The organism is Streptomyces sp. NPDC017936 (genome assembly GCF_044328485.1).
Lineage (GTDB): Bacteria > Actinomycetota > Actinomycetes > Streptomycetales > Streptomycetaceae > Streptomyces.
Genome location: NZ_JBIRHK010000009.1, coordinates 249247 through 306917, shown reverse-complemented (window position 1 = coordinate 306917; position 57671 = coordinate 249247). Strand labels below are relative to the sequence as shown.

General features: G+C 73.2%; 48 protein-coding genes and 3 pseudogenes (1 of these 51 running past the window's edge). 35 read left to right on the top strand and 16 right to left on the bottom strand.

Annotated features, from left to right (window positions below):
* The 4 genes from ACH4F6_RS21190 to ACH4F6_RS21175 all read right to left on the bottom strand — a co-directional run.
* Positions 1 to 1846, bottom strand: the 5' portion of a protein-coding gene (locus ACH4F6_RS21190) for a beta-glucosidase (protein ID WP_397961796.1). The gene continues 587 nt to the left of window position 1, outside the view; only the first 1846 of its 2433 coding nucleotides appear in the window; the start codon lies at positions 1844 to 1846; its stop codon lies off the left edge, out of view.
* A gap of 180 nt (positions 1847 to 2026) precedes the next feature.
* Positions 2027 to 3106 (bottom strand): DUF1996 domain-containing protein, encoded by a 1080-nt coding sequence (locus tag ACH4F6_RS21185; protein WP_397961795.1) that lies wholly within the window; start codon positions 3104 to 3106, stop codon positions 2027 to 2029.
* A gap of 71 nt (positions 3107 to 3177) precedes the next feature.
* A complete protein-coding gene (locus ACH4F6_RS21180; RefSeq protein ID WP_397961794.1) occupies positions 3178 to 5343 on the bottom strand; it encodes a discoidin domain-containing protein in 2166 nt (721 codons plus the stop codon).
* Between the two features lie 130 nt (positions 5344 to 5473).
* Positions 5474 to 7666, bottom strand: a complete 2193-nt coding sequence (locus ACH4F6_RS21175) for a discoidin domain-containing protein (RefSeq protein ID WP_397961793.1) — start codon at positions 7664 to 7666, stop codon at positions 5474 to 5476.
* A 673-nt stretch (positions 7667 to 8339) separates the two neighbouring features.
* Here ACH4F6_RS21175 and ACH4F6_RS21170 point away from each other — a divergent pair.
* From ACH4F6_RS21170 to ACH4F6_RS21150, 5 genes and pseudogenes are all read left to right on the top strand, one after another.
* Positions 8340 to 10676: pseudogene (locus ACH4F6_RS21170) on the top strand (AbfB domain-containing protein); the annotation flags it as partial.
* Between the two features lie 18 nt (positions 10677 to 10694).
* Positions 10695 to 11174 (top strand): AbfB domain-containing protein, encoded by a 480-nt coding sequence (locus ACH4F6_RS21165; RefSeq protein WP_397961852.1) that lies wholly within the window; start codon positions 10695 to 10697, stop codon positions 11172 to 11174.
* Between the two features lie 277 nt (positions 11175 to 11451).
* The gene (locus tag ACH4F6_RS21160) at positions 11452 to 13911 is read left to right on the top strand and encodes a penicillin acylase family protein (RefSeq protein WP_397961792.1); all 2460 of its coding nucleotides are present in this window, start codon (positions 11452 to 11454) and stop codon (positions 13909 to 13911) included.
* A 74-nt stretch (positions 13912 to 13985) separates the two neighbouring features.
* Positions 13986 to 15026 carry an alpha/beta hydrolase gene (locus tag ACH4F6_RS21155; protein ID WP_397961851.1) on the top strand — a complete coding sequence of 347 codons (1041 nt, stop codon included), beginning with the start codon at positions 13986 to 13988 and terminating at the stop codon, positions 15024 to 15026.
* Positions 15027 to 15486: 460 nt separating this feature from the next.
* The gene (locus tag ACH4F6_RS21150; RefSeq protein ID WP_397961791.1) at positions 15487 to 16146 is read left to right on the top strand and encodes a cutinase family protein; all 660 of its coding nucleotides are present in this window, start codon (positions 15487 to 15489) and stop codon (positions 16144 to 16146) included.
* Positions 16147 to 16288: 142 nt separating this feature from the next.
* On the opposite strand, the gene ACH4F6_RS21145 is transcribed toward ACH4F6_RS21150, so the two are convergent.
* On the bottom strand, positions 16289 to 17212 hold the full coding sequence (locus ACH4F6_RS21145) for a DUF6879 family protein (RefSeq protein WP_397961790.1): 924 nt from the start codon (positions 17210 to 17212) through the stop codon (positions 16289 to 16291).
* A gap of 394 nt (positions 17213 to 17606) precedes the next feature.
* On the opposite strand from ACH4F6_RS21145, the gene ACH4F6_RS21140 reads away from it, so the two are divergent.
* The 9 genes from ACH4F6_RS21140 (at position 17607) to ACH4F6_RS21100 (ending at position 27054) form a co-directional block, all read left to right on the top strand.
* A complete protein-coding gene (locus ACH4F6_RS21140) occupies positions 17607 to 18107 on the top strand; it encodes an N-acetyltransferase (RefSeq protein WP_397961789.1) in 501 nt (166 codons plus the stop codon).
* Positions 18108 to 18866: 759 nt separating this feature from the next.
* Positions 18867 to 19742, top strand: coding sequence for an ABC transporter permease (locus ACH4F6_RS21135; RefSeq protein ID WP_397961788.1), 876 nt, complete (start codon positions 18867 to 18869; stop codon positions 19740 to 19742).
* Between the two features lie 39 nt (positions 19743 to 19781).
* Positions 19782 to 20834: an ABC transporter substrate-binding protein gene (locus ACH4F6_RS21130; RefSeq protein ID WP_397961787.1), complete on the top strand. Its 1053-nt coding sequence runs from the start codon at positions 19782 to 19784 to the stop codon at positions 20832 to 20834.
* Complete coding sequence (locus ACH4F6_RS21125) at positions 20821 to 21639, top strand: ABC transporter ATP-binding protein (protein WP_397961786.1); 819 nt, start codon at positions 20821 to 20823, stop codon at positions 21637 to 21639. Before ACH4F6_RS21130 ends, ACH4F6_RS21125 begins: the two co-directional genes overlap by 14 nt.
* Positions 21640 to 21667: 28 nt before the next feature.
* Positions 21668 to 22552 (top strand): TauD/TfdA dioxygenase family protein, encoded by an 885-nt coding sequence (locus ACH4F6_RS21120; RefSeq protein WP_397961785.1) that lies wholly within the window; start codon positions 21668 to 21670, stop codon positions 22550 to 22552.
* 663 nt (positions 22553 to 23215) lie between these two features.
* A complete protein-coding gene (locus ACH4F6_RS21115; protein WP_397961784.1) occupies positions 23216 to 25645 on the top strand; it encodes a nitrate- and nitrite sensing domain-containing protein in 2430 nt (809 codons plus the stop codon).
* Positions 25642 to 26088: a roadblock/LC7 domain-containing protein gene (locus ACH4F6_RS21110; RefSeq protein WP_397961783.1), complete on the top strand. Its 447-nt coding sequence runs from the start codon at positions 25642 to 25644 to the stop codon at positions 26086 to 26088. Before ACH4F6_RS21115 ends, ACH4F6_RS21110 begins: the two co-directional genes overlap by 4 nt.
* Positions 26085 to 26483: a DUF742 domain-containing protein gene (locus ACH4F6_RS21105; RefSeq protein WP_397961782.1), complete on the top strand. Its 399-nt coding sequence runs from the start codon at positions 26085 to 26087 to the stop codon at positions 26481 to 26483. Before ACH4F6_RS21110 ends, ACH4F6_RS21105 begins: the two co-directional genes overlap by 4 nt.
* A complete protein-coding gene (locus ACH4F6_RS21100) occupies positions 26464 to 27054 on the top strand; it encodes a GTP-binding protein (RefSeq protein ID WP_397961781.1) in 591 nt (196 codons plus the stop codon). Before ACH4F6_RS21105 ends, ACH4F6_RS21100 begins: the two co-directional genes overlap by 20 nt.
* A gap of 97 nt (positions 27055 to 27151) precedes the next feature.
* Here ACH4F6_RS21100 and ACH4F6_RS21095 read toward each other — a convergent pair whose 3' ends face one another.
* Entirely contained in the window at positions 27152 to 28150 is a 999-nt protein-coding gene (locus ACH4F6_RS21095; protein WP_397961780.1) for a DMT family transporter, read from the bottom strand.
* A gap of 21 nt (positions 28151 to 28171) precedes the next feature.
* Between ACH4F6_RS21095 and ACH4F6_RS21090 the strand changes: the two genes are divergently transcribed.
* Entirely contained in the window at positions 28172 to 29815 is a 1644-nt protein-coding gene (locus ACH4F6_RS21090; protein ID WP_397961779.1) for a PLP-dependent aminotransferase family protein, read from the top strand.
* Between the two features lie 9 nt (positions 29816 to 29824).
* Here the strand turns inward: ACH4F6_RS21090 and ACH4F6_RS21085 are convergent, their stop codons facing one another.
* Positions 29825 to 30052 (bottom strand): hypothetical protein, encoded by a 228-nt coding sequence (locus ACH4F6_RS21085; RefSeq protein WP_397961778.1) that lies wholly within the window; start codon positions 30050 to 30052, stop codon positions 29825 to 29827.
* Between the two features lie 194 nt (positions 30053 to 30246).
* Here ACH4F6_RS21085 and ACH4F6_RS21080 point away from each other — a divergent pair, with 194 nt between their 5' ends.
* The 7 genes from ACH4F6_RS21080 (at position 30247) to ACH4F6_RS21050 (ending at position 36044) form a co-directional block, all read left to right on the top strand.
* On the top strand, positions 30247 to 30594 hold the full coding sequence (locus ACH4F6_RS21080; protein ID WP_397961777.1) for a DUF1330 domain-containing protein: 348 nt from the start codon (positions 30247 to 30249) through the stop codon (positions 30592 to 30594).
* A 288-nt stretch (positions 30595 to 30882) separates the two neighbouring features.
* The gene (locus ACH4F6_RS21075; RefSeq protein WP_397961775.1) at positions 30883 to 31305 is read left to right on the top strand and encodes an ATP-binding protein; all 423 of its coding nucleotides are present in this window, start codon (positions 30883 to 30885) and stop codon (positions 31303 to 31305) included.
* The gene (locus ACH4F6_RS21070; RefSeq protein ID WP_397961774.1) at positions 31302 to 31760 is read left to right on the top strand and encodes a Fur family transcriptional regulator; all 459 of its coding nucleotides are present in this window, start codon (positions 31302 to 31304) and stop codon (positions 31758 to 31760) included. Before ACH4F6_RS21075 ends, ACH4F6_RS21070 begins: the two co-directional genes overlap by 4 nt.
* 128 nt (positions 31761 to 31888) lie before the next feature.
* Positions 31889 to 33001 (top strand): PP2C family protein-serine/threonine phosphatase, encoded by a 1113-nt coding sequence (locus tag ACH4F6_RS21065; protein WP_397961773.1) that lies wholly within the window; start codon positions 31889 to 31891, stop codon positions 32999 to 33001.
* 135 nt (positions 33002 to 33136) lie between these two features.
* Positions 33137 to 33442, top strand: a complete 306-nt coding sequence (locus ACH4F6_RS21060; protein ID WP_397961772.1) for an SHOCT domain-containing protein — start codon at positions 33137 to 33139, stop codon at positions 33440 to 33442.
* 17 nt (positions 33443 to 33459) lie between these two features.
* Entirely contained in the window at positions 33460 to 34872 is a 1413-nt protein-coding gene (locus ACH4F6_RS21055) for a chloride channel protein (RefSeq protein ID WP_397961771.1), read from the top strand.
* A gap of 833 nt (positions 34873 to 35705) precedes the next feature.
* Entirely contained in the window at positions 35706 to 36044 is a 339-nt protein-coding gene (locus ACH4F6_RS21050; RefSeq protein WP_397961770.1) for a hypothetical protein, read from the top strand.
* 52 nt (positions 36045 to 36096) lie between these two features.
* Here the strand turns inward: ACH4F6_RS21050 and ACH4F6_RS21045 are convergent, their stop codons facing one another.
* Complete coding sequence (locus ACH4F6_RS21045; RefSeq protein ID WP_397961769.1) at positions 36097 to 36534, bottom strand: DUF6325 family protein; 438 nt, start codon at positions 36532 to 36534, stop codon at positions 36097 to 36099.
* 212 nt (positions 36535 to 36746) lie between these two features.
* A complete protein-coding gene (locus tag ACH4F6_RS21040; protein ID WP_397961768.1) occupies positions 36747 to 37487 on the bottom strand; it encodes a GAP family protein in 741 nt (246 codons plus the stop codon).
* A gap of 311 nt (positions 37488 to 37798) precedes the next feature.
* Between ACH4F6_RS21040 and ACH4F6_RS21035 the strand changes: the two genes are divergently transcribed.
* From ACH4F6_RS21035 to ACH4F6_RS21025, 3 genes are all read left to right on the top strand, one after another.
* Complete coding sequence (locus tag ACH4F6_RS21035) at positions 37799 to 38563, top strand: YhjD/YihY/BrkB family envelope integrity protein (RefSeq protein ID WP_397961850.1); 765 nt, start codon at positions 37799 to 37801, stop codon at positions 38561 to 38563.
* Positions 38564 to 38977: 414 nt separating this feature from the next.
* Entirely contained in the window at positions 38978 to 39133 is a 156-nt protein-coding gene (locus ACH4F6_RS21030; protein ID WP_397961767.1) for a hypothetical protein, read from the top strand.
* Positions 39134 to 39236: 103 nt separating this feature from the next.
* Positions 39237 to 39662, top strand: a complete 426-nt coding sequence (locus ACH4F6_RS21025; RefSeq protein ID WP_397961766.1) for a hypothetical protein — start codon at positions 39237 to 39239, stop codon at positions 39660 to 39662.
* A gap of 261 nt (positions 39663 to 39923) precedes the next feature.
* Here the strand turns inward: ACH4F6_RS21025 and ACH4F6_RS21020 are convergent, their stop codons facing one another.
* A complete protein-coding gene (locus ACH4F6_RS21020) occupies positions 39924 to 41990 on the bottom strand; it encodes a SpoIIE family protein phosphatase (RefSeq protein WP_397961765.1) in 2067 nt (688 codons plus the stop codon).
* A 689-nt stretch (positions 41991 to 42679) separates the two neighbouring features.
* The gene (locus ACH4F6_RS21015; protein ID WP_397961764.1) at positions 42680 to 43090 is read right to left on the bottom strand and encodes an SRPBCC family protein; all 411 of its coding nucleotides are present in this window, start codon (positions 43088 to 43090) and stop codon (positions 42680 to 42682) included.
* A gap of 226 nt (positions 43091 to 43316) precedes the next feature.
* On the opposite strand from ACH4F6_RS21015, the gene ACH4F6_RS21010 reads away from it, so the two are divergent.
* Complete coding sequence (locus ACH4F6_RS21010; protein ID WP_397961849.1) at positions 43317 to 43763, top strand: SPW repeat protein; 447 nt, start codon at positions 43317 to 43319, stop codon at positions 43761 to 43763.
* 170 nt (positions 43764 to 43933) lie between these two features.
* Here the strand turns inward: ACH4F6_RS21010 and argG are convergent, their stop codons facing one another.
* From argG to ACH4F6_RS20990, 4 genes are all read right to left on the bottom strand, one after another.
* Positions 43934 to 45388, bottom strand: a complete 1455-nt coding sequence (argG, locus tag ACH4F6_RS21005; protein ID WP_397961763.1) for an argininosuccinate synthase — start codon at positions 45386 to 45388, stop codon at positions 43934 to 43936.
* Between the two features lie 109 nt (positions 45389 to 45497).
* Complete coding sequence (locus tag ACH4F6_RS21000; protein WP_397961762.1) at positions 45498 to 46976, bottom strand: glutamate--cysteine ligase; 1479 nt, start codon at positions 46974 to 46976, stop codon at positions 45498 to 45500.
* Positions 46977 to 47079: 103 nt separating this feature from the next.
* Positions 47080 to 47967, bottom strand: a complete 888-nt coding sequence (locus ACH4F6_RS20995; RefSeq protein ID WP_397961761.1) for an oxygenase MpaB family protein — start codon at positions 47965 to 47967, stop codon at positions 47080 to 47082.
* 461 nt (positions 47968 to 48428) lie between these two features.
* Positions 48429 to 49115 carry a ScbR family autoregulator-binding transcription factor gene (locus ACH4F6_RS20990; RefSeq protein WP_397961760.1) on the bottom strand — a complete coding sequence of 229 codons (687 nt, stop codon included), beginning with the start codon at positions 49113 to 49115 and terminating at the stop codon, positions 48429 to 48431.
* Positions 49116 to 49343: 228 nt separating this feature from the next.
* On the opposite strand from ACH4F6_RS20990, the gene ACH4F6_RS20985 reads away from it, so the two are divergent.
* Genes ACH4F6_RS20985 through ACH4F6_RS20975 form a run of 3 tightly spaced genes read left to right on the top strand, consistent with a single transcriptional unit; the run spans position 49344 to position 52067 of the window.
* Entirely contained in the window at positions 49344 to 50264 is a 921-nt protein-coding gene (locus ACH4F6_RS20985) for a ScbA/BarX family gamma-butyrolactone biosynthesis protein (protein WP_397961759.1), read from the top strand.
* A gap of 43 nt (positions 50265 to 50307) precedes the next feature.
* Positions 50308 to 51249, top strand: coding sequence for an NAD-dependent epimerase/dehydratase family protein (locus tag ACH4F6_RS20980; protein ID WP_397961758.1), 942 nt, complete (start codon positions 50308 to 50310; stop codon positions 51247 to 51249).
* A gap of 44 nt (positions 51250 to 51293) precedes the next feature.
* The gene (locus ACH4F6_RS20975; protein ID WP_397961757.1) at positions 51294 to 52067 is read left to right on the top strand and encodes an SDR family NAD(P)-dependent oxidoreductase; all 774 of its coding nucleotides are present in this window, start codon (positions 51294 to 51296) and stop codon (positions 52065 to 52067) included.
* Between the two features lie 14 nt (positions 52068 to 52081).
* On the opposite strand, the gene ACH4F6_RS20970 is transcribed toward ACH4F6_RS20975, so the two are convergent.
* Positions 52082 to 52768: a ScbR family autoregulator-binding transcription factor gene (locus ACH4F6_RS20970; protein ID WP_397961756.1), complete on the bottom strand. Its 687-nt coding sequence runs from the start codon at positions 52766 to 52768 to the stop codon at positions 52082 to 52084.
* Between the two features lie 604 nt (positions 52769 to 53372).
* On the opposite strand from ACH4F6_RS20970, the pseudogene ACH4F6_RS20965 reads away from it, so the two are divergent.
* The 6 genes and pseudogenes from ACH4F6_RS20965 to ACH4F6_RS20940 form a co-directional block, all read left to right on the top strand.
* Positions 53373 to 53687 (top strand): annotated as a pseudogene (locus tag ACH4F6_RS20965) (methionine adenosyltransferase domain-containing protein); the annotation flags it as partial.
* A pseudogene (locus ACH4F6_RS20960) lies at positions 53687 to 53854 on the top strand (carbohydrate kinase family protein); the annotation flags it as partial. The pseudogenes ACH4F6_RS20965 and ACH4F6_RS20960, both read left to right, overlap by 1 nt.
* A gap of 211 nt (positions 53855 to 54065) precedes the next feature.
* Complete coding sequence (locus tag ACH4F6_RS20955; RefSeq protein WP_397961755.1) at positions 54066 to 56126, top strand: discoidin domain-containing protein; 2061 nt, start codon at positions 54066 to 54068, stop codon at positions 56124 to 56126.
* Positions 56127 to 56165: 39 nt separating this feature from the next.
* Complete coding sequence (locus tag ACH4F6_RS20950; protein WP_397961754.1) at positions 56166 to 56771, top strand: TetR/AcrR family transcriptional regulator; 606 nt, start codon at positions 56166 to 56168, stop codon at positions 56769 to 56771.
* Between the two features lie 114 nt (positions 56772 to 56885).
* On the top strand, positions 56886 to 57392 hold the full coding sequence (locus ACH4F6_RS20945) for a DUF1360 domain-containing protein (protein WP_397961753.1): 507 nt from the start codon (positions 56886 to 56888) through the stop codon (positions 57390 to 57392).
* Positions 57393 to 57551 carry a hypothetical protein gene (locus tag ACH4F6_RS20940; RefSeq protein ID WP_397961855.1) on the top strand — a complete coding sequence of 53 codons (159 nt, stop codon included), beginning with the start codon at positions 57393 to 57395 and terminating at the stop codon, positions 57549 to 57551. It begins immediately after the preceding gene.
* Positions 57552 to 57671 lie beyond the last annotated feature (120 nt).

The following is a 57671-nucleotide window of genomic DNA, read 5'->3' as shown; positions in this document are numbered from 1 at the left end:
CCGGGAACCAGGTGAGCAGCACGGCGCCCGCCTCCCGGTGCCAGGGCAGCTCGACCGGGCCGCCGCTGTTGACGACCACGACCGTGCGCGGATTCGCGGCGGCCACCGCCCGGACCAGTTCGTCCTGGTGCCCCCCGAGCGACAGTCCGGCGCGGTCGTACCCTTCGGTCTCGCTGTGCTCGGTGGTGCCGACGACCACGATCGCGGCATCGGCGTCCCGGGCCGCCCGCACCGCGTCCTCCAGCGCGGTCGCCGGGTCCGGTTCCGGCGGCGCCGCGGCGACGACGGTGGCGCGCCCGCGGCCGGGCACCAGTTCACGCCGTGCCACCACGCGCACGGGCCGCTCGGTGGTCAGCGCCGTCCGTGCCGTGTGGACGGGCGGGTTGACGTGGACGACGGCCGGGTCGTCCGTGTCACCGGGGAAATCCCCGTCCAGGAGCGTGCGGTCGTCGACGGTGAGCGTCATGCGTCCGAAGCCCCCGACGCCGAACGTCCACTCTCCCGGTCGACGGGGATGCAGCACCGCGTCGATCTCCACCGTGTGCGCGCCCGGGGGAAGGTCCGGCTCCAGCTGCCGGCCCGAGAGCCGGTGCTGCGCGTACAGCTCCCGTCCCGCCGCGTCCAGCACCCGCAGGAGCACGCCGGGCGCACCGGACCGCGGGTCGTTGCACCGGTCGGTGCCGAGGGGAGCGGGCGGGGACCCCGGTGCGGGGCCGGGCTCGTACACCACCCGGGCCCGTCCCCGCAGCCGGGCCCGGACGCCGGCCAGCGGGGTGACCACGTCGGAGCAGAACACGCCCGCGCTGCCGCCGCCCTGGACGCGCGGGGACGCGGCATGCGCGCCGACGACCGCGACGGTGGACAGCCCGGCGGGGTCGAGCGGCAGGACGGCGCTGTTGCGCAGCAGGACCGTACCGGCGCTGACGGCGCGGCGCAGCAGCGTCCGGGTGCCGCGGGACGCCCCCGCCGCCACCCGGCGCGGGCGACGGGGTCCCAGCGCGCCCACGCGGCCGGCGAGCCGGAGCAGCCGCCGCACCTTCCCGTCGACCGCGTCCTCGGCGACCAGGCCGTCCTTGACCGCCCGTACCAGCGACGCGCCCCAGGGACCGTCCGGTCCCGGCATCGCCAGGTCGAGGGCGGCGCGAGCGGTCTCCTCGGTGGTGCGCACGGCCGCCCAGTCGGAGACGGCGACCCCGTCGAACCCCCATTCCCCCTTGAGGGGTTCGGTCAGGAGCGGGCTGGCCGTCATGGTCGTGCCGCCGACGGCGTTGTAGCCCGCCATGACCAGCCACACCCCGGCCTCGACGGCCGCCTCGAAGGGCGCGAGGTAGACCTCCCGCAGAGTGCGTTCGGAGGCCCGGACGTCGACGGTCAGCCGGTCGGTCTCGGAGTCGTTGCCGACGTAGTGCTTGGCGGTGGCCGCCACGCCGAGGGCCTGGACGCCCCGGATCAGCGCGGATCCGGTACGGCCGGTCAGTTCCGGATCCTCGGAGAAGCACTCGAAGTGCCGGCCGCCCAGCGGGCTCCGGTGGAGGTTGAGCGTGGGGGCCAGCACCACGTCGACGCCCTTGCGGGCGGCCTCGGTGGCGAGCAGGCCCCCGAGCCGCTCCACCAGTTCCTCGTCCCACATCGCCCCCAGGGCGGAGGCGGAGGGCAGCAGGACCGAGGTGCGCCGCTCGTCCCATGCCTCGCCGCGCACCCCGGCGGGCCCGTCCGAGGTCACCATCTCCCGCAATCCGATCCCGGGCTCGCCGGCGGTGCGCCAGGTCGTCGCGCCGGTGAGCAGGCGCACCTTCTGCTCGAGGCTCAGCCTGCCGATGAGCCGGTCGAGTGTCTCGTCGTCCATTCCCGCCCCCACTTTCTGCCCCTCCGCTGGTGGGAGAGCGCTCTCCCAACCATTCGACGAGCTCCTCCTCGCCGTCAAGCCCCGCCGGACAGCGGTGGACGTCAGGCGTACGGGCAGCGGAAGGAGCCCGACGGCACCCGCGCCGAGCGGGTGCCGTCGGGCCCGTGGGGACCGACCGGGTCAGGGCAGCCGGTGGTCGGCGTTCAGCACCGCGCCGCGCTCCGGGTGGTTCTGGTCGTAGCCGCGCGTGTCGCACTGGAGGCCGCCCACGATGCAGTGGTCGACCAGCGCCTTGAGGGTCCGTTCCTCCCACGCGTTGAAGAAGTCGTAGTGGAAGGAGTAGCCGCGGCCGCTGGCCAGACGGACCTGGCTCATGTCGCCGTTGACCGGGAAGGCCATCTTGAACTCGATCATCGGCAGGGCGACCGGGTGGGAGGCCGGGCACATGTTGTCGTTGGTGCCGGGTTTGACGACCGGGTAGGCCATGTGGCTCTTGTGGTCGGGGGTGTCGAGGTACTTGCCGTCCCAGCAACTGGGGGCCTGGAAACGGATGTTGAGCTGTACGTCGGGACGGCTCGGGCAGCTCGCCGGGAAGTCGACGTTGAAGAAGCTGTCACCGCATTCCCAGCCCTCGACGAAGCCCTTGTGGCCGCGGAACTCCTGGGCGCTCTGCAGGGGGTCGCCGACGACGTACCGCAGTCCCTTGGGGAAGGGCCGCACGCTGGTGTAGTCGGTGACACCGGCCTTGTAGTAGATGACCTGCGGGCCGACGGGGAGGATCTTCTTGTCCCCCTTGTACAGGGACGGCATCCAGTACGCGGAGGCGTCGGCCGGTGCGAGACAGGTGGTGTTGCCGCCGTAGAGGCTCGCCGTCGTGCTGCCCGCGTTCGTCGTCCTGTTCCCCATGAAGGTGTGGTCGTGCGACTTGCCCGGCTGCCCCGGGTACACGATCGGGTCGTCCGGCGCGGTGTGCGTGACGGAACAGTTGGCCTGGAACTCCTTGTGGTAGCGCGGCGGCGGGGTCGCGGTGGACGGCGTCACGCCGGTGACCTGGGGCACGGCCGGTATGTACCCGTCGCCGTCGGGGTCGTCGGCGGATGCCTGGGTCGACACCGCCATCGTGTGCCCGGTGTGCCCGGCGGCCGAGGCGGCCGGGGCGTCGCCGGGGCCGGCCGCCGTGGCGACGGTGCCGACGCCGAGCACGCCGGCGATCAGTGCGCTGCCGAGCAGCAGCGCGGGGAGCTTCGAACGCGGTCTCATGGGGCCTCCTTGCCCGCTGAGGTGCCAAGTGGGGGAGTGCGGGGGGCGCCGCCGGGCGCCCCCCGCCGTCGTCAGCCGTAGATGCCGAACTCGTGCAGCGAGTAGCCCCAGCCGGTGCCACGCGCCGTCAGGTGCAGTCGTACGTGCCGGGCGGTCGCCGCGACGTCGATGGTGTCGATGTCGCCGTTGCCGGCGGTCGTGGTGTGGACCGTGCGCCAGGTGGTGCCGTTGTCCGAGACCTGGACCTCGTAGGACTTGGCGTAGGCGGGGTCCCACACGAGCTGGAGCTTGCGGATGGCGGTGGCGGAGCCGAGGTCGACCTGGATCCACTGCGGGTCGCTCCAGTCGCTGGCCCAGCGCGTGTCCGCCCGGCCGTCCGTCGCCTTGGCGGGCTCGCACGGGCAGTCGCCGTACGACGGCTGGAAGGAGGAGGCGGTGGTGGGCTTGTTCAGCGCCACGTTCGTGCCGGTCACCGGCGGGGCGACGACCTTGACCGACTTCGTCTCGACGCCGGCGTTGCCGCGGCCGTCCTCGGCCTGGATGTACACCTTCCACACGCCGAGCTTCTCGGGAGCCGTCACGGCGAAGGTTCCGTTGCCGGTGGACCGCCACTTGGCCTCGACCAGGCGCTTGTCGCCGTTGGCGTAGTTGCCGCTGAGGAAGATCTTGTAGGTGATCGCGTCGCCGTCGGGGTCGCGCACGTCCGCGCGGACGGTGAACTCGCCGCCCGCCGGGGCCGACGAGGCGGGGCTGACGGCCATGTTCGTGATGACCGGCGGGGTGTTGTCACCGGCGGTCGATCCGCTGTACGCCTTCTTGACGGCGTAGTAGGACAGCCGCTTCAGCCCGTCGGGCACGAGGTTGAACCAGATGCCGCCGAAGTCGTGTTCGACGCCGTAGTGGAAGAGGGTGGCGCCGAGGGCGACGCCCCGGTGGCCGGTGACGCAGTTCCAGGCCTTGGCGTAGCCCTCGGCCTTCTGCACGTCGGTCGGCTCGTCGGGGACGCCGTTGGCGTCGTCCGGCACCTCCCACTCGCCGGCCGGCCCGCCCTCGGTGATGATGTACGGCTTGGTGTAGCCGCCCTCCTCCCAGTCCTCCCGGACGCCGCAGATGTCGCCGTAGGAGTTCATCGAGTACAGGTCGAGGTCGGGCGCGTTGCGCTTGTAGTACGGCCAGGCACCCGTCCAGGCGTCGGTGGAGGTGACGGGGTGGTCGGGGTCGATGCCGTGGATCTTCTTGGCCACGTCGTTGACGAAGCCGGTGTAGGCGTTGCGCTGCGCCTCCAGCTCCGCCCCGCTGTAACAGTTCTGCAGGCCGAGGACCGACTCGTTGCCGACGTTCCACAGGAGGGTCGCCGGGTGGCTCTTGTACGTCTCGACCCACTTGGCGAACTCGGTGAGCATGTTGTTCTTGTACGTGGTGTCGGTGACGTAGTTGACGCAGCCGCCGGAGCCGGGGCCGCCACCGGGCTGCAGCCAGAAGCCGTTGACGACCTTGATGCCGTGCGCGGCGGCGCTGTCGAGCAGCGGCTTGGTGCCGCCGTCGGTGCCCCAGGTGCGGATGGTGTTGACGCCCATGGACCTGACGTCGGGCATGTACTTCGGGGCGTCCGCGATGGCGGGGCCCCAGGTCAGGCCCTTGACGGTGTACGGCTGCCCGCCGACGGTCAGTTGCCAGTTCCCCTGTGAGCCGGTGACCTTGACCGCTCCTCGAGCGGGCGGCGTGCCGTCCGCGGTCCCGTACACCTGGAACTCCCAGAGGGAGTAGCCGTAGCCGCCGGACCGCTCGGTGCCCAGCATGCGGACGTAGCGGCCGGAGCCGGAGACGGCGACCTCGTCCGTGCCGCCGTCACCGCCGGTCACGGTCTTCAGGGTCCGCCAGTCCGTGCCGTTGTCGGACGCCTGGATCTGGTAGCTCTTGCCGTACGCGCCCTCCCAGGTGAGCACGACGCGGCTGAGGTCGGACCGCTGTCCGAGGTCGACCTGGAACCACTGCGGGTCGCTCCACAGGCTGGCCCAACGGGTGCCGGTGAGGTTGCCGTCGACGGCCGCGGAGGGGGCGTACCCGTCGCCTTCCTGGGACGAGGCGGTGGCGGGCTTGCCTTGGGAGAGCAGGGTCTCCGCGGCCTGGGCGGGCGGAGCGGCGAGGGCGAGCGACGACGCCACCAGTGCGCCGAGGGTGAGCAGGGGGACGGCGCGGCGGCCGGCTGGTCTGCGGTGGTAGGGGGCTGTGGTCACATCTGCTCCTGGAGGGGTGGGGAGAGCCGACGGGGCGGGGCTGTGGGAGCACCGCGTGGTGGCCCCTCCGGGCCGGGGCGCGGGGATGTCCTCCGGCCCGGAGGGGAGTCGTGGCCGACGGTCGGTTCGATCAGGGGTAGGACACGACGGTGGACGGCACGGTCGAGGTGCCCGCGGGCACCGTGGAGGCGCCGGTGTCGTTGATGACGTGGTCGTAGTGGCCCATGCCGCCGAGGGAGACCACGAGGAGGCTGTGGAACTTCACCCCCGGTTTGACGGGGGTCTTGAAGCCGTGGTCCTGGCGGATGCCCGGGTCGACGTTGTAGTTGCAGTAGCTGCCCAGGCCCCATGCCTCGTGGGTGTCCACCGAGTCGTCGACCCGGTAGGCCGCGTACCCCTTCGTCGAACCGTTCTGGATGGCGGCCTGGTTCGGGGCGTCGTACGCCTTCTCGTTCTGGTAGAAGATCGTCCGGCCGCGTTCGCCGTACCACTCGACGTCGTACTTGTTGAAGTGTTCGACGAACAGGCCGGTGGCCAGGACGTCGTCGCCGTTGACGCGGACGCCGTAGTCGGCCCGGTTGGTCTCCCAGCCGACGCCGTCGCCGTGGTCGGCCCGCCACACCCAGGTGTGGTCGATGATCGTGTCGTGGCTGTTGACCACCATGCTGGTGGTGGCCTTCCCGGCCCCCGCGCCGCCGATGCGGATGTAGACGTCCTGCACGGTGGTGGGGTTGGCCGCGTGGTCGGCGGACGCGCCCTGCGGGCCGATCTCCAGCAGTGCGGGGGAGTTGACCGGTCCGGCGTCGACGAGGAAGCCGGCGAGCCGTACGCCGTCGACGTCGGCGACCTTCATGGCGGTCACCCCGTTGTCCGGGACGATCGTGGCGAGGCCGAGGCCCAGCACGATGGTGTTCGCCCGGTTGACCTCGATCGTCCGGTCGACGTGGTAGACGCCCGGGGTGAACAGCAGGTGCAGGCCCTGGGCGAGGGCGGCGTTGATGGTGGCGGCGGTGGCGCCGGGCTTGACGACGTAGAACCTGCTCAGCGGGATCGACTCGCCCTGCGGGGTGCCGTTGGCCCAGGTGGTGCCGCGGGCGTTGGTGCGCTTGGCGGGGGCGAAGACCTTGTACTCGTTGCCGTCCAGGTAGAGGAAGGGCTTCTCGCGGGAGATCGGCGTCGTGTCGAGCGTGGTGTACCGGGGTTCGGGGAAGCCGGTGGCGGGAGCGCCCTCGACACCCGAGAAGACCTGGTTCCACACGCTGTTGGACCAGCCGCCGATGGAGCTGTCGCGGGTGTACCACTGCTGCTGGGAGTAGTTGCCGATCTGGCCGTCGATCCTGCTGTCGGCGATGTAGCCGCCGCTGGCCCAGCCGTAGCCGTTCGGCGCGAGGTTGAGGCCGCCCTTGACGTGCATCCGGCGGAACGAGGCAGCCTGCGAGACCGCCCACCGGTTGGTGCCGCTGACCGGCTTCACGGCGAGGTTCTCCGCGCCGCGCCAGAAGTTCTGGGTGGCGTTGCCGTTGAACCAGCCGGCGTCGACGGTGATGTCACCGTTGATCGTCGTGTCGTCGGGGCGCAGGCCGAGGCCGGCGATCTGGGTGTAGAACCCGATCTGGGCGTTGAGGTTGTCGTAGGTGCCCGGCTTGAAGAGGAAGGCGTGCCGGCCGGAGCCGAACTGCGCCGACTCCTGCTCCCTGAAGACCTGGTCCAGCTTGGCCTGGATGCCGGGCGTGGACGGGTCGAAGACGTGCACGTTCGGGCCGAGGTCGCCGCCGCCCGGGATGACCGGACCGGGGCCGTCGCCGGTGGTGCCGTACACCTTGAACTCCCAGAGGGAGTAGCCGTATCCGGTGGCGCGGGCGGTGCCGAGTACGCGGACGTACCGGGCGGTGCCGGAGATGTTCACGGTCTCCGTGCCGCCGGCGCCGGTGGTGGTGGAGTAGGCCGTCGACCAGTCCGTGCCGTTCTGGGACGTCTCGATGCGGTAGGACTTGGCGTAGGCGGCCTCCCAGCGCAGCTCGACCTGGCTGAGGGACGCGGGGGTGCCGAGGTCGACGCGGATCCACTGGGGGTCGGCGGCGGCGCTGGACCAGCGGGTGCCGTTGTCGCCGTCGACGGCCGCGGTCGCCGGGGTGCCGTAGTGCTCCTGGCTGGAGGCGGTGACCGGCTTGCCCTGCGACAGCAGCACGGGCGCCGCCTGGGCCCGGGTGGCGGGGACGACGGCGAGCAGGGCGGCGGCCAGGGCGGTGACCAGGACGCCGACGAGGCCGCGGCGGCCGGGTCTGCGGGGGACCGCCGCCGGGGGTATGCCGACAGTGGGCATGGGGAGACTCCTTGACACGGGATGGCTGGGAGAGCGCTCTCCGGAACCTTGCCCGCCGCGCCGGGTGCGGTCAAGGTTCCGCACATGACTTTCCTTTTGGCTTTCATTAAGTAGCGGGGAGTGGGCCGGGCCCCTGGGAACGGGGTGAGGCCGGAACCGGTCGCGGAGGAGGGAGGTGGCCGACAGGTCGCTGATCGTGGCCGAACGCGCCTCCGCGGCCCCTTGGTCCCGGCGGGCCGTCACCCGGGTGGCGGGTTCGGCGCGGGGCAGGTCGACGTCCCCGCCGTCGAAAAGGCGCAGCGGCGTACGGCAGCCATGGCGGCCGTCTCCTGGAGCGGCTGCCGGACCGTCGTCGGCGCCGGACGTCCCGCGGCCCGCGCCCCCGGCGGCAGGCGCGCTGACCGGTCCGCTGCCGGTGGAAGCGCCGGTGATCGGCCAACCAGGTTGGCGCGGTTCGTTGTTGAGCGTTCCTGAGTGTTTTCGTTGGTGCGTGTTCCGTGCTACGTTCCCCGCACTTCGGTTCCTGACCGCCGTTCCGCAAGCCGAAACGCGAGGGCTCACAGCCCGCGTTCGTTCTGATCGCCCGACTCCGCACGGCCTCCCGCACGCTGCCAGAGCCGTCGGCCGCGCGGTGCGCCGGACTCCGTGCGCCGTCCTGCCCCGGAGGAGTTCGATGCGACGCGTCATCGCCTGCGTGGCGGTGCTCTGCGTGCTGGCCGGAGGTTTCCTCCTCACCGGTCTCACCGGCACCGCCACCGCCGCCGTCACGCCCAAGACGCCACCACTGACCACCCCGTGGACCGGCCAGGTGTCCACCACCAACCCGCTGCCCGAGTACCCGCGACCGCAGATGACGCGGCCGGACTGGCAGTCGCTCAACGGCGAGTGGGAGTTCCTCAACCCGCCGGCCGACAGCGCCGGGAACGTCGACCGCAACGCGGCACCGCCCGTCGGCCAGACCCTGCCCGAGCGCATCCTCGTGCCCTACCCGGTGGAGTCGGCGCTGTCCGGCATCATGCGCAACGACAACCGGGACCTGATGTTCTACCGGCGCAGCTTCACCGTCCCGCAGAGCTGGAGCGGCAGGCGGGTGCAACTGCACTTCGGCGCCGTCGACCACGAGGCCACGGTCTGGGTCAACGGTACCCGGGTCACCACGCACAAGGGCGGTTACGACCGCTTCGAGGTCGACATCACGCCGCAGCTCAAGAGCGGCGCGAACGAGCTGGTCGTCCGCGTCTACGACCCGACCGACGGGCGCGGCGAGAAGCAGCCGATCGGCAAGCAGGTCAACAACCCCAGCGGTATCTTCTACACGCCCACGTCGGGCATCTGGCAGACCGTGTGGATGGAGCCCACCCCCGCGTCCTCGGTCCACTCCGTCGACATCAGGCCCAGCCTGTCGGACGACACCGCCCGGGTCCGGGTGTTCACCCGCGGCAACGTCGACGGTCACACCGTGCTGGCCGAGGCCATGTCCGGCTCCCAGGTGGTGGGCCGGGCCACCGGCGGCTTCACCGAGTTCTCCGTCCCGGTGCCGAACGCCCGCCGCTGGTCGCCCGACGATCCGTTCCTGTACGACCTGCGGGTCACGCTGCGCAACGCCTCCGGCGCCACCGTCGACAGGGTCACCAGCTACTTCGGCATGCGCGAGATCGGCAAGAAGACGGTCGGCGGGGTCATGCGCCCCACCCTGAACGGTGAGTTCGTCTTCCAGATGGGCACCCTCGACCAGGGCTTCTGGCCGGACGGCCTCTACACCGCGCCCACCGACGCCGCCCTGGCGTCCGACCTGGCCAAGCACAAGGAACTCGGCTTCAACATGGTGCGCAAGCACATCAAGGTCGAGCCCGCGCGCTGGTACTACCACGCCGACCGGCTCGGACTCCTGGTGTGGCAGGACATCCCGTCCACACCGGCGTTCGACGCCGACCGCACGCCGGAACAGACCGCGCAACTGGAGAGCGAGGCCCGCGAGATCATCGACGAGCACCGGTTCTCCCCGGCCGTCGTCACCTACGTCCCCTTCAACGAGGGCTGGGGCGAGTGGGACCCGGCCGCCACCCGGCGCGTCACCACCGACCTGGAGACCTACGACCCGTCCCGCCTGATGAACCCGCACAGCGGCTACAACTGCTGTGCCTCCAAGGGGGATCCGGGCACCGGCGACATCATCGACTGGCACGTCTACACCGGACCCGACGCACCACGCCCCTCCGACACCCGCGTCTCCGTCCTGGGCGAGTTCGGCGGCATCGGCCTGCGCACGCCCGGCCACGAGTACAGCCCCGACGGCCGGTTCTTCGCCTACGAGCAGGTCTCCAGCCGCGAACAGCTGAACGACCGCTACACCGGCATGGTCCGCGACGTGCAGCAGCTGATGACCACCAAGGGCCTCTCGGCCTACGTCTACACCGAGATCACCGATGTGGAGGGCGAGTACAACGGACTCATGACCTACGACCGCCGGGTGCAGAAGGTCGACACCGACCAGCTGCGCCGGGCGCACGGCGCCCTCATCGCCGCCTCGCGCAACCTCAACGCCCCCGTCGCCCTCACCCTCGGGCACGTCCGCTCGTTCAGGGTCACCACGGCCGGTCACACCGACCGCTACCTGCGCCACGCCGACTCCGCGGCCCGCACCGACGTCCTGAGCACGGCTTCGAGCGACGGTGCCCGCCAGGACGCCTCCTTCCGCACCGTCACCGGACTGGCCGACCCGCGCTGCCACAGCTTCGAGTCGGTGAACTTCCCCGGCCGCTACCTGCGCCACGCCGACAGCCGGGTGCGCATCGACGCGGACACCGGCGGCTCCTTCGCCGCGGACGCCACGTGGTGCAGCCGGCCCGGCCTGGCCGCGGGCGGCACGTCCTTCGAGTCGGCCAACTTCCCCGGCCACTACCTGCGCCACTACGCCGACGGCGTGTACCTCGCCCGCAGCGGCGGCCCGAACGCCTGGGACACCGCCGCGTCCTTCGCCGCCGACGCCACCTGGAACACCGGCGAGCCGGCGCTGTGGCGCAGCTCCGTGGTCCTGCCCACCGACCGGCGCCAGTCGCTGCGGGTCACCACCTGGGGCCACACCGACCGGTACCTGCGGCACGCCGACAGCCTGGCCTACACCGAGGTCGTCGACGCCGGCAGCAGCAGCCTGCTCAAGCAGGACGCCACGTACACCGTGCGGCGCGGACTCGCCGACTCCTCCTGCTACTCCTTCGAGTCGGTGAACTACCCCGGCCAGTTCCTGCGCCACGCCGACAGTCGGGTGCGCAACTCACCCGACGACGGCTCGGCGCTGTTCCGCCAGGACGCCACCTTCTGCGCCCGGCCCGGTCTCGGCGGCACGGGGGTCACCTTCGAGTCGATCAACATCCCGGGCTCCTACCTCCGCCACCACGCGTCCCAGGTGTACATCGCCTCCGGCAGCGGTGGCGGCGACGGTCACGACCGCCCGCAGACCCTCACGGCCGACAGCAGTTGGGTCCTCGCGGCGCCGTGGGCGCCCTGACCACCTGAGGGAGGGGTCCGCCCCGGCGGGACACCACCCGCCGGGGCGGACCGGAGCGGCTCCAGCAGGCCCGGCCGGTCGAGGCGAGCCACGACGGACGCACCACGGTCCTCCCCGTACATCCACCGGCCATGCCGTTTCTCCCGGTCGCACGGGACCGGGTGGAGCGGCGGACGGCACCGGTACCCCGGGTGCGGCGGCATCATCGGGATTTCATCGGTCCTGCTTAGCGTGGCCGCGTCGGACGACGGCCCGCGAACAGGGGGAGGACTGCTCGATGGCGTGGAGAAGACGCAGAGCGAGGCTGCCGATGGCGGTCACGGCCGCGGCGGCGGTGATGAGCACGGTGGCGGCCACCGGTTCGGCGGCCACGGGGGTGGTCGCCGCCGGACCGGGGCCGGACAAGCCGACGATCCGTTACACCGAGTACGGCATACCGCACATCATCGCCTCCGACTGGGAGGGCCTGGGAACGGGCTACGGGTACGCGGCGGCCAAGGACAACGTCTGCACCCTGGCCGACACCTATCTGATGGTCGACGCCCAGCGGTCCCGCTATCTGGGACCCGATGGCAGGGCGAGCCCCGGCAAGGACCAGAACACCACGTCGAACCTCAACAGCGACCTGTACTTCCAACGGATCAAGGACAACGGGGTGGTGGAGCGGCTGCTCGACCAGCCCGCCCCCAACGGGCCGGAGCCGGAGGTCGAAGAGGCCGTCCGCGGCTACGTCCGGGGATACAACAGGTACCTGTCCGAGACGGGCGTGAACGGCATCCCCGATCCGGCGTGCCGCGGCGCGGCCTGGGTGCGGCCGATCACGGAGCTGGACGTCTACCGGCACGCGCACGCCGAGATCATCATGGGCAGCGCCGACGCGCTGCTGGACGGCCTGGTGAACGCCACACCCCCGGGCGCGTCGACCGCCGCGCCGCCGGCTTCTTCACCCGCGAAGACCGCGCGGAAGATCCGCGACGCGATGGCGGTGAGCCGCCAACGGAGCATGGGCAGCAACGCGTTGGCGGTGGGCTCGCAGGGCGTGTCCGGCGGCACCGGCATGTTGCTGGCCAACCCGCACTTCCCGTGGCAGGGCAAGAACCGGATGTGGCAGAGCCAGTTGACCATCCCGGGCAAGGTCAACGTCTCCGGGGCCGGCCTGCTCGGACTCCCCGTGGTGAACATCGGCCACAACGACGACGTCGCCTGGAGCCACACGGTCGCCACCGTGGCTCCGTTCGGGCTGTTCGACGTGCAGGTGGATCCGCTGCACCCGACCAGGTACCTGGTCGACGGCAAGTGGGAGCAGATGACCTCGCAGCGGGTCGGTGTCGACGTGCGGAACGCGGACGGCTCCATCGGCAAGGTCACCAGGACGTTGTGGTCCACCCGCTACGGCCCGGTCACCACATCGATCCAGGGCGTTCCGCTGCCCTGGGCGGTCAGCGCGCACGCGGTGCGCGATGTGAACATGGACAACCTGCGGGCGATGAACACCTGGTTCCGCCTCGACCAGGCCGAGGACGTCAGCGACGTGGTGAACATCCTGGAGACCACGCAGGGCGTGCCCTTCTTCAACACCGTCGCCTCCGACCGCAAGGGCAACGCGCTGTACGCGGACATCCAGGCCACCCCGAACATCACCGACGAGCACGCGAAGTCGTGCCTCACCACGACCGGTCAGCTGCTGTTCAACCCGGGGCTGCGCCCGTCGAACGTGCCGCCGGTCTCCGTCCTCGACGGCAAACGCAGCGAGTGCGACTGGCCCGACGACCCGAACGCGGTCGCGCCAGGGCTCCTGGACCCGCACGAGCAGCCACGCCTGATCCGGTCCGACTTCGCGGGCAACGCCAACGACAGCGCCTGGCTGGCCCATCCCGAACAGCCGCTCACCTTCCCCAAGGTGATGGGCGACACCGCGACGCCCCGTTCCCTGCGCACCCAGGAGCTGATCCTGACCGCGCAGGGGCGGATCAACGGCACCGACGGCCTCCCGGGCAAGGGCTTCACGCCGGAGACCATGGGGACGTTGTTGTTCGCCGACAACAGCAGAGCCGCCGACCTGACCCTCGACGCCACGGTGACGGCATGCCGGAGCGCCCCCTTCGGGCTCGTCCTGGTGGACGGCAACCTGGTCGACGTGAGCGAGGCATGTCCGGTTCTGGCCGCCTGGAAGGACCACGACTGCACGGCGGACAGCCGGGGATCCTGGCTTTTCGCGAACTACTGGGTCCGCCTGCTCGGCGGACAGCCGATCGAGAAACTGCCGTGGCGGGTCGCCTTCGACCCCAAGGACCCGGTGCACACGCCCAACTCACTGGACTCCGGGAACTCCGCTGTCCGCGACGCGCTGGCCCGGGCGGTTCTCGCGCTGCGCAAGGCCGGCGTTCCGCTGAACGCGCCGCTGTCGGACGTCCAGAACGTCACCCGTGGCGGTGAGCGGATCCCGATCCACGGCTCGATCGGCGAACTGGGCGTGCTGAACGTGATCACGCCCGGCCGGGTCGACGGAAAGCCGGACATCGTCTTCGGGTCCAGTTTCATCCAGCAGGTGCGGTTCACCTCCGACGGTCCGCCCCAGGCGTTCTCCGTCATGGCCTACTCCCAGTCGGCCGACCCGAACTCGCCGCACCACGCCGATCAGACCGAGCTGTTCTCGGCCGGCGAGTGGGTGACCGAGCGGTTCACCGAGGAACAGATCGCGGCTTCACCGGAACTGCAGACCAAGGTTCTGGACTGAGGATTCCGAAAAGACTCACGAGGAGGCACACCGTGACAAGGGGAGCGAACGGGTGGCGAGCGGCGGCGGCATGGATGCTCGCAGCCCTGGCCGTGGTCGCGCCGGCGGCTTCGGCACAGGCCGCCGACGGCACCGCACCACCGCCGATGGCGAACGGGTTCGGCCTGACCCAGGTCGGCGCGCCGACAGGGACCGCCACCACCTTCCACCTCACCGTGACCACGCCCGAGGTCGCGGGTGAACAGCACATCAAGATCATTCTGCCGAGCGGCTACTACGACGACCCGGGAAGGCGTTACCCGGTGCTGTACTTCCTGCACGGATCGCCCGACGACCCGTTCCAGCAGAACTATCCGGCGCTGACCACGTCGGACTCGATGATCACCGTCATCCCGGACGGCGGCGCCCGGGGCTGGTACGCCAACTGGCTCAACCAGAAGACCCCGGCCGGTGCCCAGAACTGGGAGAACTTCCACCTCAAGCAGGTGATTCCGTTCATCGACGCGAACCTTCGGACCATCGCCACCAAGAAGGCGAGGGCCATCGCCGGCGTCTCCATGGGCGGGTTCGGAGCCTTTCACTACGCCCAGGTCCGTCCCGACCTGTTCGGCCAGACCGCGTCCCTGTCAGGAGACATCGACCTGTCGGTCAGGTCCATGGACCTACGGCTGGCCGTCGTCGCCTCCCTCATCGACGCGACGGGCGCGATCTGCGGCTCCGCGTCCGGAGCCTGTGACCCCGACGACTCCCCGTACAAGCCCGCCGTGGACAGCGACGCCGCGTTCGGCTCGCCCTACCCGGTGTTCAACGCCGACTGGCGGTGGAACGAGGTCGACCCGTCGCAGCACATGGACAAGCTCGTCAAGGGCGGAGTCGGGGTCTCCCTCTACGTGGGCGACGGAGGCGGCTCGCCCCTCGAACCGGAGTTCTGGGTCGCCGGCGCGGCCAAGAACGTCAAGGCGGCCATGGACGCCCTGGGCATGTCCTACTACTACGTCAACTACGGCGACGGTTCCGGCTGGGGCACCCGGTGCAACGGCGGCCACAACGCCGGCTGCTGGGAACAGGATCTCCGGGACCTGATTCCCCGGCTGGAAAGGGCCTTCGCCTCCTGACCGGTTCAGGCCCGGACCGTGTCCGACGGCACGCGCCCGCCGTCGTCCCACCCGCCGCTCGTGCGGTCCGGGGGGACGGCGGCGGGCGTCTGCGTCGGGTACGGGCCGGGCCGGCTCTCACCCTCGCACCGGTGTCGCCCCGGCCTGCGGCACGAGCTCGCCGCGCCCACGGCGGTCCGCGGCCCCCTCCGCCGGCGCGGTGCGCTGTGCGGCCGCTCCTCTCCGGCCGTGGGCGGCCGACGGCAGGGGGCGCCGACGACGTACCGGTGGAACCGGCCGCCGTCCCCGCCGCGGTGGTGCCGGAGCCGCCTTGCCGGTCGGGTCGTGCGCGTTTCACCGGGATGTCATCGGCTGCTGTCACCGTCGTCCGGTGACCACGGCCGACCGTGCGCCGCACCGGACAGCGGACGCGTGGGCAGACGGCACGGGACGCACAGACCGACCACACGGGGAGGATCGAATGCGCAGAAGAAGGTTCGCGGCCGCGTCGGCGGGACTTGTGCTGACAGCAGGGCTTTCAGCGGCACAGGGGTCGACGGCACAAGCAGCGGCTTCGTGCGAGGGCGCCTACCCGATCGTTGTCGGCGGCACGGGAAGCTCGTGGAACAACGACGGCTTCACCGGCAACATCCAGCAGCACGTCGGGTACCCCACGCAGATTCCCGACGGTGCGAGCGCCCGGGCGGGCGTCGACGAGCTGAACCGGCTGGTCCGCGACCAGCGCGCCGCGTGCCCGGGCCGGCACGTCAAGATGGGCGGGTATTCCCTGGGCGCCGCCGTGGTGCACATCTGGGTCACCGAGAACTGGCAGACGTTCGACAACGTCAACGCCGTTCTCATCGCGGATCCCGAACGCCAGGGCCCTCCCGGCGCCGACGGCGGAGCCGTGCCGTTCGGCGGCCTCGTCGGCGCCCCGCTGGCCGGCGCCGACAGGTTCTTCGGAAACGTGCCGGTCAAGACGATCTGCCACGGGGACTACGTCTGCGACGAGTCCGCCGGAATATGGACCTACCCGAACAACCACGTCAGGAACTACCCGCACGACTTCGACATGGATCACCACAACGACAGCGCCGACGAGGAGTGGTACAACGGCGCCTGGTACCCCGCCTCCTGGTGACCACGGGAAACCCGTCGGCCGGGCGCGCAGCCGAACCCTCCGCCATCTGCCACCGGCCGGCACGAACCGGCTGCCGGCAGATGGTGAGGCGCCCGTGCCGTTCGGGCGGCGCGGCCCGCCCACGTGCACACGGCCCCGGAAATCACGCGCCGACCGCCCCTGGCTCACCTGTCGGGGTCCCCGCCGTCTGCGTCGGCACGCCCACGTCCCAGAGCTCGGCGAACCGCTGTGTCCTCAGCCTGACGTAGTCCTCGTGCGCTCTCACGCGTGTCGAGATGTTGACGTGAAGTTGATCCTGTTCGATCTCGTAGCAGGTCGCCTTGTCGAAGACGATGAATTCGTCCACCAGGCCCCGCCTGACGTTCTGGGGCAGCCGCGTCCGGACGAGAACACGTGTCTCGATGCCCAGTTCCTCTTGCTCCAGGCCGAGTTGACGCAGGTCGTCGTTGAGGTCCGCCGGGTCGTCCACCAGGAACAGCCGTCGTACCGTCACCCCCCTCGCTATCGCCTCGCGCTGCGCCTGCAGATAGCGGTCGGCGGGACCGCTGTGCCAGAAGTCCCGGTCCACCAAGGAGAGCGTGCTCGTGGTGTCGATGGAATCCGTGGCGCAGTCGGTGAGGGTCAGCAGCCAGTCGTGGTTCTCGCCGGCGCAGTCGACACTCCCGCTCTTGAGCGCATCCATGTCAGCGGCGAGGCGCCGCATCAGCTCCTCGGCGAAGCGCCGCATGATGTCGGGACCCCTGGAGACGACCTCGACCGCACTGGTGGCCAGCGCGGCCACCCCGTCGGAAGGCAGCCTCTCCATCTCGCTGTACACCCTGGTCGCCTCGCTGATCTCAGCGAAGCTCCTCACGATCGTTTCCTGTGTCTGCGCATGGTGCTGAGGCAGCACGGCCTTGAAGTCCCTCACCTGATCGATGAGGTCGCCCAGGAGTTGAAGGATCAGGAGGCAGCCACTGACGAAGAGGCCGACACCGATCTGCCACTTGGCCTCCGAGTTCGCGACCTTGGCGATGACGGACGCCAGGCCGCCCGCCGCAAGCGAGATGAGGACCTTCCACCACATCCGCCATGCGCCGGATCCTCCTCTCCACGGTGCGCCGTTCGGGTCAGGGCTCGGCCCCATCGCCATCGTGTATCCCCCCACCAGTACCCGTGTCGGTCTCTTCCTCAGGGCGTTGCGAAGCCCCTCCACGTCAACCGGAACGCGTGAAGGGACGGTTGGTCGCGGATGCGCTGTACCAGGGGTTGCCACTGCCAGGTGAAGCCCGGCGTCTCCTCCAGTGTGCCTCACGGGGCGGCGAGTTCCCGGAACACTCGGACACGCGGTGTCCAGCCCGCCACCTCGCGGATCCCCCGACGGACGGCACACCGCGACGTTTCCGGCTCCTCCGTCCTCACGCTCCCGGAGCCGGTAAATCCTTTTACGCGACGCGCTCCGGCGTGGTTGGCTCACGCCCATGACCTGGCTGCCCCATGACTTCACCCATCCCCTCCACATCGACATACCGGGCGGCGAGGGCCACCGACTGCGTCCGATCAGCGGTGCGGACGCGCCGCTCGACTACCCCACGGTGATGGGCTCGCGGGAGCGGCTGTGGTCGATCTACGGCGAGGCCTGGGGCTGGCCGCCGGCCACGATGTCGTACGAGGCGAACCTCGCGGACCTGGAGCGGCACGCCGCGGAGATCGAGGCCCACGAGTCGTTCAACTACACCGTCGAGAACGCGGACCGCACCGCCCTGCGCGGCTGCATCTACATCGACCCGCCGCAGAAGCAGGGGGCGGACGCCGAGATCTCCTGGTGGGTGGTGGACGAGGAGGTGGGCGGTGCGCTGGAGCGGGCGCTGGACGCGTTCGTGCCGCGCTGGATCGCCGAGGACTGGCCGTTCGAGCAGCCGCGGTTCATCGGACGGGATCTGACGTGGGAGGAGTGGCTGCGGCTGCCGGAACACCCGTGAGCGGATGCCCGGCAGGACAGGGGCTCAGGACCCGCCGCCGGAAGTCCCCGCCCGCACCGACATCCCCGCTCCCGCACCCCCCGCGTGCACGTCTTCCCGCAGGCCGGCCCGCGAGTTCGTCGCGTGGCCGCGGGGACCTTCTTCCGCTCCGGTCCGGCGCAGCGATCAGCCCGTGCGTTGACACCAGCACCGGCTCCCTCGGCTCCGGCCCGTTGAGCCGGCGCGCGAACCGCCCGCGCACGGCAGCCGGTTCGCTCGTCCGTCACCTGGCTCCGGCAGAGCCGTCGTCACGGCCACGCCGACGACCGATCCGGCCGGCAGCCACGGCAGGCCCCGCGCGACGCCGCTGACCTGAGTCGGGGATTCGCCGTCGGTCGGGTACGCCTGCCTGGCCGTCGCTGCTGTGGGACGCCCCTGGTCCCCTCCCGGCGGACGCTCCGTTCCATCACGTGGGACGCCTCTTGGTGCGGAGCCGGGGCTGCTGTAGAACTGGGCCATGATTCCCGAGCCCTTGGTGCGACGCCTGGTCATCGACCTGTGCCGACGCGCGGGCTCGTGTTGTTGTTGATCCGGCGATTCTGCTGATCCAGCGATTCTGACGCGCCCCGTCATCCGGTGATGTCACCCGGCGGGGGCCGTTCGCGCACCCTGGCCGCAGGGTGCTCCCCCTGCTTCGTCCAGCCACTTTCGCTCGGGACCGGCCGCCCCTGTCGGTCGACGGCAGCCGCTCATGTCCCGGCGCCCCACGGAGGACGCCCCATGTCCACGACGTCCCGCCTGCTCAAGCCCGACACCTCGGCGGTACCCGCCGGCGCACCGCCCGAACGCCGCTCCCCGACAGGGAAGGCGGGAGCGCGGGTGCGCCATGTCGCGCTGCCCTTCGGCTCGTTGCTGCTGTTCCTCGCCGCGTGGCAACTGCTGGCGGCGAGCGGGACGTGGAGCGAGACACTGGTCCCGCCACCGGCCAAGGTGTGGGACGCGTTCGTCGCCGTGTCCACCACCCACGACGGCGTGCGCGGCTACAACGGCACCACCCTCGTCGAGCACCTGGGCATCAGCCTGCGCCGCATCGCGATCGGAGCCGGCCTCGGCATCGCCCTCGGGGTGCTGTCCGGGCTGCTCATGGGCACCGTCGGCCGGCTGCGCTCGCTGTTCGAGCCCTGGATCACCTTCCTGCGGACGCTGCCGCCGCTGGCGTACTTCTCGCTGCTCGTCATCTGGCTGGGCATCAACGAGGAGCCGAAGATCACCCTGCTGGCGGTGGCGGCGTTCCCGCCCGTGGCGGTCTCCACCACCACCGCGGTCACCGCCGTGCCCGCGAGCCTGATCGAGGCGGCCCGGGCGCTCGGCGCCTCGCGGTGGGGCGTCGTCAGGGACGTCGTCGTGCCGTCCGCCCTGCCGGAGACGCTCACCGGTGTCCGGCTCGCCGTCGGTGTGGCCTACTCCTCCCTGGTCGCCGCCGAGTTGGTCAACGGCCTGCCCGGCATCGGCGGCATGGTCAAGGACGCCGCCAACTACAACAACACCCCCGTCGTGCTCGTCGGCATCATCGCCATCGGCGTCTCCGGCCTGATCATCGACGGCCTGCTGCTGCGGCTGGAACGCGCCGTCGTTCCCTGGCGCGGTCGCGCGTAGAAACCCCCGCACCTCCCTCTGCACAGAAACGGCTCCGCCATGTCCCGTGTCCCGCAAGGCCCGTCCCGCCGTCTCCTCCTCGCCGGCGCCCTGGCCGCCGTCTCCGCGGCCGTCACCGGCTGCTCCTCCGACAGCGAGGCCTCCACGTCCGGCGGCTCCGAACGGCTGCGGATCGGCTACTTCGCCTTCCCCAGCGGCGACCTGATCGTGAAGCACAAGAAGTTGCTGGAGAAGGCGCTGCCCGACCACGAGATCACGTGGATCAAGTTCGACTCCGGCGCCAGTGTGAACCAGGCCTTCATCGGCAAGTCCCTCGACATCGCCGCGCTCGGCTCCAGCCCGTTCGCACGCGGGGTGTCCGGCAGCTCGCCGATCCCGTACAAGGTCGCCTGGATCCTCGACGTCGCCGGGGAGAACGAGGCCCTGGTGGCGCGCAAGGACACCGGGATCTCCGACGTCGCCGGGCTCAAGGGCAGAACGATCGGCACGCCGTTCGCCTCCACCTCGCACTACAGCCTGCTGGCCGCGCTGGAGACGGCCGGGCTCGAGGCGTCCGACGTCAAACTCGTCGACCTGCAGCCGCAGGCAATCCTCGCCGCCTGGCAGCGCGGCGACATCGACGCCGCCTACGTCTGGCTGCCGACCCTGGACGAGCTGCGCGAGACCGGCACCCAGCTCACCAGCAGCAAGGAGATCGGCGGGGCGGGCAGACCCACCCTCGACCTCGCCGTCGTCTCGGACGACCTGATCGACAGGGACCCGAAGGCCATCGACGCCTGGCGCAAGGCGGAGGCCGAAGCCCTGCGCCTGCTCAAGTCCGACCCCGACGGCTCGGTCGAGGCCGTCGCCGCCGAACTCGGCATCAGCGCCGCGGACGCCGGGGCGCAGCTGAAGCAGGGCGTGTTCCTCACCCCGGAGCAGGTGGCCTCGGCCGACTGGCTGGGCACCGACGGCAGCCCGGGCAAGCTCCTCACCTACGTCACCGACACCGGCCGGTTCCTGGCCGACCAGAAGCAGATCGACGCCGCACCGTCCGGGGACGTCGTCCGCAAGGCCTTCTACCTCGAAGGGCTGTCCGATGCCGTCAAGTGAGCTCACCGGCGCCCGGGACGAGGCGGACCCCGCGCGTGCCGGGTCCGTCCGCCTCGACCACGTCACCCACCGGTACGGCCGGGGCGGCGAGGCGTTCACCGCCGTCGGCCCGGTCGACCTGACCGTGCCGGCGGGGGAGTTCCTCGTCCTGGTCGGCGCCTCCGGCTGCGGCAAGAGCACCCTGCTGCGGCTGATCGCCGGGTTCGAACGGCCCACCGGCGGCTCGGTGCGGGTCTCCGGGGCCGAACCGCGGCCCGGCGGGACGGCCGGCGTGGTGTTCCAGACGCCGCGGCTGTTCCCGTGGCGGACCGTGCGCGGCAACGTCGACCTGGCGCTGCGGTACGCGGGGGTGCCCCGTGCGCGGTGGCCCGAGCGCCGCGCGGAACTGCTGGCCCGGGTCGGCCTCGAGGGCACCGAGGAGCGGCGCGTCTGGGAGATCTCCGGCGGCCAGCAGCAGCGCGTCGCCATCGCCCGGGCGCTCGCCGCCGAGAACCCGCTCCTCCTCCTCGACGAGCCGTTCGCGGCGCTGGACGCGCTGACCCGGGAGCGGCTCCAGGAGGACGTCCGCCGGGTGACCGACCGGACCGGACGGACCGCGGTGTTCGTCACGCACTCGGCGGACGAGGCGGTCTTCCTCGGCTCCCGCATCGTCGTGCTGACCAGGAGCCCGGGAACCGTCGCCCTGGACCTGCCGATCACCCTGCCCCGCGGCGACGTCGACGCGGAGGAACTGCGCGGCTCCCGGGAGTTCGCCGAGCTGCGCGCGCAGGTCTCCCACTCCGTCAAGGCCGCCGCGGCGGTCTGATCCCCGCACCACACGAAAGGACACGCAGGTGAGCATCCTCAGCGAGCGGCCCGCCCCGGCGGCGCTTCCGGTCGTCGAACTCGGCCCCCACTTCGGCGCCGAGATCCACGGCATCGACCTCGCCCGCCTCGACGACGACCAGGTCCTCGCCCTGCGCGCGGCACTCGTCAGGTACAAGGTGCTGTTCGTGCGCGGCCAGCACGGCCTCGACGACGCCGCGCAGATCGACTTCGGCAGGCGCCTGGGCGAGGTCACCGCCGGGCATCCCGTCCACGACTCCGGTGACGTGGCTCCCGAGGTGTACTCCCTGGACAGCCAGGACAACGGGTTCGCCGACGTGTGGCACACGGACGTGACGTTCGTGCGCAGGCCCCCGGCGATCTCCGTGCTGCGGGCCGTGGTGCTGCCGCCCCACGGCGGCGACACCAACTGGGCCGACAGCCAGCTCGCCTACGCGTCGCTGTCGCCGGGCCTGCGGGCGTACGTCGACACGCTGACCGCCGTCCACGACGGCACCCGGGAGTTCGGCTACTACCTGGCCCGGCGCCGGCAGGGCCGCGGCAACCTGTGGGAGGGCGAGGTGTTCACCGAGCTGAAGCCCGTCGAGCACCCGGTGGTGCGGGTGCACCCCGAGAGCGGCCGCAAGGGCCTGTTCGTGAACCCCGGCTTCACCTCGCACATCGTGGGCGTCTCGGAGCACGAGAGCCGGGGCCTCCTCGACATCCTGTACGCCCACCTCACCAAGCCCGAGCACGTCGTGCGGCACCGCTGGCAGCCGGGTGACGTCGCCCTGTGGGACAACCGCAGCACCGCCCACTACGCCAACCGCGACTACGGCGACCAGCACCGCGTCATGCACCGCATCACGGTGCGCGGGGACACCCCCGTCGGCCCCGCCACCGCGGCCCGCTGACCCGCGCGGGACCCGGCGGCGGCGTTCCCGCGTGCCGGGCCCGCGCTCACCCGGGGCCCGCTCCCGCGCCGGCGGCCCGCGGGGCCCGACCCGGCCGGCGCCACGGCCTCCTCGTCCGCCGGCGGGAGCGCCCGTCCGCCAGGCCGGGCGGCGGGCCGGCGCGCCGGTGCGGCCGTCCTCGCGGTGGACGGACGCCCGGTGCTGCCCGTTCCTCACGGAGGCGGGGCGCGCTGTCGTCGGCGACGGCCCGGCCGCCTTCACGGACGAGGGTGCTCCTCCCGCTTCCGGCCTTCGGCCGGGTGAGCGGCGCGCCGGCACGACAGGGGACGCCGTGCCCTGAGGCCGGGCGACCACCGGGCCGCCGGGTGGCGATCAGCCCGGTGGTCGTCGGGGAGCCGGCCTCCGTCCCGGTCGGCGGGGAAACAGCGGTCCGGCCCGCCGGTGCGTTTCCCCCCGGCCCTCGCCGTCCACGGCGGGGCGGGGCGAGCGGGTCTCCCGTTACGAGGGGATAGGTCCGTTTCCGCGGGCCGCCTTCCCTCCCGTCACCGAATGCGCTTTCGGCCATCGCACGCCGTATGGCTAATATCAGGCCATCAACCGCTACTGTCTGGCGCGTTCTCGTCACAGGTGCGGCTGACCGGTGACGAGGAGGGTGTCCTGCGGGTGAGCGGATCGAACAGGGGCGGACGGCGCGGAGCGGACGGCGCGCGGGCCGGCCGCCGGCGGACGGGCGCGACGGACGGGCAGCCGTGGACGGCCGGTGAACGGCGCCTGCCGCTGCGCACGGTGCTGCTGGTGCTGCTGCTCGTGCCCAGCGTGGCGCTGGTCTCGCTGTGGGGCCTGGCCACGTACGAATTGGGCGACGAGTACCGGGTGCAGGCCGCCCAGCACGACCTCAAGACGACCGTGGGCCCGCGCAACGCGGCCCTGTTCAACGCCCTGGAGCGGGAGCGGCGGCTGACCCAGGAGGTGCTGGCCGCGCCCGAGGCGTCCCGGACCGACCTGGTCCGGCAGCGCACGGTCACCGACCGCGCCCTGCGGGCCTTCGAGCCGCTGGCCTCCGCGGACACCGGTGACGGCCAGCAGGGCCTGGCCGAGGCGATCTCCCGGACCGTGCGGGTGGCCGGACGGCTCGCGCAGGAGCGCCGCGCGGTGGACGCCGGGACCGCCGACGAGGAGCGGGCGTTCACCTACTACACCGAGGCCATCGCGGCCGGCACCGAAGTCTTCGCGGCCATCTCCCGCGGCGCCAACGGTGAGGTGACCGGCCTGTCGCAGGTCCTGTTCGACCTGAACGGGGCCGTGGACATGATCTACCGCGAGGACGCGCTGCTGGCCCGCGGCTGGCCCTCCGGCCGACTGTCCGACGAGGACTACGACCTGATCACCGACGCCGTCGGCACCCAGGAGTACCTGCTCGCGTCGCGCGTGGCGCCGAACCTCAACGCCGAGGAGAGCCGGCTCTACACGGCGATGATCAAGAGCGAGGAATGGCAGGCGCGGGTCGCGCTGGAGGAGCGGCTGCAGTCCGCCGACGGCGAGGGCATCACGCTGTCCCGGGCCCGCGCCGAGCAGTGGCGGACCGCGGCGGACGCTTCCGTCGCCCGTCTCGAGGCGCTCATCGGCGTGCACAGCCAGGTCTCCGACGCGGCCGGCGCCGCCGCCGTGCGGGAGCTGGAGGTCTACCTGTACTCCGCCGCCGCCCTGGGCCTGTTCGCGGTCGTCCTGGTCGTGCTGATGACCTGGCGGCTGACCACGCTCCTGCGCCGGCGCGTCCTGGCCGTGCACAGCCAGGCGCAGGACCTGGAGCAGCGGCTGCCGCGGGTGGTCACCCGGCTCGAACAGGGCGAGGACGTGGACGTGGACGCCGAGGTGCCCGAGGTGTCCCCGGCCCCGGACGAGTTCGGCGAGCTCAGCCGGGCGCTGAACCTGGCCAGCCGCACCGCCGTGCACACCGCGGTGCGCCAGGCGGAGCAGCACCGCGGCTTCGAGCGGCTGCTGCAGCGCATCGCGCGCCGCACCCAGCTGCTGATCGGCCTGCAGCTGAAGAAGCTGGACGAGCTGGAGCGCCGGCACGAGGACCCGCAGCTGCTGGAGGGCCTGTTCGACCTGGACCACCTCACCGCCCGGCTGCGCCGCTACGAGGAGAACCTGGTGATCCTCGCGGGCGGCCAGCCCCGGCGCCGCTGGCGCAGGCCGGTGCCGCTGCTGGACGTCCTGCGCGCCGCGCAGGGCGAGGTCCAGGACTACCGGCGCGTCGAGATCGACGTCGAGGGCCGGCCGTGGATCTCCGAACGGGCGGTGGGACCGCTCATCCACATCCTGGCCGAGCTGATGGAGAACGCGACCGCGTTCTCCAAGCCGCCGGCCCCGGTCGAGATCAAGGCGGCGCCGGTCAGCCGGGGCGTCGTGGTGGAGATCGAGGACCGCGGACTGGGCATGGAGGCCCAGCAGTACGAGGCCGCCAACGCCCTGATGCAGGCACCGCCGCAGATGGACGTGATGACACGTGCCGACGACGTGCGCCTGGGCCTGTACGTGGTGGCCCGGCTGTCGAAGAGCCTGGGCCTGCAGGTGGAACTGCGGCCGTCGGCGTTCGGCGGCACCCGCGTCATCGTCCTCGTGCCGCAGGACCTCGTGGCCGAGCGGCCCCGAGCGGTGCCGGACGCGGCCGACAGCCCGTCGCCCGACGGCGCCGGCGCCGCCCCGCCCCCGCCGCGCCGACCCGCCGGTCCCCGTCCCGCGGACGAGGACCACCCCGCGGACGGCCCGGACGACCTGCCGGTGCGCTCGCGGGGACGGGCGATGGCCGACGTCACCGCACCGGCGCCGGTCCCCGCGCGGCCGGATCCGCGGACCGGGCCCGCACCGCTGCCCCGCCGGACGCGTCAGGCCAGCCTGGTGGACGAACTGCGCGCGCCGGCCCCGCAGGACGCCCCCGCCTCCCAGGGGCCGTCCAGCGCCCCGGCCCGCTCCGGCGCCACCATCGGCGCCTTCCAGCGGCAGTCCCGCAAGCACCGCGCCGCCGGTGCCCGGCCGTCCGCGCCCGGCACCGACCAGCCCGAACCGCCCACGACGGAAGACCGAGGATGACTCAGCGAACCACCGCCACCGACGCAGACCTGGACTGGCTCCTCGACGGACTGGTCGACCAGGTCGCAGGCACCCGGCATGCCGTCGTGCTGTCCGACGACGGCCTGGTGATCAGCCGCTCGAAGACCATCGAGCGCTCCGACGCCGAGCGCCTGGCCGCGATCGCCACCGGTCAGCAGAGCCTGGCCCGCGGCGTCGGACAGCTCTTCCAGGGGGGCCCGGTCCACCAGGTCATCGTGGAGATGGCCGATCTGTGGCTGTTCGTCACCGCGGCCGGCCGCGGCACCCACCTGGCCGTGGTCGCCTCCCAGGAGGTCGACGCCGAAGTGATGGCGGTCGCCATGCACACCCTGGTCCAGCAGGTGGGCCAGAAGCTGGGCACCGACGAACGCACCCCGCAGTCCGACCCGTCCCCGCCCGCCGGCCCCGGGGCCGGCGCATGAGGCACTGGGCGGAGGAACCGGAGGACGACGCCGACGAACCGCTGGTCCGTCCCTACACCATCACCGGCGGCCGTACCACCGCCGGCCGTGACGACCTGACCCTGATCACCCTGATCTCGGTGCAGACCGCGGCCGGCACGGACACGCCGGCCGGCCGGCACGCGCTGCAGCCGGAACACCGCACCGTCCTGCGCCTGTGCGCGCGCAGGCCCGTCGCGGTGGCCGAGATCGCAGCCGAGCTGGACCTGCCGGTGTCGGTGACGAAGATCCTCATCGGCGACCTGATCGACGCCGGCCGGGTGAAGGCCCGACCGCCCCTGACCTTCACGCACAACGGCACCCTCCCCGACATGACGATCCTTGAGGCGGTGAGAAATGGGCTCCGCGGGCTCTGATCCGGCACAGACGGCCCAGGCCGTGAAGATCCTGATCGCCGGCGGCTTCGGCGTGGGCAAGACCACCCTGGTCGGCTCGGTCAGCGAGGTCGCCCCCCTGCACACCGAGGAGAACCTGACCCGCGCCAGCATCGGCGTGGACGACCTGGTGGGCATCGACGGCAAGACCACCACGACCGTGGCCCTGGACTTCGGGCGCATCACCATCAGCGACGAGCTGGTGGTCTACCTGTTCGGCACCCCCGGCCAGGAACGCTTCTGGTTCATGTGGAACGACCTGGTGCACGGCGCCCTGGGCGCGGTGGTCCTGGTCGACACCCGCCGCCTCGAGGTCAGCTTCGCCTCGATCGACTTCTTCGAGAGCCGCGGCATCCCGTTCGTCGTCGCGGTCAACTGCTTCCACAACGTCCGCGACCGCACGCCCGAGGAGGTCCGCACCGCCCTGGACCTGGACCCGCAGGTCCCCCTGGTGATGTGTGACGCACGCGAACGGGCCGAAGGCCGGGACGTCCTGCTCACCCTGATCGAACACCTCATGTCCCGCCACGCCGAGGTCCAGCCGACCGCGTGAACCCCGGCCGCGGGGCCGGCCGGACGCGCCGGCCCCGCGGCCTTCACCCCGCACCGGGCACGGCCGCCGTGCCCGTGCCCGGGGCGAACGTGCCCGGTCACCCGTCGTGGGGAAGCCCCCCGCCGCCCGCGCCGGCCGAGCCCGCCCGCGCGGGCGCCGGGGGCGAGGCGGGCGGGGAGCCCGCGGCGGGGGAGTGCTCCACCGCCGTGCCCTCCCCGGCGGGAAGGCCGCGCGGGCGCAGGCCGCCGACCAGGCCGAGGATCAGCACGGCGATGCCCAGCCACACCGAAGGACTCGGCATGCCGGTGCCCGAGACCGCGCCGGCGGCCGCCGCGGCGAGCGGCGCGATGCCGGTGAGCAGCCCGGCCCGTCCGGCCCCGACGGCGCGAACCGTCGAGTACCACAACACGAAGGCGACCGCCGTCACCATCAACGCGAGGTGGCCGACGGCCGCCCACTGGGCCCCGGACAGCTCCCGCACCGCCGAAGGCCCCTCCGACGTCACACCGAGAACGGCCAGCAGCACCCCGGCCAGCCACATCGCGTGCAGGGACACCCCCCACGGGGAGTGCCGCCGCAGGACCGGTACCGCGAGCAGCGTGAAGGCCGCCTCGCAGCCCAGGGCCAGCGCCGCCCAGGCCAGCCCCACGGCGTCGGTGCGTCCCGTCCCCTCCACCAGCACCGCGCCCGCCATGACGACAGGCGCGGCCCACAGCACCTGCCGGCTCGGCCGGCGCCGCTCCAGCACCGGGCCCACCACCCCGAGGACCAGCGGCACGCACGCGACCGCGACGGCGATCACCGCCGGTTCGGCGTGCTCGACGCCGCGGACCACGGCCACGTTGAACAGCACGAGACCGGTGACCGCGATACCGGCCAGCCACAGCCACTCCCGGCCGCGCGGCCACACCGGACGCGCACCGGCGAGCCGGGCCATGACCAGAACGATCGCGGTCGCGGCCGCGTAGCGGACCGCCTGGGTGGTGAACAGCGGGGCGTCGACGAGCGTGTGCGAGACGGTGACGCTGCTGCCGACCAGCGCCATCCCGACCATGCCGGGCAGGAGCCGGCCGAACGAAGCGGAAGATGTGTCCATGCCGACCACGGTGCCCGCACAATGGACGTCATGGACAGGTCCACGAACGCGTCGGTGCAGGGGTCCAAACAGGGGGGCGCCTCGGCGGACGGCACCCCGGCCCGCGACCGGACCACCGGCTCGGACTTCCTCCAGCTGGACATCGGCCAGGCGCCGCCCGGCGGGCGCACCGCCTGGCTCGCCGGGCAGCTGCGGTCCGCCATCGCCGACGGCCGGCTGCCCGTCGGGACGCGGCTGCCCGCCAGCCGGGTCCTCGCCGAGGAACTGCGCGTCACCCGGGGCGTGGTCACCGAGGCCTACCGGCGGCTCGCCGAATCGGGCCAGATCGCCGGCCGTGGCAGGCTCGGCACGGTGGTCGTGGCGGCTCCCGCCGCGCCCCGCGAGCGCGACCGCGACGCGGCGGGGCCCGCGTCCGGCGCCGGGCCGGGCCCCCGCTCCCGCGCCGGGGCCGGATCCCGCACGGGGGCCGGACCCCGGCCCGGCCCCGTGATCTTCGGCTCGGGCGGCCGCGAGGGCGCCGTCGACGCCCTGCGCGCCGTGCCCTGCCGGATCGATCTCTCCCCGGGCGTGCCCGACCTCGCCGCCTTTCCCCGCACCGAGTGGCTGCGCGCCGAGCGCGCCGTCCTCGCGGGCGTCACCCCGGCCGACTTCGGCTACGGCGACGCGCGCGGCGCCCCCGCCCTGCGCCGGGCCGTCGTCGGCTGGCTGGCGCGCAACCGCGGCATCCGCGCCGACCCCGACGAGGTCGTCGTGGTCGCGGGTGTGGCACAGGCCCTGAACCTGCTCGGGCACATCCTGCGGGAGGACGGCGTCCGCCGGGTCGCCGTCGAGGACCCCGGATCGCTCGGGGCGCGCCAGCAGCTCGAGTACGGCGGCCACTCGGTCGTCCCCGTGCCCGTGGACGCGGGCGGTCTCGACGTCGGGGCACTGCGCGACAGCGGCGCCCCGGCGGTGCTGATGACGCCGGCCCACCAGTTCCCCACCGGCGTCGTCCTCGACGGGGAACGCCGCCGCGAGCTGCTGGGCTGGGCGGCCGACGGCGGGATCGTGATCGAGGACGACTACGACGCCGAGCACCGCTACGACCGGCCGCCGGTGCCCGCGCTGCGCTCGCTGATGCCCGAGGGCGTCTGCTACGCGGGCAGCGTCTCCAAACTGCTGGCGCCCGCGCTCCGCGTCGGCTGGCTGCTCGTCCCGCCCGACCGCCTGGACGCCGTCGTGACCGCCAAGCGCTACGCCGACCTGGGCAACGGCGTCCTCGCCCAACTGGTCCTCGCCCGGCTGATGGACTCGGGCGCACTCGAACGGCACCTGCGTCACGCCCGGCGGCGCCACCGCCGGCGCCGGGACGTGATGCTGCGGGCCGTCGAGGAGCACCTGCCCGGCGCCCGCGTGCACGGGGCGGCGGCCGGCCTGCACCTCATGGTCACCTTCGACGACCCGCCCGGCACCGCCCGCGACCACGGCCCGCGCGCCCGCGGCCTGCGCGACACCGACCTCGCCGCGGCCGTCCTCGACCGCGGCGTGAAGGTGCACCCGCTGTCCTGGCACCGGCTCGCCCCCGGCCCGCCCGGCCTGGTGCTCGGCTACGCGGCGGGCCCCGCCCACGAGATCGAGGAGGGCATCGCCACCGTCGGCGCCGTCCTGCGCGGCTCGCTCCGCTGAGGGGCCGCGTCAGCGCTCCTCCGGCCGCCTCCACGCGTGCGGCCCGCCGCCCCGCCACTCGATCGGCCCGGACGTCCGCGCGCAGGCCTCGTCGGCGTCCTCGACACCGGCCCGGCGCAGGAAATCGGCGACGTCCAGCGGGCCGTACGCGATCCCCAGGAACTGATCGCCGACGCGCACCCGGCGCCCGCCGTCCGCGGCGGGCGGGTAGACGACGACGGATCGTCCGCAGTCCATGGGACCAGGGTGGGGCCCGCGGCCGCCGCGCGCACGCGGGACCCCCGGGGCGCTCGGGGACGGGAGCCGCCGCACCGCGTACGACGCCTGCCCCGTCCGGCCGCCGGCATCGATTACCTGCCGGGTCATCGACCCCGGCACAGGCGCATGCCACGATCATCCGCGAACGGAGCCCGACCGACCGGAAGGACACCATGCCCGCCTACGCCATAGCCCACCTGCGAGAGGCCGCTCCCCACCCGGACGTCACCGAGTACATCGAGCGCATCCCCTCCACCTTCGAGCCGTACGGCGGCCGCTTCCTCGTGCACTTCGCGCAGCACGAGGTGAAGGAGGGCAGCTGGCCCGGCGCGGTGGTGATGATCGGTTTCCCCGGGATCGCCGAGGCACGGGCCTGGTGGGACTCACCCGCCTACCAGGAGATCGCCCCGCTGCGCTCACGGCACATCGAGGGCGACATCATCCTGGTCGAAGGCGTCGCCGAGGACTACGACCCGGCTGCCACCGCGAAAGCCCTGCGGGAGTCCCTGCCCGCCGACTGAACCCCGGCGGCCCACCGCCGCCCCGCGGCTCCCGGCGGACGGCATCTATGCTGTATTGACCGGAATCCGGCGGGAATCACGAAAAATGCCGGCATCCACAGACTTGACCCACTCCAAAAGAGGCGTACGGTCGTACGGGAGATCTGCCACCGTCCCCGAAAGTCCCCCCTCATGGATCGCACTGCTCCCAGGAAAGTCCGCCCGGGCGGACCGATCGCCGACGCGGCTCTCCCCGGTCCTCAGCGCTCCGCTCCCCGCCCCGCGTCCGGCCCGCCGACCGGGGCCGGCGTGGAGTCGTTCGTCGGCGGACCCTGGTCCCTGCCGTGGTCGCCGACCGCGTGCGGGCTGGCGAGGAACGTCATACGCGACGTCCTGCCCCGCTGGGGCCTGCACGACCTGGTCCCGACCGCGGAGCTGCTGGTCAGCGAACTGGTGAGCAACGCGCTGCGGCACGCCTCCGGCCCGCTGCGCCTCACCCTCGAGCGGGTGTCCGACCTGCGCTGTCTGGTCAGCGACGGCACCACGGACTCCCCCCGTCCGACCGACGCGGGCCCCGACGACGAGAACGGCCGCGGGCTCACCCTCGTGGACCTGCTGGCCGCCCGCTGGGGCTGTGAGCGCGGACCCGAGGGCAAGAGCGTCTGGTTCGAGCTCCCCGGCGACACGGACACCCCCGACCCCGACACGGACGGGAGGGGTGAGGCGGCGTGACCACCGCTACGGCAGCCGACGAACCCATGGCGCTGGCCGCCGCACGGCTGCGTACGGCGGGCATGCGCGTGACCGCTCCCCGCATGGCCCTGCTGACGGCCGTCTCCGACGCGCCCGACCACCTCGACGCCGACACCCTGCGCGAGCGCGCCCAGCGGATCACCGGCCGGCTGTCGCTCCAGGCCACCTACAACGTGCTGCGCGCCCTCACGGACGCCGGCCTGGTCCGGTGCACCCAGATCCCCGGTCACCCCGCGCGCTACGAGACCGAGCGCCACGACAACCACCACCACTTCGTGTGCCGGACCTGCGGAGCCATCCAGGACGTGACGTGCACGGTCGGCGCGGCTCCCTGCATGGAGCCCCAGCTGCCGGAGGAGTACGACACGCAGGAGGCCGCCGTCACCTTCTGGGGCCTGTGCCCCGGCTGCCGGGACACGGTTCCGGCGTCGTGAGCGATCCCGGCCGTTCCGGTCCGGCGCGGCGTCGGGTGCGGTGAGGATCCGCGGAAGCGGCTGATCGCCGGACGCGAGGGAGCCGTTCCCGCCGATCGCCGTCCGCTTTGTCCCTATAGGATCAATTCGTGATCAGTTCAGGACGGCTCCGGCGGCGCCATCGTCCCCACGACGGCCAGCGGAGAGCCGTACTGCTGTCACCGGTGATCGTCACCGTCCTCATCGCCGGCCTGGCGTTCTCCACTCCGCGGGAGATTGCCTTCAGTCGCCTGCTGCCCGCGGCCCCCGCCCTCGCCGCCGCCTTGTGGCCCGTGCTCCCGACGGTGGTGCTGGGCGCGTTCTGCCTGCTGATCATGATCGGCCTCAGCTTCGTCTACTCCGATCTGGGGACGCCGTACACGGCCGCCGCGATCGTCGCCGTCACCCTGGCGGCCGCCTACGCGAGCCACCTCCGGCTCCAGCGGGAGGAGGCGCTCTTCCAGGTCCGGCTCGTCGCCGACGCGGCCCAGAAGGTGCTGCTGCGTCCGCTGCCGCACCGGGTCCAGGACATCGACCTCGAGTCGCTGTACCTCGCGGCACAGGAGCAGGCCCAGATCGGAGGCGACTTCTTCGAGGTCGTCGACACGGCGTACGGAGTCCGCCTGCTCATCGGAGACGTGCGCGGCAAGGGGCTGTCCGCGGTGGGAGCCGCCTCGGCGATGATCAACTGCTTCCGGGAGAACGCGTACGACGAGCCCGACCTCAGGAACGTCGTCCGCCGCCTCCAGACCACCAGCACCCGCTACAGCGCCGCGGTGCCCACCGACGACCAGTCGGAGCAGTTCGCCACCGCCCTCCTCGCCGAGATCCCGCGGGGCGGCGGGCTCGTCAGGATCCTCAACTGCGGTCACCCGCCGCCCGTGTTCGTGCGCGACGGGCAGATCCAGGTCCTCGAACCCACCGTCCCCTCCACCCCCCTCAACCTCGCCGCGCTCCTCGGCGACCACTACCACCTGGACACCGTCGCCTTCCGGCCGGGCCACCAGATGCTGCTCTACACCGACGGCGTGTCGGAGACCCGGGACCGCGCCGGCGTGTTCTTCCCGCTGCCGGACTGGATGCGCCGGCACGGCCAGGCGCCGCCGCGCGAGCTGCTGGACCGGCTCCACCGGGACCTGCTCCACTACGGCGGCGGACGCCTCGACGACGACATCGCGGCCCTGGCGGTGCGCTGCCGGCACACCCGGTCCGAGGGTCCCTGACCCGTCCTCGGCGGAGCGCGCGCCCGGACGCGGGGCGCCGTCCGGCAGGCCGCCGCCGCGCTGCCGGACGTGCGGGGCGGGTGGGCCGGTGCTGCAATGGCTGAAGAAGCCGTCCGTCAGGGGAGATGAGTGAGCATGCCAGGACTCCTACGCGGTGTCGCCCGCACCGCGGCGATCGCCGGCACGGCCACCGCGGTGTCGAACCGGGTGTCGCGGCGCCAGGCGGGCCGCTGGGCGCAGCAGGCCTCCGAACAGCAGTCCATGACGCAACCGGCCGCCGCCGCGCCGTCCACCGCCGCGCCCGCCGCCGAGCCGTCCGCCCCCCTCCACGACGACATGACGAGCAAGATCGATCAGCTCAAGCAGCTCACCGACCTCAAGGCGCAAGGCGCGCTCACCGACGAGGAGTTCGAGGCCCAGAAGCGCCGGGTGCTCGGCTGAGGCGGGGGCACGGGGCCGTGACCGAACGGGGGTCCGACGCGGCGCGGCCGGTCGGTTCACAGCCCGAGGAGGCGGACCGGCTGCGCGAGCTGCTGCTCCAGCGCGCCTACCAGAGGGCTCTCGTCTTCTGCGCGCTCATCGGTGTCCCGGTCGCCCTGCTCGCGTTCTGGTTCCTGGCCGGGCTGCACGAGCTGGAGCGCCTGCTGTGGTCCGACCTGCCGGAGCGACTGGGCTGGGACACCCCTCCGTGGTGGTGGCCCCTGCCGCTGCTCACTCTCGGCGGCCTCGCGGTGGGCCTCGTCGTGAGACACCTGCCCGGCGCCGGTGGTCACGTCCCCGCCCTGGGGCTGCACGCGCCGGGGACGACCCGGGCCGCTCTGCCGGGGGTGGTCCTCGCCGCCGCGGCCAGTCTGCCGCTGGGCGCCACACTCGGACCCGAGGCACCCCTGATCGCGCTGGGGGGCGGCCTGGCGATGCTCTTCGCCCATCTGGCCCGCGCCCCGGCGACGCCGCAGAGCACGGCGCTCCTGGGCGCGGCCGGTTCCGCGGCGGCCCTCTCCGCGATCTTCGGCAACCCGCTGGTCGGCGCCGTCATCCTCATCGAGGTGGCGGGCGTCGGCGGCCCGCGGCTGTTCGCCGTCATGCTGCCGGCGCTGCTGTCCAGCGGGGTCGGAGCGCTGGTCTTCACCGGGTTCGGCCGCTGGACCGGCCTCTCCACCGGCAGCCTGACCCTGCCCCTGGGCGTCCCCTCGCCCCGGCTCGACGCCGGGGACGTGCTCTGGTCGGTGGTGATGGCCGTCGGTATCGGTGTCGCCCTCCACCTGATCCTGTCGACGGGGCGCCGGGCCGCCGGCTTCGTCGCCGAGCGGACCGTCACCCGCACGGCGCTCTGCGCACTGGCCGCCGCGGCGTGTGCCGCGGTGTACACGCTGACCGTCGGCCGGTCACCGGCGGACGTGGCCTCGTCCGGTCAGGCGGTGCTGGCCCGGCTCGCCGCGGACCCCCACGCCTGGGGCGTCGGCGCCCTCGTCGCCGTGCTGGTGTGCAAGGGAGCGGCGTACGCGCTGTGCCTCGGCAGCCTGCGGGGTGGCCCCATCTTCCCCTCGCTGTTCCTGGGAGCCGCGGTGGGAGTGCTGCTCGCGCCGCTGCCCGGACTGGGGGTCGTGCCCGGCATGGCGGCCGGCATGGCCGCCGCCTCGGCGGCCGCGCTGCGGCTGCCGGTGAGCAGCGCCGTGCTGATCGTGCTGGTCCTGGGCAGTGCCGAGATGATTCCGGTGGTGATCCTCGCGGCCGTGGTGGCCTTCGTGACGGTCGAGGTGCTGCCGCCCGGCCCCCGCTCCGGTCACGGGCCCCCGGCCGCCGGTCACGGGCCTCCGCCCTCCGGCCCGCCGGACGGCGGGCCGGGGACCGGGGCCGGCGGACCGCCGTGAGCGGTCACGCCCGGCCCGGCCCCCCCCCGCACCGCCGGGGCCGGCCCCCGCACCGTGCCGCACGGGACGGGCGGTACGCGCCACGCGGCACGAGACGTGCAGCACCACGGACACGCGGCACCGGACACGCGGTGCGAGCTCCCCACGCGGCGGACGCGTCGGTGCCGCGCCACGGCGGACCACCGGGCGAAAGCCCTCCGCCGCCCCGCGGTCCCGGTGACGGCCGACCGCGCGGTCCCGGGCCCGGGCCGGGTGGACGACCGGGCCGCGCAGGGGGGAAGGAAGCGTCGTGAGCCCCGCCGAGTCGGCCGCCGGCTTCCGGGACGAGCCCGCGCCGCCGGACCGCCCGGAGGGTGAGCGCGAAGCGCGGGTCGTCCCGCCGGTCCACGAGGACGTCCGGCGGCCGGCCGTCGTCCGGCGCACGGACGCCGTGGCCGGTGAGCCGTGCGCCGCGCCGTCCGCCTCGAACACCGCCCCGTGCTGCGACAGGTGCGGCCGAGGGGACCGGTGTCCGTGGCCGAAGCGCGGGAGGAGGAGCCGGGCGACGGTCCCGCCGGGGTCACCGGTGCCGCGGTCCGCGGGGCGCCGGGAAGGCCGTGGTGCTCGACGGACGGGTGGTCCCTCACGGAGCTCCCCCGCCGCGGACGCCGTTCACCCGAAAGCACCAATCCGGCCTGAGCAGGCGATCCGTGTTCGGCGCGACGAGTCGCCGGTCGTCACCGTGCCGCCGCCGGCGGCTCGGGGCGGCGACGCCGGGCGGGCGCGGTGATTCTGACGGATATTGGTGCCCGGACGACGTTCCGGCCGGTCCCGGCCGCGGCACAGGAGGCCCGATGTCCGTTTCACGGTCGGTGACGACCCTCGCCGGCATCATCCTGCTCGGCACGACGACGGCTGCCTGCGCGGACAAAGAAGCGCTGGGCACGATCGAGACGCGCGACGAGAAAGGCAAACTGGTCGAGACCATCGTGAACCCGCCGGTCGAGGGGTGCCACCGGCTGGGCGAGGGGGTGACCCGCGTCCACAACTACACGACCAACGACCTCGTCCTGTACCAGAAGGCGGACTGCACCGAGCCGCAGGACGGGAGCAGCACCTATGTGGGCACCCAGCTGTCGGACGTCGCGGCCCCCGTCGAAGGTCCGTGGCGCAGCTTCACCATCGTCGGCTGACCCTGCCGCCCCGGTCGCCGGTCCGGCGACCGGGGCCCGCCCCCCGGACCTCTCACGCCGTGGCGTCGGCGGCTTCCAGCGACGCCAGCAGGGCCTGCACCGGGATGCGGCCACCGGCCACCATCTGCGCGCCGCTGCGCCGCAGCGCCCGTGCCAGGGGAGCGGCCCAGGTGTTCTCGTACACGAGGACCGCCGCCGAGTTGCCGGGCTCGAGCGCCGTGCCGGCATCGTCCAGGTCCCCCTGGTCGAGCAGCCCGGAGGAAGCGCCCTCGAACACGGTCAGGTCGACTTCGTCCCCGAGTTCGCGCAGTTCCACCGCGGTGACCGAACCGTCGGTGTCCTTGCGGATGAAGACGAGGTCGATGACGCGGATGATGCCGCGGTCGACCAGGTCGACGAGCAGGGGGAAGCCCTCACCGGTCATGCGGTTCCCGGGGAACTCGACGATCAGGTAGTCGACGGGCCCCATGTCCTCGAGATCTTCGTTCATGGCCACTCCTCGGCAGTGCGCACCGGCCGGGGACGATGCCCTGGCCGTCGGCCCACCGGCGGCGCGCGCGGGATGCGAACGGGGACGGAAAGTCCCCCAGTCATTGCAGCACCGCGGGGACGGGCCCGCATGTCCGTCGAAGGCCCGGCCCACGCGTTCGCCGGGAGGCCGGGCCGCGCCTCCGCCCGCGTGGACCGACCGGTACCGGCACGTCAACCGGTCAGCTGCCAGACGCTCTTTCCCGCCAGCCACAGGCCGACCGCGAGACTGCCCACCGCGATCGCCCGCTGCGCGTGGTCCTCCATCCACGTGCGGATCCCGAGCAGCCGGCGCTGCGCCGCCGCGGGCGCGCACACGGCGTACAGCTCGGCGGCGAGCAGACTCGCGGTGGCGACCACGCAGAACGTGACGAGGACCAGCCACGTCGAGGCGCGGGAGGTGTCGGCCTGCATGACCGTCAGCGCGCCCGCGGCCACGAGTCCCCACGGCTGGAGGAGGACCGCCAGTCCCGCCGTCGCGACGACGGAGCCGCGGTCCGGCCGGGCGCCGGGGGACGTGGACGACCCGGGGCGCGGCGCTCCGGCCGCCGTGGACGGCTCCGGCCGCGACGGCCGCCGGTCCGCCACCCCGGCGTGCCGGGACGCCGTCCGGTCCCGGACGAGCCGCCGGCCCCGGACGGCGCCGTAGACCACCAGCGACACGCCGATGACGAGCTTCACCACGAGGGCGGCCGTGGACGGGGGTGACCTCGGTGGCGGCGGCTGCCCCCCGGTCAGTGCGAGGACCAGGGCGATCACCACGACGAAGCAGGTCAGCCAGCCCAGGATGAAGGTCAGTCCCTTGAGCACCCCACGGGCCGAGGCCACCACCAGGACGAAGGCCATGAGGGGAAGCGGGTCGAGGGTGATGGCGAGGGCGATGAGCAGCAGGTCGAGGACCATGGGCGATCCCATCGTGCACGAACGGGACGAGCCTATGCAGGGGTGCGGGCGGTCGCATCCTCGCGCCCGCTCCCGGCCGGGGCGCCGCGGGTGCCGCGGCGGGCGCGTTCACGCACTCTGGACGTGGGAAGGAGCAGCCCGATGGAGATGTCCGCGTGGGGTCCGTCGCCGTGAGGCACGGGTCCGGGGCGCGCCGCGGCCCCCGCTCCGTGACGCGCCGCACCCGGTGGCGGGACCGGACGCGTGCGGCGGCCGCCCGGGCCAGGGCCCTCCACGCCCGTCTCGAGTCCCGGCTCCCGGTGATCACGCGTGTCGTGGACCGCATGGTGGCGGTGAACATCTTCGACTCCGCCACCCGTCTCGCGGCCCAGTGCTTCCTCACCGCGGTGCCGCTGCTCTTCGTGGTCGGCGCGTACGCCCCGACGGCGGTGCAGCACCAGCTCGTCGCCTCGGTGAGCGCCGTCTTCGGCCTGACCGACGGCGCCCGTTCCCAGTTGGAGCAGGCGTTCCGGCCCCCGAACGACGACCTCCGGCAGGCCACCGGCGTGGTCGGCGGACTGATGGTGCTGCTCTCGGCGACGGCCGTCAGCCGCGCGATGCAACGGCTGTGCCGACGGGCCTGGGCGCTCCCGAGGGCCGGGGCGCGGCTCGCTCCCTGGCGGTGGCTGGCCTGGATCGTCCTGTGGCTGGGCGTCCTGGTCGTCCAGGGACCGCTGCGCGACGGGTTCGGCCTGGGGGCGTGGCTGGGCGTCCCCGTCACCCTGGTGACCCAGACGGCCCTGTGGTGGTGGACCCAGCACCTCCTGCTGGGCGGGAGCGTCCGCTGGGCTCCGCTCCTGCCGGGTGGCGTCCTCACGGCGGTCGCGGTCACCGTCCTGTCGGTGACCGCCCACTTCTACATGCCCCGGGCACTGAACCGGGCCCTGGCCGACTACGGTTCCGCGGGATCCGTCTTCGTCCTGCTCTCCTGGCTCATCGTGGTGTGCGTGGCCATCGCCGTCAGCGTCAGCGTGGGTGCCGTCCTCTCCGGGGAGCCCTTCCTGGCGGCTCGCCTCGGCGTACCGACGGCTCCCCGGGCCCCCGAGTAGCCGGCGGACGGGCGCCGGGGTCCCCCGCCGGATGCCGTTCGGCGGACGCGGCACCTGGACGGCGCACCCCGGATCGCCGGCGGCCCGCCGCGGTGGTGTGATGGCGACATCGGCCAGGGCCCCGTTGGCGAAGACGGGGTCCTGGCCGGTCGCACTCGACCGCACGGCGACACGGGCGCCCGCCCCCGGGACCGCCGTGACGCGGCAGGCCGGCCGCGGAGGCGGTCTCGGACCGGGCCGTCGGGCGGCGGTCTTCGACGCGGCCGGAAACCACGGCGGCACGCCGCCCCGGCGGCACCGGGTGTCAGTGGTGATCTTTAGGGTGTAGGCGTGGTCCGGTTCCGCACGCGCCCGCGCGCGTGCGGAACCGGACCACGTCCCCGCACGTCGAGCCCCTGAAGGAAGCCGCCGGTCATGTTCCAGGAGACCCCGATCTACGCCCGCCTCGTCACCGAGCGAGGTGACGTGCCCGGCCAGGTGCGCCGCGACGCCGAGCGGATACACCAGGACCTGGCGCGCGTGATCACCGCCGGTCCTCCGTCCGTGCCCGGCCCCGCGCGCAGAGCTTGAGAGCCGTTCCCCGGTGACCGGCGACCGGCACCGAGGAATCCGTTGAGATCAAGAACCGCCCTAACCGGGTAGGCGATCTCGAGTCCCGTCGTCGGAAAGGCCCATGCTGATGCCGTCCCTGAAGTCGTCCGCCGGATCCGATGTCCTGCCGGCCCTCACCGCTGCCGATGTCCTGCGCATCGTCTCCGACTCGCGCACACCGGTGTTCGTCACGGTGTACGAGAGCGGCCGGCGCCGCTGCGGCTACTGGCAGCCGTACGACTCCGGCACCGGCAAAGGGGGCTGCTACGTCGCCCTGCCCACGACGATATGCGAGGAGCTGTACGCCCTCGGCCGGATCACGCTCGGCGAGCCCGTCGTGGACCCCACCAGGACGACGTACCGCGTACGCGCCACCCGCACCCGCACCCGGAGCACCCGGACCACCCCCGTCCGACCGCACAGGGCGCCCGTCCGTACGCCGAGCGCCCCCGTGGTGGTCGCGACGGCTCCCGGGCGCGCCCCGGCCGTGCGGCCGCTCGTCGCCTGAGCGGCGCGCGCCCGCGGCCCGTCCACGGGCCCGGCGCCGGCCCGGCGTCCGCGCGACGCAGGCCGGAACGGCGGTCCGTCACCGCCGCGCGTCCCGTCCGCGCCGGGACCGCGTCGCCGTGCCGGCGGCCGGCGGCGCGTACCTCGCGCAGGAGGTGTCGACGCGGCCCGGGGCGGCCCGGGACGCGGACCGCCCGGGACGGCCGGGGGCGCGCGGACGACGAGGCGCCCCGTGCGCGCCGTGGTTCCCCGCCGTGTCCGCCTACGCGGCCCGGGCGACGAGCAGGGCGACGTCGTCGTGGTCGTCGGGGTGGCGCAGGCCGTACAGCAGGAGGTCACAGGTCTCCTCGAGCGGCCGCTGGGGCTCGTCGAGGAAACCGAGGAGGACGTTCAGGCGGTCGTCGATGGGGTGGAGCCGGGTCTCGACGAGGCCGTCGGTGTACAGGACCAGCAGGTCGCCGGGGTCCAGGCGGACCGTGGTGGCCTCGAACGGGACGCCGCCGACGCCCAGCGGGGCTCCCGGGGGCAGGTCGAGCAGCGTCGCGGCACGGCCGGGACCGGCCAGCGCGGGCGGCATGTGCCCGGCGTTGGCGACGCGGCACCGCCCCGTGCGGGGGTCGTACACCGCGTAGAGACAGGTGACGATGTAGTGCTCCAGGTCGCAGGTGATCTTGTCGAGGTGCTGGAGCACGGCGCCGGGCTCGAGGTCGAGGTCCGCGTAGGCGCAGGTGGCGGTGCGCAGCCGGCCCATGGTGGCGGCGGCGTCGATGCCGTTGCCCATCACGTCCCCGACGACCAGGGCGGTCTTGTCGTCGGTCAGCGGGAGGACGTCGTACCAGTCGCCGCCGACCTCACTGGTGGCCAGGGCGGGCTGGTAGCGGGAGGCGAGCTCCAGTCCCCGGTGGCGCGGCGGGTGGTCGGGCAGCAGACTGCGCTGGAGGGTGAGGGCGGTGTTGCGCACGCTCTGGAACCAGCGCGCGTTGTCGATGGCCACGGCGGCGCGCCCGGCCAGCTCGGTGGCGAGGACGACGTCGTCCTCGTCGAACGGCACCGGGTTGCCGGTGCGCTTGAGGTCGAGGGCGCCGAGCACCTCGCCGTGGGCGATCAACGGCACCGCGAGGTACGAGTGGACGCCGGCCCGGGCCAGCAGGGAGCCGGCCTCGGCGTCCCGGGCGATGCGCGGCAGATCCCGGTCGCCGACGTGCCGCACCAGCACCGGCCGGCCGGTGTGGACGCACAGGGTGACCAAGCGGTCCCCGTCGTACGCCGCGAGGTCGCCGGGGTGGTCGGCGGCGCGCAGCGCCACGGTGGGCTCGGCCGCCTTGAGCGCGAGGGCGCGGAAGAGCTCCGGGCCGTTGTCCGCTCTGCGCGCGCGGCGGCAGGCCAGGGCCGAGTCCAGCACGTCCACGGCGACCACGTCCGCGAGCCGGGGGACGGCGATGTCGGCCAGCTCACGGGCGGTCTCCTCCACCTCCAGGGTGGTGCCCACGCGGGTGGAGGCTTCGGCGACGAGGGCCAGGCGCCGCCGCGCCCGGTCGGCCTCGGCGGCCGCGCGGTGCCGCTCGGTGACGTCGACGACCGAGATGGCCGCGCCCAGGACCCGCCCGCCGGGGTCCTCCAGCCGGTAGAAGGAGACGGACCAGGCGTGCTCGTGGTCGGGGTCGGCCGACGGACGGCCCACGTGGTACTGGTCGAGCAGCGGGGTGCCGGTGGTGAACACCTGGCGCAGCGCGGACTCGACGGTGTCGACGTCGGGCAGCGGCAGCACGTCCCGGAGGCGACGGCCGACGTGGTCCTCGGCCGGGATGCCGTCGATGCGCTCCAGCGCCGGGTTGACCAGGAGGTACCGCAGGTCGGGGTCCACGAGGGCCAGGCCGATGGGGGACTGGTCGATCAGCCGCTCGCACAGGGCCAGATCGGTCTCGACGCGCTGGAGCAGGGAGTGGTCGGCCGCGATGCCCAGGGCGTAGACGTCCCCCACGTCGTCCTGCAGCCGCATGTTGCGGAACTCCATCAGGCGGCTGCTGCCGTCCTTGTGCCGGACGGGGAAGGCGCCGGCCCAGCTGCGGCCGGTCTCCAGCACCTCCGTGAACAGCCGCGTCACGGCCTGCAGGTGTTCGGGGCGGATGATCAGCCGGGCCGCGTACTTGCCGAGCGCCTCCTGCGCGGAGTAGCCGATGAGCTCCTCCGCCTGGGGAGTCCAGAACACGATGCGCCCGTCGGCGTCGAGGACCATCGCGGCCACGCTCAGCACGTCCAGCAGACCGGTGGGAGGGGGCGGCGCGGAGCCGTACGCGTCGCCGTCGGACAGGAACGATTCGGCCGTCATCCGGATCCTCCTCCGCCGTGCGGCGGGCCGCGGCGGCCCGCCTCCGCCGGCAGCGGCGCGCCTGGGCGCCGGCCGCCGGCACTTCCATGCTGCCCCCGCCCCCGGGAGTGCGGAAACGGAGCGGGCCGCGACGGACGCCGCGCCCGAGCCGTGCGCACCCGGCGGGCCGGCGGGGACACGGCCGTGCGGAGCGGGCGGGGACGTGGCGGGAACCCGGTCGTGGATCCCCCGACCGGTGTCGGGAACGCTGGCGGGCCTGCTCCGCACGGCTCCGCTGCGCCGGCGTCACCGCGCGGTGCCCGCCCGCGGGCCGCCCGCTCCGGCACCCGCCTCCCGGTGCCGCGCGCCTACCCGCCCGCGGACAGGCGCGCGGCCGTCGCGCACCCGGTGCGGCCAGGCCGCGCGGAGGCCGTCCCTCCGGTCGGCCGCCCGCCGGGTCGCCGCGCGCACAGCGGCGCGGCACGTCCCGGCGCGTCGTGTCCGCAAGGGCATGGAAGAGCCGGCCCGGTGTCCCGCCGGCGCCCGGTCCGCACGGCGTCCGGTCCGCACGGCGTCCGGTCCGCACGGCGTCCGGTCCGCACGGCGTCCGGTCCGCACGGCGCGCGGTCCGCACGGCGCCTGGTCCGCACGGCGCCCGGTCCGGCCCGGGCCGCGGGGCCCTCGGCGCCGGAGTCCTCCGCGCCGGGCGCTCAGCCGGTGTCCCCGCCCCCCAGCCGCACCTGCTCCTCCAGCCGTCGCAGGCTCGTGTCCAGGGCGTCCTGCACGGCTTCCTCGCCCGGGTCGTGGGCGTCGTCGAAGAACGACAGGTGCACCGTCACCTCGCTGGTCCCGCTGTCGATGCCGGCGACCTGGAGCCAGCCCGCGTAGCCGCCCTGGTCGCGGGTGCCCCACTCGATCCGCATCTGCTCGCGCCGGGCGCGCAGCAGGGCGGAGATGTCCTCGTCGACGCCCTCTTCCCGCACGGTGACGGCGGGCAGGTCCCCGGCCTCCACATGCAGGTCCTGCGGCAGCCAGGCGTCCATCCGGCCGATCTGGGCGGCCTGGTCGAAGACGTGTTCCGGCTGGGCCGGCATCGTGCGTGAACGTTCGTACTCGGTCATGCCCACCGCTCCTCGCTCGGCTGGTCCCGCGACCGCGTGGCGGACGTCAGGCGCCCACACCTCTGCGGCGTGGGCGTCGGATCCGCGCGCGGACGCGCCGGGTACCCAGGTCCGGCAGCGGGAACCGGAAGGTTGGCTCGCCGTGTCACAGGGGTACCCGTGCAAGTCCCCAACCGGTCGCAGACATCCGGAGGTGATGGGAGTGACAACCTCCCCCAGGTCGTCGATGGAGACCCATCCCGACATTATCGCCATGCGCGACCGCCACGAGATGGCGGAGCGCGCGACCAGCACCCCCAGGGGGCAGGCCATCGAGGCCCTCGCCCTGATCACCGGGGTGTACCTGGCGGCCTCCCCGTGGATCGCCGGGTTCAACGGCCTGTCCACGCTGGCGGTGAACAACCTGATCGTCGGCGTCGTCTACGCGCTGCTGATGAGCGGCGGCTTCGGACGGGCCTACGAGCGCACCCACAGCATGGCGTGGGCCGCCTGCGCGCTGGGCCTGTGGACGATCATCGCCCCCTGGGCGGTCGCCGGTGACGTCAGCACCACCAGGACCATCGTGAACAACGTCATCGTCGGCATCCTCTGCCTGCTGCTCGGCCTGGCGGCCAGCGCCGCCGCCCAGCAGCGCGGTACCCCGCGGAGCGGGCACGGCATGATGAAGCGGTGACCGTACCGCGGCGGCCGACCGCGGCACGCCCATCCGCTCCCGGCCGTCCTCACCGGCGCACCGGCTCCGGCTCGGTGGCCCGACGAAGAGGCCGGCTCGACGTCCTGTCGAGCCGGCCTCTTCACCGGTGATCCGTCCCCTCGGGGGGCCTCCCCCGGCCGGACCCGTGGTCAGTCCGTGCCCGACTCCATCGCCGCGCGGTCCAGCAGCACGTCCTCCTCGGACACCGCGCCGCGGGAGGCGATGGCCTCGGCGCCGCCCTCCGGCAGCTCCGGCATGGTGCCGATCAGCCCGGTCGCGGCGGCCTGCGAGGCGCCGATGGTGGGGCTGCCGGTGCCGATCAGGCCGAGGCCCGCGTACTGCTCCAGCTTGGCGCGCGAGTCGGCGATGTCGAGGTTGCGCATGGTGAGCTGGCCGATCCGGTCCACCGGGCCGAAGGCCGAGTCCTCGGTGCGCTCCATGGACAGCTTGTCCGGGTGGTAGCTGAACGCCGGGCCCGTGGTGTCGAGGATCGAGTAGTCCTCGCCGCGCCGCAGACGGAGGGTGACCTCGCCGGTGACCGCGGCGCCGACCCAGCGCTGGAGCGACTCGCGCACCATCAGCGCCTGCGGGTCCAGCCAGCGGCCCTCGTACATCAGACGGCCCAGACGCCGGCCCTCGTTGTGGTACTGCGCCACGGTGTCCTCGTTGTGGATCGCGTTGACCAGGCGCTCGTACGCCGCGTGCAGCAGGGCCATGCCGGGCGCCTCGTAGATGCCGCGGCTCTTGGCCTCGATGATCCGGTTCTCGATCTGGTCCGACATGCCCAGGCCGTGGCGGCCGCCGATGGCGTTGGCCTCCATCACCAGGTCGACGGGGGACGGGAACTCCTTGCCGTTGACCGTGACCGGACGGCCCTGCTCGAAGCCGATCGTCACGTCCTCGGCGGCGATCTCCACCTCGGGGTCCCAGAACCGCACGCCCATGATCGGCTCGACGGTCTCGACGCCGGTGTCCAGGTGCTCCAGCGTCTTGGCCTCGTGGGTGGCGCCCCAGATGTTGGCGTCCGTGGAGTACGCCTTCTCCGTGCTGTCGCGGTAGGGGAGGCCGTGGGCGACGAGCCACTCCGACATCTCCTTGCGGCCGCCGAGCTCGGTCACGAAGTCCGCGTCCAGCCAGGGCTTGTAGATCCGCAGGTGCGGGTTGGCGAGCAGGCCGTAGCGGTAGAACCGCTCGATGTCGTTGCCCTTGAAGGTCGAACCGTCGCCCCAGATCTGGACGTCGTCCTCGAGCATCGCCCGGACCAGGAGCGTGCCGGTGACGGCGCGGCCGAGCGGGGTGGTGTTGAAGTACGAACGGCCCCCCGAGCGGATGTGGAACGCGCCGCAGGCGAGCGCGGCCAGGCCCTCCTCGACCAGCGCCGCACGGCAGTCCACCAGACGCGCGACCTCGGCCCCGTAGGTCTTCGCACGACCGGGCACCGAGGCGATGTCGGGCTCGTCGTACTGACCGATGTCGGCGGTGTAGGTGCACGGAACGGCGCCCTTGTCGCGCATCCACGCGACCGCGACGGAGGTGTCGAGGCCGCCCGAGAAGGCGATGCCGACGCGCTCGCCGGCCGGAAGGGAGGTGAGGACCTTTGACATAGGAAGAGTTTGCATCAATCCGCATGATTATGCAAAGCCGCCGTGCCCCCGGCCGGCGCCCGGCGGAGCGGGGCCCCCGGAGCGGCCGGGCCGTCGGCGCGGGTCCCCGTCAGTCCACCGGCCAGGTGTGGACGGGGGCGTTGAGGTGCATGTAGTCGATGTACAGCTGCGTCATGCGGCGCAGGGCCTCGTGCCGGCCGGAGGGGTCGGAGGCCGCGACGTGGTGGCACATCTCCTTCTGCCAGACCGCGCCGTTGCGGCCGGTCACGCACCGCTGCTCGATGACGCCGAGCAGCGGCTCCCGCCAGGACGCGTCCATGCCGGAGTGCTCCAGCCCCCGGTGCGCCAGCGGCAGCAGGCGCCGCAGGACCAGTTCCGGCACCGGCACCTCGCCCATCCCCGGCCAGTACAGCCGCGCCTCGATGCCGTGCCGGGCCGCCGTGTGCAGGTTGTCCGCCGCGGCCGAGAAGGACATCCGCGACCACACCGGCCGCTCCTCCTCCACCAGGGCGCGGGTGAGGCCGTAGTAGAAGGCGCCGTTGGCGAGGGTGTCGGCGACGGTCGGGCCGGCGGGCAGGACGCGGTTCTCCACCCTCAGGTGCGGAGTGTCGTGGGCGACGGCGTAGACCGGCCGGTTCCAGCGGTAGATGGTGCCGTTGTGCAGGGTGAGCTCCCCCAGGTCGGGGATGTCGCCCTGGTCCAGCGTCTCCTGCGGGTCCTGCGCGTCGCACAGCGGCAGCAGCGCCGGGAAGAAGCGGAGGTTCTCCTCGAAGAGGTCGAAGACGCTGTTGATCCACTGCTCCCCGAACCACACCCGGGGGCGCACCCCCTGCACCTTGATCTCCTGCGGACGGGTGTCGGTCGCCTGCTCGAACAGCGGGATGCGGGTCTCGTGCCACAGTTCCTTGCCGAACAGGAAGGGCGCGTTGGCCGCCAGCGCGACCTGGACCCCGGCGATGGCCTGGGCCGCGTTCCAGTAGTCGGGGAACTCCTCCGGGGACACCTGGAGGTGGAACTGCGTACTGGTGCACGCGGCCTCCGGAGTGATCGTGTCGGCGTAGGTCCGCAGCCGGTCGACGCCGTCCACCTCGATCCGCAGGTCCTCCCCGCGGGCCGCGAAGACCTGGTCGTTGAGCAACCGGTAGCGAGGGTTCTCCGACAGCGCCGCCTCGCCGATGTCCTCCTGCCGCAGCGTGGGGAGGATGCCGATCATGATCAGTCGTGCGCCGACGGACCGGGCGCGCCGGTCGGCGTGGTTCAGCGCCGCGCGGATCTCGGACTCCCACGCGTCGGGGCCGCCCTCCGTCAGCCGGCGGGGCGGAACGTTGATCTCGAGGTTGAACCGGCCGAGCTCCGTCGACCAGGCGGGGTCCGCGATCGCCTCGAGCACGTCGCTGTTGCGCATCGCCGGCTCGGCCCGGTCGTCGACCAGGTTCAGCTCGATCTCCAGCCCCACCTGCGGCCGCTCGGCCTCGAACCGCGCCTCGCGCAGCATCTGGGCGAACGCGTCGAGGCACTCCTGCATCTTGATCCGGTACCGGCGGCGGTCCTCGCGGGTGAAGACCAGCGCCGGAACGTCTCGTCCCATCGGTCCTCCAGGGAGCCCCTCACGGGGCGGCTGTCACTCCAGCGTCGCACCCCCGGGCTGCCCTGACCACGCGGGCCCGCGACGCGCCACGACGAGACGTCCGTCAGCGCGGCGGCGCCACCGGCGCACGCCGGACCGGCGACATCGCCCACCGGATCGCCGCGGTCACGGCGCGGCCGAGCGGCCGCACGCACAGTCCGTCGACCACCGGCAGCCGCGGCAGACGCAGCTCGCGGGCGGCCCAGTCGGGCAGCAGCGAGACGGCGTTGGCGGCGAGCACCCCGTAGGGGAGGCGGGCGGCGAGCGGCACCGGCGGGTCGAGCAGCAGGTAACGCGCGGTGTCCCGGGCCTGCGCGCCGGCCCTCAGCTCCGGACGGTAGGCGGCGAGCCGCTCGGTCAACTCGGCCCTGCTGCGCGGGGGATCGGGGATGCCGAGCGCGACGGCGACCCGTGCCGTGTCCGCCACGTACCCGTCGCACTCGTCGGCCGAGAGGGGGCGCAGGCCGTAGCGCTGGTGGGCGCGCAGGAAGCTGTCGACCTCGGCGACGTGCACCCAGCCCAGCAGGTGCGGGTCCGAGGCCCGGTACGGCTCGCCGTCCGCGGTCACCCCGTGGATGCGTTCGTGGACCGCCCGCACCTGGTCGCAGGCCCGCTGTGCGTGGTCCGCGGTGCCGTACGTCGTCGTGGCCAGGAAGGTGCTCGTGCGCTGGAGCCGGCCCCACGGGTCGCCGCGGAAGCCCGAGTGGGCGGCCACGGCCGCCATGGCGAGCGGGTGCAGCGACTGGAGCAGGAGGGCGGAGAGCCCGCCGATGAACATGGACGCGTCGCCGTGCACACGGCGGACGGGGCGTTCCGGTCCGAACCAGCGGGGTCCGGGGGTGCCGTGGATGCGGGCGCGGTTGCGGGCCCCGTCCGGTCCGGCGACGCGGGCGAACAGGCCGTCGCCCAGCCACTGCCTGGGCCCGGTCCCGCCCGGTGCGGTCGTCCTCATGGCTGCCGTGGCCTCCTTCTGCCCCACCGAGCCGGATCCGGCCCGGTGGGGACGGCCGTCAGGCTTTTCCGCTCGTCCCGGCCGGCTCCGCGGACAGGGGTTCCTTCCGTCCCGGACCTCACTCGTGCCGGGTCGCCCACGGTGTCGCGTGCCGAGGGCGACGGACGGTTCCCCGCCGCGGGCGACGGGCGCGCGGGCGGTTGAGCCGGCGGCTCGCGCGGCCGCTGAGCGGCCGGGCGGCCTCGCCGGCGGTCACCCCGTGCACTCGGCGGTCGCCCCCGTGTATGCGGCGACCCTACTCCTGACGGTCCGCGGTGTCGCCTCGGCGACGACGCTCTGTGCGCGGTCACGGCGACGGCCCGCGACCCCGGCGCGACCGTCACGGCCGAATCCGGCCGTACGGACCGGGACGGAGAGGAGGCCCCGGCGTGAACCGGAGATTAACCGACCGATCGGTTTTGTCACGGGGAGGTTCCCTCCCGGGACCGCGGCGCCGAGGAGGCGGTCTCGGGGAGGGCCTCGCACTCGAGGAAGACCCGCTCGCCGCGCTCCGGGGAGAGGTCGAGGGCGGCCAGCATCGCGGGCGTGGAGATGCCGGGCAGGACGTGGCGGAGCAGGACGGAGACGCGACGGCCGAGGTCGGCGCGGTTGCAGCGGGCCTGTGACATCGCCTGGACGCCGGCGAAGGCGCCGGTGAGGACCTCCGCGGTGTCGGAGACGTCGATGTGCGGCAGGAGTTCGCCCTGGGCGCGCGCCTCGGCCAGGATCTGCTCCAGCTGATCGGCCCAGGCCCGGAAGGCGGCGTTGCGGTCCAGCTCTCCCGCGCCCTGGTCGAGGGCGAGGGAGACGCCGGCCTGCACCAGCGGATCGTGCTGCAGCCGGTAGGCCATGACCATGCCGTGGTCGACGAGTTTCTGGAGCTTGCTGGACCCCTCCGGAAGCCGGTCGAGGGGCATCTGGGCGGCGAGCACGCCGAGCGCGACCTCCTCCTTGGAGGAGAAGTGGAAGTACAGGGCGCCCCGGGTCACCCCGGCGCGGCCGAGGATCTCCTCGACGGTGGCCGAGGCGTAACCACGCTCGCCGAACACCTTCGCGGCCGCCTCGAGGATCGACCGGCGGGTCCTGATCGCTCGGTCCTGCTGGGCCATGGGTCCCTCCACCGTTGCGCGCACCATCACGTCGCGTATTGAAAAGAAAACCGGATCACACGTATCTTATGCGCCGGGTGAGGACACCTCGCTCTGGCGAATGACTCGGGGGGAGCCATGGGCCGGACGCAGTTCATCGACGCAACGGCACGGGACGAGCAAACCACAGGCGCTGCCGCGCCGGTCCCCGTAACGCCCTCATGGCATACGGAGATCAGCGGCGCACAGGTGCACCGGCCGGATCCACGCGACGCCTTCCCCACCGGGTGGCGCCGCCTGGACGACACGCACTTCCAGGTCAGGGCCCGCTGGCCGCTGTGGCACCGGCTCTTCGCCGAGGCGTCCGGGCGCTTCCAGGACCCCCTGCTCGTACCGGAGATACTGCGGCAGAGCACGATGCTGCTGGCCCACGCCGTGTTCGGCGTGCCCCTCGGCGGCCGGTTCGTGATGCAGTCCCTGAGGTACTCCACCTCGCCGGCCGGGCTCGCGTTCGACCGCTCCACCGAGGACGTCGTCGCCGACATCGCCTGCGGCGACGTGCGGCGCCGGGGACAGCGGCTGGCGGGCATGCGCTGCGGCATGGTGCTGCGCCGCGCGGGCCGGGTGATCGCGACCGCCGACGGACGGGTCGACTGCGTCTCGGAGGAGGCCTACCGCCGGCTGCGCGGTGAGCGGTTGTCGATGACCGGCCGTCCCGTGCCGCTTCTGCCGGGGCTGCCGCCCGGGGCCGTCGGCAGAACCGACACCGCCGCCGTCGTGCTGGCGCCGTCTCCGCGGCCGGGGTCCTGGCAGCTCAGGGTCGACACCACGCACCCCACGCTGTTCAGGCGGCCGAACGACCACGTGCCGGGCCTGGTGCTGCTGGAGGCGGCCCGCCAGGCCGCGACGGCCCTCTCGCTCTTCCCGGGCCCGACGATGGCGACGGGGATGGACATGGTCTTCCGCCGGTACGCCGGACTGGACCGGCCCTGCTGGATAGAGGCCGACACCGCGCCCGAGGATGACCCCGGCCCGGCCGTGGTCCGGGTACGGGGCCTGCAGGACGACGGCGAGGTCTTCCGCTGTGCCGTGACGGTCACGGCACCGGAGCCCCGCGTCCCCGACCTCGTCCCCGGTGCCGCCCGGACCGGGTCCGTCACCGACTGTTGACCACGACACGCGAACCGCCGGCAAAGGGGGAGGACCCACCACCTTGTCACCACGCATCCTCATCACCGGAGCCGGCGGCTTCATCGGCGGTCATGTCCTGGCCGCCGTGCGGGAGGCGGGCTCCGCCCCGCCCCCGGTCCGGCTGCTGCTGCGCGACCCCGGGAGCCGGCCGCCGGGGCCCGGCGGCCCGGCGGCGGACGTCGTGAGGGCGGACCTGGCCGCGCCGGAGTCCCTGCGCGGGGTCTGCGACGGCGTCGACGTCGTCCTGCACTGCGCCTCCCACATCGGCGACGACGAACGGCGCACCGAGGCCGTCAACGACCGCGGCACCCGGGCCCTCGTCGAAGAGGCGGCGCGCGCCGGGGCGACCCGGGTCGTCTACGTGAGCACGGCCGCCGTATACGGTCGGGGACCCTTCACCGGCGCGCTGCCGGGTGAGCCGCCGCTCGCGCCGGCCTCGCCGACGAGCCGTTCCCGTGCCGCCGCCGAACGGCACGTGCTGGACGCGGGCGGCGTCGTGCTGCGTCCGCACCTCGTGCTCGGGGCGGGTGACAGGTGGGTGGTGCCGGGGCTGGCCGCCCTGATGGGAGCCCTCTCCGCGCGCCTGAAGGGGTGCGTCTCCCGCCATTCCGTCGTCGACGTGAGGGCGTTGGGGCGTGCGGTGGTCGCCGCCGGGCTGTCGGACCGGGGGGCGCGGGGCGTGCATCACGTCAGCCATCCCGAGCCGGCGGACTGTTCGGAACTGCTGGACACGGTGGCCGACCGGCTCGGCCTGCGCCTGCCGGGCACGCCCCTGGACCTCGACGGGGCACGCGCACGTCTCGCCGGGCAGCCCCGGGCACTGCACCACCTCGAGATGCTCGCGGTGGACCACTGGTTCGCCGACGGCGGTTTCTGGGCCGGCGCCGGCGCGGACCCCGGAGCGGGATTCGCGCGGAGCCTGGCCGAACACGCGCCGTGGTACCGGGACTTCCTGGGCCGCTGACGGGCGCGCCGCCTTTCCGTACCTCTTCGACACACAGGGTCTTCGTGGACACCAAACGCACACTGACAGGCAGGACCGCACTGGTCACCGGGGCCGGCCGGGGCATCGGCAGAGCGATCGCCGGACGGCTGGCCCAGGACGGGGCGCTGGTCGGCGTCCACTACGGACACAGCGAGGCCGCCGCCGCGGAGGTCGTCGAGCAGATACGGAGGAACGGCGGGCGGGCCTTCCCGGTCGGGGCGGAACTCGGGGTGCCCGGCGACGCCGACGCCGTCTTCGAGGCCTTCGACGCCGGGCTGCGGGAGGAGGGGGAGGAGCCTTCGCTCGACATCCTGGTGAACAACGCCGGGGTGAGCGGTTCGGGGCCGGTGGACCAGGCCGTTCCGGAGGTCTTCGACCGCATGATCGCCGTGAACGCCAAGGCGCCGTTCTTCCTCGTGCAGCGCGCGCTGCCGCGGATGCGGGACGGCGGGCGCGTCATCAACGTCTCCTCGCTCGCCTCACGGCACGCCTTCCCCGAGTCCGTGGCGTACGCCATGTCCAAGGGCGCGCTGGACACGATGACCCTGTGTCTGGCGAAGGAGCTCGGCGGGCGCGGCATCACCGTCAACACGGTCGCGCCGGGGTTCGTCGAGACGGACATGAACGCCCGCCGCAGGGCGACTCCCCAGGCGCGGGCCGCCCTGGCCGCGCGGTCCGTGTTCGACCGGATCGGCAGGCCCTCCGACGTGGCGGACGTGGTGGCGTTCCTCGCCTCCGACGACTCCCGGTGGATCACCGGCCAGTACCTCGACGTCAGCGGAGGCACCGACCTGTGACGGCGCACCGCGGATCAGGGAGCGACCGGGCCGGCCGGAGCCGGTACGAACCCCGTGCGCACGGCCGCGTTCGACGCCTGGTGTGCCGCGTCCGTGCCCGCGGGCCGCAGGTGCGTCAGCGTCTCGGGGGCGACCAGCGTGGGCAGCAGCACTTCCCAGAAGCCGGTGACGGTGAAGCCGGACAGCCACTCCGGATCGGTGCGGCTCAGCACCTCGTACCCGATGGTCGAGGCCACCAGCGCCCCGGTCAGGTGCTGCTGCCGGGCCTCCGGGACCAGCATGCGCTCGTCGGCCGCCTCGGCCAGGAGCTGCTGCACGCAGACCTGCCACTCATGACGCAGGTTGAGGTCCGTGCCGTGCGCGCCCTCGCAGCTGAGCAGGAAGCCGGCGCGTACGACGATGCTCCGCCGGAGCACGTCGGCCAGGGCGTGCGAGACGTCGACCAGTGTCTGCAGCGCGCTGGTCCGGCGGCGGCGGGCGAGGCGCGCGGCCCGGCGCAGGGCGTGCGAGGCCTCGGTGCGCAGGGCCTCGGCCAGGGCCGCCTTGTTCTCGAAGTGGAAGTGCAGCGCGCCCGAGCTGACCCCCGCCTCGGAGCTGATGGCGGACAGCTTCGCCCTGTCGTGACCGTGCCGTTGGAACTCACGGGCGGCCGCCAGCAGCAACGCGTCACGGGTGCGGGCGGCCCGTTCCTGCTTGGTCATCGTGGGCCTCGCACACGAACCGCGATGTCCCTCGTGTTCACTTCCAGGCTCCTCTTGTACTCATGGCCGGGTGAGGGAGGGAGCCCCGCGTCCCGTGCGGGAGCCCTCGGGCCGGTAGGAAACCGATTCAGCTCGCGCCCGGGGCGAGCCCCCAGTGAGCTGGATCATAACAAACCGTCTTGATTGTTTGGTGAGCCGTCCGCCCGGTCGGCGGATGGTCGTCATTTGCCCGCAGTTTCGCTGAACTGTGCGGCCGTGGGCTTGATTTGACGTTCCACTGAACACCGTTTGGGTCAGTCTTCACGGGCCTGAGGCTCATTCACATACCGGAGGATCGGTTTGTAAGTTTCCGGTGTCCGCTCCGAAAGGAGCGATTCGGGCAAAGCTGGACTAGCTGGGGGGCTGATGAGCCAGCGTTCCACCCGACTGAAGGATCCTCATATACCGGCTCCTCGCCGCGGGGAGGTGACGGCCTGGCGCGTTCTCGTCGTGGAGAACGACGCAGCCGAGGCGGAAGCACTGGTGTGCGCGCTCAAGCGCCATGGTCACGATGTGGACAGCGTCGCCTCGGGCGGCGCCGCACTCCAGTCCTGCGCGGACGCGGGTCGCCAAGAACGTGGTCGCCGCGGGGCTGGCCGCGCGCTGCGAGGTGCAGGTCGCCCATGCGATCGGCAAGGCCGAGCCGGTGGGCCTGTTCGTCGAGACCTTCGGCACCCACACGATCGACCCGGAGAAGATCGAGAAGGCCATCGACGAGGTCTTCGACCTGCGTCCGGCCGCGATCATCCGCGACCTCGACCTGCTCCGCCCGATCTACGCCCAGACCGCCGCGTACGGCCACTTCGGCCGTGAGCTGCCCGACTTCACCTGGGAGCGCACCGACCGCGTGGACGCCCTGCGGAAGGCGGCCGGAGCCTGATGCGCATCGCCGTCACGGGCTCCATCGTCGCCGACCACCTGCTGTCCTTCCCCGGCCGGTTCACCGAGCAGTTCGTCACCGACCGGCTGGGCCGGGTCTCCCTGTCCTTCCTCGCCGAGAGTCTGGAGGTGCGCCGCAGGGGAGTGGCCGCCAACATCGCCCTGGGCCCGGCCCACCCGCGCCATGCCGGCGCCGGCATGGCGCGGGTCCACCGCCCCGGCCGGGGGCGCGTGGCGGGCGGGCCGGCCGGGCCGCCGGAGGCGTCATCAGGTCAGGTGTCCCGGACCCTTGACTCGCACCTCGCCAGTGGCGATCCTCGTCGCACAGATTGTGCCGGTCATGACAACCTGTGTGGCCGCCGAGCGAGGGACGTGGGTCATGACCAAGCCGCGACGCCCGCACCGCGGACGCAGGGACGTCACCGTCGTGTCGCTGCTCCTCCTCGTGCTCGCCGCGGTCCTCGGCCCCGCGCCGAGCTCGGCCGCCGCGGGCGACTGGTGGAACCCGACCGCGCGGCCCGCGCCGGACTCCGGGATCGACGTCACCGGCGAGCCGTTCACCGGCACCGACGCCCGGGGCGAGGTGCGCGGCTTCGTCGACGCGCACAACCACCTGTTCTCCAACGAGGCGTTCGGCGGCCGGCTGATCTGCGGCAAGGTGTTCTCCGGAGCCGGAGTCGCCGACGCCCTCAAGGACTGTCCCGAGCACTACCCCGACGGCACCCTCGCGGTCTTCGACTACATCACCCACGGCGGCGACGGCCGGCACGACCCGACCGGCTGGCCCACCTTCGCGGACTGGCCCGCCCACGACTCGATGACCCACCAGGCGAACTACTACGCCTGGGTGGAGCGCGCCTGGCGCGGCGGCCAGCGCGTCCTCGTCAACGACCTCGTCACCAACGGCGTGATCTGCTCGGTCTACTTCTTCAAGGACCGCAGCTGCGACGAGATGACCTCGATCCGGCTCCAGGCCAAGATGACGTACGACCTCCAGGCCTACGTCGACAGGATGTACGGCGGCACCGGCAAGGGCTGGTTCCGGATCGTCACCGACAGCGCGCAGGCCCGCGAGGTCGTCGAGGCGGGCAAACTGGCCGTCGTCCTGGGCGTGGAGACGTCCGAGCCGTTCGGCTGCAAGCAGGTCCTCGGCATCGCGCAGTGCAGCAGGTCCGACATCGACAAGGGACTGGACGAGCTGTACGCGCTGGGCGTGCGCAGCATGTTCCTGTGCCACAAGTTCGACAACGCGCTGTGCGGCGTCCGCTTCGACTCGGGCGGCCTCGGCACGGCCATCAACGTCGGGCAGTTCCTGTCGACCGGCACCTTCTGGAAGACCGAGAAGTGCACCGGCCCGCAGCACGACAACCCCATCGGCACGGCCGCCTCCGCGGCCGAGGCGGACCTGCCCGCGGGCACCGAGGTCCCGGAGTACGACGAGGACGCCCGGTGCAACGTCCGCGGCCTCACCGACCTCGGCGAGTACGCCGTGCGCGGCATGATGAAACGCAAGATGATGCTCGAGATCGACCACATGAGCGTCAAGGCCACCGGCCAGGCGCTCGACATCCTCGAGGCCGCCTCCTACCCCGGCGTGATCTCCTCGCACAGCTGGATGGACCTGAACTGGACGGAGCGGGTCTACGCCCTCGGCGGCTTCGTCGCCCAGTACATGCACGGCTCCACGGGCTTCAGCGCCGAGGCGGAGCGCACCGACGCGCTGCGCGAGAAGTACGACGTCGGCTACGGCTTCGGCACCGACTTCAACGGCGTCGGCGACCACCCGGCCCCGCGCGGCGCGGACGCCGCCGACAAGGTCACGTACCCCTTCAGGAGCGTCGACGGCGGCTCGGTCATCGACCGGCAGACCGTCGGCGGGCGCACCTTCGACATCAACACCGACGGTGGCGCCCACGTCGGGCTGGTCCCCGACTGGATCGAGGACATCCGGCTCGTCGGCGGCCAGGACGTGGTGGACGACCTCTTCCGGGGCGCCGAGTCCTACCTCGACACCTGGGGCGGCACCGAGCGGCACCAGGCCGGGGTCGACCTCGCCGAGGGGGCGGCGGCGACGGCCAGTTCCTCCGAGTCGAACCCCTTCACCAGCTACCGGCCGGGGCGGGCCGTCGACGGCGACGACGGCAGCCGCTGGGCCAGCGACTGGAGCGACGACCAGTGGTGGCAGGTGGACCTGGGCTCCACCCGGCTCGTCTCGCGCGTCACCCTCGACTGGGAGCGCGCGTACGGGAAGTCGTACCGCGTCGAGCTCTCCACCGACGGTGCGAACTGGCGGACCGCGTGGTCCACCACCTCCGGCGACGGCGGCCTGGACACGGTCCGGTTCACCGGCACACCGGCCCGCCACGTCCGCGTCCACGGCCTGGAGCGCGGCACCGACTGGGGCTACTCGCTGTACGAGGTGGGCGTCCACAGCGGCTGACCGGCAGCCGGTACGGGCACGACACGAGGGGCACGCACGATGGCGCGGATGCCGTCGGCCGAACGGCGCCGGCAGCTCACGGAGGCGGCGATCGCGGTGATGGCCCGGGACGGCGTCGCCAGGGCGACGACCCGGGCCATCGCCGCCGAGGCGGGCGTGTCCCTCAGCGTCTTCCACTACTGCTTCGACTCCAAGCAGGAACTGGTCGAGTCCGTCATCACCGCCATCACCGACCACTCCGTGACCGTGGTGAAGCGGGCGCTGCGGCCCAGGGACACGCTCGCGGAGACCGTCCGGGCCGGCTTCCAGGCCTACTGGGACCACGTCCGCGCCCACCCCGAGGAGCACATGCTCACCTACGAGCTGACCCAGTACGCCCTGCGCCGGCCGGGTTTCGAGCACCTCGCGCGCCGCCAGTACGAGGCCTACGGCGCCACCTTCGCCGAGCTGATCGACGAGCTGCGACGGAGCAGGGGCTTCCGCCTCCGCGTGCCGGTGACCGTGCTGGCCCGCTACCTGGCCGCCGTGACCGACGGGCTGACCCTCGACCACCTCGTGCTCGGCGACGACGAGGCCTGGGCCGGCGTCCTCGACACGGTCACCGCCCACGTCGTCGGCCTGGTGGACGACGGCGCCTCCCCCTGAGGTCCCGGGGACGGCGGGGCGGCGGGGACCGGCCCGCGGGAGCGGCGCGTGTGCCGTTCGCGTGCGGGGGAACTCGGCGCGCCGTGGAAGGCCGGACCCGCTCCAGGAGGTGCCATGACCGTCGACGCCGTGGGTTACGAGGAACGGGCCGACAGCGAGGAGGCCGTTCCCCTCGGCGGCTACGCGGTGCTCGCCGGCACCTTCACGGCCGCCGCCGCCGTGTACGCGGGCGTGGCGCGGCACCGGGGGGTCCGGCTGCCCGAGCGGGTGCCGCCGTGGGACGTCGCCCTGCTGGGGGCGGCCACGTACAAGGCGGCCCGGCTGCTGTCCCGGGACAAGGTCACGAGCTTCCTGAGGGCGCCGTTCACCCGCCGCGAGGGCGAGGCCCTCGGAGCGGAGGTCATGGACGCACCCCGGGGCAGCGGCCTGCGGCGTGCCGTCGGCGACCTGGTGTCCTGTCCGTTCTGCGCCTCGATGTGGGCGGCCGGCGCCCTGGTCGGGGCGTACGCGTGGACGCCCCGGGCCACCCGGCTCGTCTGCGCGGGCTTCGGCGCCGTCACGCTGGCGGACTGGCTGCAGTACGCCTGGACCTGGACGCAGCAGACCACGGAGGACCGATAAGTGAGCACGATGGACCACAGGACCCCGTCCCAGGCCGAGGGCGAACGGGACGACGAGGACCTGCGCGACACGACCGAGTACCCGACCCCCTCCCAGGCGGAGGGCGAACGCGACGACGCCGCGGAGGAGGAGGTGGGCGGCGAGGAGCCCGGTTCCTGACGGGACCGGCCGGACCGCGGACCCCCGCCCGGGGCGCCCGGGCCGCCCCCCCCGCCACCCCCCCCCCCCGCGTGTGGTGGCGCGCCGGCGGCCCCCCCCCCCCCCCCCCCCCCCAACCGC

Coding starts and splice junctions, on each gene's coding strand:
- ACH4F6_RS21185 (WP_397961795.1), bottom strand. CDS start 3,106: ATGAGACCGCGTTCGAAGCTCCCCGCGCTGCTGCTCGGCAGCGCACTG.
- ACH4F6_RS21175 (WP_397961793.1), bottom strand. CDS start 7,666: ATGCCCACTGTCGGCATACCCCCGGCGGCGGTCCCCCGCAGACCCGGC.
- ACH4F6_RS21160 (WP_397961792.1), top strand. CDS start 11,452: ATGGCGTGGAGAAGACGCAGAGCGAGGCTGCCGATGGCGGTCACGGCC.
- ACH4F6_RS21155 (WP_397961851.1), top strand. CDS start 13,986: ATGCTCGCAGCCCTGGCCGTGGTCGCGCCGGCGGCTTCGGCACAGGCC.
- ACH4F6_RS21150 (WP_397961791.1), top strand. CDS start 15,487: ATGCGCAGAAGAAGGTTCGCGGCCGCGTCGGCGGGACTTGTGCTGACA.
- ACH4F6_RS21145 (WP_397961790.1), bottom strand. CDS start 17,212: ATGTGGTGGAAGGTCCTCATCTCGCTTGCGGCGGGCGGCCTGGCGTCC.
- ACH4F6_RS21140 (WP_397961789.1), top strand. CDS start 17,607: ATGACCTGGCTGCCCCATGACTTCACCCATCCCCTCCACATCGACATA.
- ACH4F6_RS21135 (WP_397961788.1), top strand. CDS start 18,867: ATGTCCACGACGTCCCGCCTGCTCAAGCCCGACACCTCGGCGGTACCC.
- ACH4F6_RS21130 (WP_397961787.1), top strand. CDS start 19,782: ATGTCCCGTGTCCCGCAAGGCCCGTCCCGCCGTCTCCTCCTCGCCGGC.
- ACH4F6_RS21125 (WP_397961786.1), top strand. CDS start 20,821: ATGCCGTCAAGTGAGCTCACCGGCGCCCGGGACGAGGCGGACCCCGCG.
- ACH4F6_RS21110 (WP_397961783.1), top strand. CDS start 25,642: ATGACTCAGCGAACCACCGCCACCGACGCAGACCTGGACTGGCTCCTC.
- ACH4F6_RS21105 (WP_397961782.1), top strand. CDS start 26,085: ATGAGGCACTGGGCGGAGGAACCGGAGGACGACGCCGACGAACCGCTG.
- ACH4F6_RS21100 (WP_397961781.1), top strand. CDS start 26,464: ATGGGCTCCGCGGGCTCTGATCCGGCACAGACGGCCCAGGCCGTGAAG.
- ACH4F6_RS21095 (WP_397961780.1), bottom strand. CDS start 28,150: ATGGACACATCTTCCGCTTCGTTCGGCCGGCTCCTGCCCGGCATGGTC.
- ACH4F6_RS21090 (WP_397961779.1), top strand. CDS start 28,172: ATGGACGTCATGGACAGGTCCACGAACGCGTCGGTGCAGGGGTCCAAA.
- ACH4F6_RS21085 (WP_397961778.1), bottom strand. CDS start 30,052: ATGGACTGCGGACGATCCGTCGTCGTCTACCCGCCCGCCGCGGACGGC.
- ACH4F6_RS21080 (WP_397961777.1), top strand. CDS start 30,247: ATGCCCGCCTACGCCATAGCCCACCTGCGAGAGGCCGCTCCCCACCCG.
- ACH4F6_RS21060 (WP_397961772.1), top strand. CDS start 33,137: ATGCCAGGACTCCTACGCGGTGTCGCCCGCACCGCGGCGATCGCCGGC.
- ACH4F6_RS21050 (WP_397961770.1), top strand. CDS start 35,706: ATGTCCGTTTCACGGTCGGTGACGACCCTCGCCGGCATCATCCTGCTC.
- ACH4F6_RS21045 (WP_397961769.1), bottom strand. CDS start 36,534: ATGAACGAAGATCTCGAGGACATGGGGCCCGTCGACTACCTGATCGTC.
- ACH4F6_RS21040 (WP_397961768.1), bottom strand. CDS start 37,487: ATGGGATCGCCCATGGTCCTCGACCTGCTGCTCATCGCCCTCGCCATC.
- ACH4F6_RS21035 (WP_397961850.1), top strand. CDS start 37,799: ATGGTGGCGGTGAACATCTTCGACTCCGCCACCCGTCTCGCGGCCCAG.
- ACH4F6_RS21030 (WP_397961767.1), top strand. CDS start 38,978: ATGTTCCAGGAGACCCCGATCTACGCCCGCCTCGTCACCGAGCGAGGT.
- ACH4F6_RS21025 (WP_397961766.1), top strand. CDS start 39,237: ATGCTGATGCCGTCCCTGAAGTCGTCCGCCGGATCCGATGTCCTGCCG.
- ACH4F6_RS21020 (WP_397961765.1), bottom strand. CDS start 41,990: ATGACGGCCGAATCGTTCCTGTCCGACGGCGACGCGTACGGCTCCGCG.
- ACH4F6_RS21015 (WP_397961764.1), bottom strand. CDS start 43,090: ATGACCGAGTACGAACGTTCACGCACGATGCCGGCCCAGCCGGAACAC.
- ACH4F6_RS21010 (WP_397961849.1), top strand. CDS start 43,317: ATGGAGACCCATCCCGACATTATCGCCATGCGCGACCGCCACGAGATG.
- argG (WP_397961763.1), bottom strand. CDS start 45,388: ATGTCAAAGGTCCTCACCTCCCTTCCGGCCGGCGAGCGCGTCGGCATC.
- ACH4F6_RS21000 (WP_397961762.1), bottom strand. CDS start 46,976: ATGGGACGAGACGTTCCGGCGCTGGTCTTCACCCGCGAGGACCGCCGC.
- ACH4F6_RS20995 (WP_397961761.1), bottom strand. CDS start 47,967: ATGAGGACGACCGCACCGGGCGGGACCGGGCCCAGGCAGTGGCTGGGC.
- ACH4F6_RS20990 (WP_397961760.1), bottom strand. CDS start 49,115: ATGGCCCAGCAGGACCGAGCGATCAGGACCCGCCGGTCGATCCTCGAG.
- ACH4F6_RS20970 (WP_397961756.1), bottom strand. CDS start 52,768: ATGACCAAGCAGGAACGGGCCGCCCGCACCCGTGACGCGTTGCTGCTG.
- ACH4F6_RS20955 (WP_397961755.1), top strand. CDS start 54,066: ATGACCAAGCCGCGACGCCCGCACCGCGGACGCAGGGACGTCACCGTC.
- ACH4F6_RS20950 (WP_397961754.1), top strand. CDS start 56,166: ATGGCGCGGATGCCGTCGGCCGAACGGCGCCGGCAGCTCACGGAGGCG.
- ACH4F6_RS20945 (WP_397961753.1), top strand. CDS start 56,886: ATGACCGTCGACGCCGTGGGTTACGAGGAACGGGCCGACAGCGAGGAG.